At 70.9% G+C, this 57,006-nt stretch carries 54 protein-coding genes and 1 pseudogene (1 of these 55 only partly in view); 22 read left to right on the forward strand and 33 right to left on the reverse strand.

The genetic code is table 11. From position 1 onward, the window contains the following. A partial coding sequence (locus GVL05_RS09625) for a glycosyltransferase family 4 protein (protein ID WP_159573016.1) occupies positions 1 to 1,167 on the forward strand: 1,167 nt, incomplete at its 5' end. A gap of 71 nt (positions 1,168 to 1,238) precedes the next feature. Here GVL05_RS09625 and GVL05_RS09630 read toward each other — a convergent pair. The 3 genes from GVL05_RS09630 to GVL05_RS09640 form a co-directional block, all read right to left on the reverse strand. Then, positions 1,239 to 2,546 carry a UDP-glucose/GDP-mannose dehydrogenase family protein gene (locus GVL05_RS09630; protein ID WP_159573017.1) on the reverse strand — a complete coding sequence of 436 codons (1,308 nt, stop codon included), beginning with the start codon at positions 2,544 to 2,546 and terminating at the stop codon, positions 1,239 to 1,241. 66 nt (positions 2,547 to 2,612) lie between these two features. Beyond that, the gene (locus GVL05_RS09635) at positions 2,613 to 3,161 is read right to left on the reverse strand and encodes a PH domain-containing protein (protein WP_159573018.1); all 549 of its coding nucleotides are present in this window, start codon (positions 3,159 to 3,161) and stop codon (positions 2,613 to 2,615) included. A gap of 4 nt (positions 3,162 to 3,165) precedes the next feature. After that, a complete protein-coding gene (locus GVL05_RS09640) occupies positions 3,166 to 3,966 on the reverse strand; it encodes a biotin--[acetyl-CoA-carboxylase] ligase (RefSeq protein WP_159573019.1) in 801 nt (266 codons plus the stop codon). A 74-nt stretch (positions 3,967 to 4,040) separates the two neighbouring features. On the opposite strand from GVL05_RS09640, the gene GVL05_RS09645 reads away from it, so the two are divergent. Both GVL05_RS09645 and GVL05_RS09650 read left to right on the forward strand, forming a co-directional pair. Further along, positions 4,041 to 5,636, forward strand: coding sequence for an acyl-CoA carboxylase subunit beta (locus tag GVL05_RS09645; protein ID WP_123292198.1), 1,596 nt, complete (start codon positions 4,041 to 4,043; stop codon positions 5,634 to 5,636). Between the two features lie 13 nt (positions 5,637 to 5,649). Further along, the gene (locus tag GVL05_RS09650) at positions 5,650 to 5,904 is read left to right on the forward strand and encodes an acyl-CoA carboxylase subunit epsilon (protein ID WP_123292197.1); all 255 of its coding nucleotides are present in this window, start codon (positions 5,650 to 5,652) and stop codon (positions 5,902 to 5,904) included. A 601-nt stretch (positions 5,905 to 6,505) separates the two neighbouring features. Here the strand turns inward: GVL05_RS09650 and GVL05_RS09655 are convergent. From GVL05_RS09655 to GVL05_RS09670, 4 genes are all read right to left on the reverse strand, one after another. Then, positions 6,506 to 7,555 carry a hypothetical protein gene (locus GVL05_RS09655; RefSeq protein WP_159573020.1) on the reverse strand — a complete coding sequence of 350 codons (1,050 nt, stop codon included), beginning with the start codon at positions 7,553 to 7,555 and terminating at the stop codon, positions 6,506 to 6,508. Continuing rightward, entirely contained in the window at positions 7,552 to 8,925 is a 1,374-nt protein-coding gene (locus GVL05_RS09660; RefSeq protein WP_159573021.1) for a sensor histidine kinase, read from the reverse strand. Before GVL05_RS09660 ends, GVL05_RS09655 begins: the two co-directional genes overlap by 4 nt. Positions 8,926 to 8,930: 5 nt before the next feature. Further along, complete coding sequence (locus GVL05_RS09665) at positions 8,931 to 9,647, reverse strand: response regulator transcription factor (RefSeq protein WP_111086608.1); 717 nt, start codon at positions 9,645 to 9,647, stop codon at positions 8,931 to 8,933. Between the two features lie 131 nt (positions 9,648 to 9,778). Then, the gene (locus GVL05_RS09670; protein ID WP_159573022.1) at positions 9,779 to 11,038 is read right to left on the reverse strand and encodes a class I SAM-dependent RNA methyltransferase; all 1,260 of its coding nucleotides are present in this window, start codon (positions 11,036 to 11,038) and stop codon (positions 9,779 to 9,781) included. Positions 11,039 to 11,052: 14 nt separating this feature from the next. On the opposite strand from GVL05_RS09670, the gene GVL05_RS09675 reads away from it, so the two are divergent. Then, the gene (locus tag GVL05_RS09675) at positions 11,053 to 11,847 is read left to right on the forward strand and encodes a nucleoside triphosphate pyrophosphatase (RefSeq protein ID WP_159573023.1); all 795 of its coding nucleotides are present in this window, start codon (positions 11,053 to 11,055) and stop codon (positions 11,845 to 11,847) included. 79 nt (positions 11,848 to 11,926) lie between these two features. Beyond that, positions 11,927 to 13,711, forward strand: coding sequence for a biotin carboxylase N-terminal domain-containing protein (locus GVL05_RS09680; RefSeq protein ID WP_159573024.1), 1,785 nt, complete (start codon positions 11,927 to 11,929; stop codon positions 13,709 to 13,711). Between the two features lie 93 nt (positions 13,712 to 13,804). Here the strand turns inward: GVL05_RS09680 and GVL05_RS09685 are convergent, their stop codons facing one another. The 17 genes from GVL05_RS09685 to GVL05_RS09765 form a co-directional block, all read right to left on the reverse strand. After that, positions 13,805 to 14,773 (reverse strand): hypothetical protein, encoded by a 969-nt coding sequence (locus GVL05_RS09685; protein ID WP_159573025.1) that lies wholly within the window; start codon positions 14,771 to 14,773, stop codon positions 13,805 to 13,807. A 190-nt stretch (positions 14,774 to 14,963) separates the two neighbouring features. Beyond that, positions 14,964 to 16,640 (reverse strand): phospho-sugar mutase, encoded by a 1,677-nt coding sequence (locus GVL05_RS09690; protein WP_159573026.1) that lies wholly within the window; start codon positions 16,638 to 16,640, stop codon positions 14,964 to 14,966. After that, entirely contained in the window at positions 16,637 to 17,479 is an 843-nt protein-coding gene (locus GVL05_RS09695; RefSeq protein WP_159573027.1) for a purine-nucleoside phosphorylase, read from the reverse strand. Before GVL05_RS09695 ends, GVL05_RS09690 begins: the two co-directional genes overlap by 4 nt. Positions 17,480 to 17,556: 77 nt before the next feature. Next, positions 17,557 to 17,835: a PTS sugar transporter subunit IIB gene (locus tag GVL05_RS09700; RefSeq protein WP_123292189.1), complete on the reverse strand. Its 279-nt coding sequence runs from the start codon at positions 17,833 to 17,835 to the stop codon at positions 17,557 to 17,559. Beyond that, positions 17,832 to 18,278 carry a PTS sugar transporter subunit IIA gene (locus GVL05_RS09705; protein ID WP_159573028.1) on the reverse strand — a complete coding sequence of 149 codons (447 nt, stop codon included), beginning with the start codon at positions 18,276 to 18,278 and terminating at the stop codon, positions 17,832 to 17,834. Before GVL05_RS09705 ends, GVL05_RS09700 begins: the two co-directional genes overlap by 4 nt. A 3-nt stretch (positions 18,279 to 18,281) precedes the next feature. Continuing rightward, positions 18,282 to 19,394 (reverse strand): adenosine deaminase, encoded by a 1,113-nt coding sequence (locus GVL05_RS09710; protein ID WP_159573029.1) that lies wholly within the window; start codon positions 19,392 to 19,394, stop codon positions 18,282 to 18,284. Positions 19,395 to 19,572: 178 nt separating this feature from the next. Continuing rightward, entirely contained in the window at positions 19,573 to 20,871 is a 1,299-nt protein-coding gene (locus tag GVL05_RS09715; protein ID WP_159573030.1) for a thymidine phosphorylase, read from the reverse strand. 5 nt (positions 20,872 to 20,876) lie between these two features. Then, positions 20,877 to 21,275, reverse strand: coding sequence for a cytidine deaminase (locus GVL05_RS09720; protein ID WP_123339066.1), 399 nt, complete (start codon positions 21,273 to 21,275; stop codon positions 20,877 to 20,879). A gap of 166 nt (positions 21,276 to 21,441) precedes the next feature. Then, complete coding sequence (locus GVL05_RS09725) at positions 21,442 to 22,731, reverse strand: ABC transporter permease (RefSeq protein WP_123292185.1); 1,290 nt, start codon at positions 22,729 to 22,731, stop codon at positions 21,442 to 21,444. After that, positions 22,728 to 24,065 (reverse strand): ABC transporter permease, encoded by a 1,338-nt coding sequence (locus GVL05_RS09730; protein WP_200849194.1) that lies wholly within the window; start codon positions 24,063 to 24,065, stop codon positions 22,728 to 22,730. The genes GVL05_RS09725 and GVL05_RS09730 overlap by 4 nt, the downstream gene beginning before the upstream one ends. Positions 24,066 to 24,120: 55 nt before the next feature. Continuing rightward, on the reverse strand, positions 24,121 to 25,641 hold the full coding sequence (locus tag GVL05_RS09735; protein WP_123292184.1) for an ABC transporter ATP-binding protein: 1,521 nt from the start codon (positions 25,639 to 25,641) through the stop codon (positions 24,121 to 24,123). Positions 25,642 to 25,728: 87 nt separating this feature from the next. Then, entirely contained in the window at positions 25,729 to 26,793 is a 1,065-nt protein-coding gene (locus GVL05_RS09740; protein WP_111086622.1) for a BMP family protein, read from the reverse strand. A gap of 234 nt (positions 26,794 to 27,027) precedes the next feature. After that, positions 27,028 to 27,519, reverse strand: a complete 492-nt coding sequence (locus GVL05_RS09745; protein ID WP_235035927.1) for a hypothetical protein — start codon at positions 27,517 to 27,519, stop codon at positions 27,028 to 27,030. A gap of 14 nt (positions 27,520 to 27,533) precedes the next feature. Further along, positions 27,534 to 28,031: a hypothetical protein gene (locus GVL05_RS09750; RefSeq protein ID WP_159573032.1), complete on the reverse strand. Its 498-nt coding sequence runs from the start codon at positions 28,029 to 28,031 to the stop codon at positions 27,534 to 27,536. Positions 28,032 to 28,056: 25 nt separating this feature from the next. Beyond that, complete coding sequence (locus GVL05_RS09755) at positions 28,057 to 28,797, reverse strand: alpha/beta hydrolase (RefSeq protein WP_159573033.1); 741 nt, start codon at positions 28,795 to 28,797, stop codon at positions 28,057 to 28,059. Then, a complete protein-coding gene (locus GVL05_RS09760; protein WP_159573034.1) occupies positions 28,761 to 29,981 on the reverse strand; it encodes a hypothetical protein in 1,221 nt (406 codons plus the stop codon). The genes GVL05_RS09755 and GVL05_RS09760 overlap by 37 nt, the downstream gene beginning before the upstream one ends. Positions 29,982 to 30,061: 80 nt before the next feature. Further along, the gene (locus GVL05_RS09765; RefSeq protein ID WP_123672266.1) at positions 30,062 to 31,177 is read right to left on the reverse strand and encodes a mannose-1-phosphate guanylyltransferase; all 1,116 of its coding nucleotides are present in this window, start codon (positions 31,175 to 31,177) and stop codon (positions 30,062 to 30,064) included. Positions 31,178 to 31,364: 187 nt separating this feature from the next. Between GVL05_RS09765 and GVL05_RS09770 the strand changes: the two genes are divergently transcribed. The 6 genes from GVL05_RS09770 to GVL05_RS09795 all read left to right on the forward strand — a co-directional run bounded on the left by GVL05_RS09770 (position 31,365) and on the right by GVL05_RS09795 (position 36,898). Then, a complete protein-coding gene (locus GVL05_RS09770) occupies positions 31,365 to 32,600 on the forward strand; it encodes a glycosyltransferase family 1 protein (RefSeq protein ID WP_235035928.1) in 1,236 nt (411 codons plus the stop codon). Positions 32,601 to 32,678: 78 nt separating this feature from the next. Further along, the gene (gene sdhC, locus GVL05_RS09775; RefSeq protein WP_131881384.1) at positions 32,679 to 33,128 is read left to right on the forward strand and encodes a succinate dehydrogenase, cytochrome b556 subunit; all 450 of its coding nucleotides are present in this window, start codon (positions 32,679 to 32,681) and stop codon (positions 33,126 to 33,128) included. Between the two features lie 11 nt (positions 33,129 to 33,139). After that, positions 33,140 to 33,586: a succinate dehydrogenase, hydrophobic membrane anchor protein gene (sdhD, locus tag GVL05_RS09780; RefSeq protein ID WP_159573035.1), complete on the forward strand. Its 447-nt coding sequence runs from the start codon at positions 33,140 to 33,142 to the stop codon at positions 33,584 to 33,586. 49 nt (positions 33,587 to 33,635) lie between these two features. Further along, complete coding sequence (gene sdhA / locus GVL05_RS09785; RefSeq protein ID WP_123338916.1) at positions 33,636 to 35,429, forward strand: succinate dehydrogenase flavoprotein subunit; 1,794 nt, start codon at positions 33,636 to 33,638, stop codon at positions 35,427 to 35,429. Position 35,430: 1 nt separating this feature from the next. Beyond that, on the forward strand, positions 35,431 to 36,201 hold the full coding sequence (locus GVL05_RS09790) for a succinate dehydrogenase iron-sulfur subunit (RefSeq protein WP_123292177.1): 771 nt from the start codon (positions 35,431 to 35,433) through the stop codon (positions 36,199 to 36,201). Positions 36,202 to 36,253: 52 nt separating this feature from the next. Beyond that, positions 36,254 to 36,898 carry a TNT domain-containing protein gene (locus tag GVL05_RS09795; RefSeq protein ID WP_159573036.1) on the forward strand — a complete coding sequence of 215 codons (645 nt, stop codon included), beginning with the start codon at positions 36,254 to 36,256 and terminating at the stop codon, positions 36,896 to 36,898. A gap of 70 nt (positions 36,899 to 36,968) precedes the next feature. Here the strand turns inward: GVL05_RS09795 and GVL05_RS19990 are convergent, their stop codons facing one another. The 5 genes from GVL05_RS19990 to GVL05_RS09825 form a co-directional block, all read right to left on the reverse strand. After that, positions 36,969 to 37,745 (reverse strand): DUF805 domain-containing protein, encoded by a 777-nt coding sequence (locus GVL05_RS19990; RefSeq protein ID WP_200849195.1) that lies wholly within the window; start codon positions 37,743 to 37,745, stop codon positions 36,969 to 36,971. Next, positions 37,742 to 38,320: a DUF805 domain-containing protein gene (locus GVL05_RS09810; RefSeq protein WP_123292176.1), complete on the reverse strand. Its 579-nt coding sequence runs from the start codon at positions 38,318 to 38,320 to the stop codon at positions 37,742 to 37,744. The genes GVL05_RS19990 and GVL05_RS09810 overlap by 4 nt, the downstream gene beginning before the upstream one ends. A 70-nt stretch (positions 38,321 to 38,390) precedes the next feature. Further along, entirely contained in the window at positions 38,391 to 38,915 is a 525-nt protein-coding gene (locus GVL05_RS09815) for a DUF805 domain-containing protein (protein WP_159573037.1), read from the reverse strand. A 121-nt stretch (positions 38,916 to 39,036) separates the two neighbouring features. Continuing rightward, positions 39,037 to 39,969, reverse strand: coding sequence for an NADP-dependent oxidoreductase (locus GVL05_RS09820; RefSeq protein ID WP_159573038.1), 933 nt, complete (start codon positions 39,967 to 39,969; stop codon positions 39,037 to 39,039). A 10-nt stretch (positions 39,970 to 39,979) separates the two neighbouring features. Next, on the reverse strand, positions 39,980 to 41,245 hold the full coding sequence (locus GVL05_RS09825) for an ice-binding family protein (RefSeq protein ID WP_159573039.1): 1,266 nt from the start codon (positions 41,243 to 41,245) through the stop codon (positions 39,980 to 39,982). 186 nt (positions 41,246 to 41,431) lie between these two features. Here GVL05_RS09825 and GVL05_RS09830 point away from each other — a divergent pair, with 186 nt between their 5' ends. Then, entirely contained in the window at positions 41,432 to 42,391 is a 960-nt protein-coding gene (locus GVL05_RS09830; RefSeq protein WP_131881374.1) for a diacylglycerol kinase family protein, read from the forward strand. Positions 42,392 to 42,463: 72 nt separating this feature from the next. Here the strand turns inward: GVL05_RS09830 and GVL05_RS09835 are convergent, their stop codons facing one another. The 4 genes from GVL05_RS09835 to ptsP form a co-directional block, all read right to left on the reverse strand. After that, positions 42,464 to 43,630 carry a mannitol-1-phosphate 5-dehydrogenase gene (locus GVL05_RS09835; protein WP_123338911.1) on the reverse strand — a complete coding sequence of 389 codons (1,167 nt, stop codon included), beginning with the start codon at positions 43,628 to 43,630 and terminating at the stop codon, positions 42,464 to 42,466. After that, entirely contained in the window at positions 43,627 to 44,064 is a 438-nt protein-coding gene (locus GVL05_RS20165) for a PTS sugar transporter subunit IIA (RefSeq protein WP_027466426.1), read from the reverse strand. The genes GVL05_RS09835 and GVL05_RS20165 overlap by 4 nt, the downstream gene beginning before the upstream one ends. A gap of 90 nt (positions 44,065 to 44,154) precedes the next feature. Further along, positions 44,155 to 45,693 carry a PTS mannitol transporter subunit IICB gene (locus tag GVL05_RS09840; RefSeq protein ID WP_165903544.1) on the reverse strand — a complete coding sequence of 513 codons (1,539 nt, stop codon included), beginning with the start codon at positions 45,691 to 45,693 and terminating at the stop codon, positions 44,155 to 44,157. A 65-nt stretch (positions 45,694 to 45,758) separates the two neighbouring features. Next, positions 45,759 to 47,414: a phosphoenolpyruvate--protein phosphotransferase gene (gene ptsP, locus GVL05_RS09845; RefSeq protein ID WP_159573040.1), complete on the reverse strand. Its 1,656-nt coding sequence runs from the start codon at positions 47,412 to 47,414 to the stop codon at positions 45,759 to 45,761. Between the two features lie 252 nt (positions 47,415 to 47,666). On the opposite strand from ptsP, the gene GVL05_RS09850 reads away from it, so the two are divergent. The 10 genes and pseudogenes from GVL05_RS09850 to GVL05_RS09895 all read left to right on the forward strand — a co-directional run. Next, positions 47,667 to 48,437 carry a DeoR/GlpR family DNA-binding transcription regulator gene (locus GVL05_RS09850; RefSeq protein WP_111086639.1) on the forward strand — a complete coding sequence of 257 codons (771 nt, stop codon included), beginning with the start codon at positions 47,667 to 47,669 and terminating at the stop codon, positions 48,435 to 48,437. Between the two features lie 69 nt (positions 48,438 to 48,506). Beyond that, complete coding sequence (locus GVL05_RS09855; protein WP_159573041.1) at positions 48,507 to 48,779, forward strand: HPr family phosphocarrier protein; 273 nt, start codon at positions 48,507 to 48,509, stop codon at positions 48,777 to 48,779. Positions 48,780 to 48,872: 93 nt separating this feature from the next. Continuing rightward, positions 48,873 to 49,715, forward strand: a complete 843-nt coding sequence (locus GVL05_RS09860; protein ID WP_159573042.1) for an exodeoxyribonuclease III — start codon at positions 48,873 to 48,875, stop codon at positions 49,713 to 49,715. 42 nt (positions 49,716 to 49,757) lie between these two features. Then, the gene (gene trpS / locus GVL05_RS09865; protein WP_111084195.1) at positions 49,758 to 50,768 is read left to right on the forward strand and encodes a tryptophan--tRNA ligase; all 1,011 of its coding nucleotides are present in this window, start codon (positions 49,758 to 49,760) and stop codon (positions 50,766 to 50,768) included. Between the two features lie 2 nt (positions 50,769 to 50,770). Continuing rightward, positions 50,771 to 51,343 (forward strand): GNAT family N-acetyltransferase, encoded by a 573-nt coding sequence (locus tag GVL05_RS09870; protein ID WP_159573043.1) that lies wholly within the window; start codon positions 50,771 to 50,773, stop codon positions 51,341 to 51,343. 105 nt (positions 51,344 to 51,448) lie between these two features. Next, positions 51,449 to 52,549, forward strand: coding sequence for a bifunctional diaminohydroxyphosphoribosylaminopyrimidine deaminase/5-amino-6-(5-phosphoribosylamino)uracil reductase RibD (gene ribD, locus GVL05_RS09875; RefSeq protein ID WP_235035932.1), 1,101 nt, complete (start codon positions 51,449 to 51,451; stop codon positions 52,547 to 52,549). A 29-nt stretch (positions 52,550 to 52,578) separates the two neighbouring features. Beyond that, positions 52,579 to 53,232: pseudogene (gene ribA, locus GVL05_RS09880) on the forward strand (GTP cyclohydrolase II); the annotation flags it as partial. Between the two features lie 188 nt (positions 53,233 to 53,420). Beyond that, positions 53,421 to 54,800 (forward strand): MFS transporter, encoded by a 1,380-nt coding sequence (locus GVL05_RS09885; RefSeq protein WP_123292167.1) that lies wholly within the window; start codon positions 53,421 to 53,423, stop codon positions 54,798 to 54,800. Between the two features lie 144 nt (positions 54,801 to 54,944). After that, positions 54,945 to 55,160, forward strand: a complete 216-nt coding sequence (locus tag GVL05_RS09890; protein WP_123292166.1) for a hypothetical protein — start codon at positions 54,945 to 54,947, stop codon at positions 55,158 to 55,160. Between the two features lie 7 nt (positions 55,161 to 55,167). After that, positions 55,168 to 57,006, forward strand: the 5' portion of a protein-coding gene (locus GVL05_RS09895; protein WP_159573045.1) for an ABC transporter ATP-binding protein. It continues 15 nt past the right edge of the window; 1,839 of the gene's 1,854 nt are visible here — the first part of the coding sequence; it begins with the start codon at positions 55,168 to 55,170; its stop codon lies beyond the right edge, outside the window.

Below are 57,006 nucleotides of genomic sequence, written 5' to 3' on the forward strand. Positions count from 1 at the left end.
GCCCGCCCCCGCCTGCTCGTCCTCGGATCGACGTTCCCGGCCCGCCCGGACGACGGTGTGCCGGCGTTCGTGCTCGACCTCGCCCACCAAGAGGCCCTCGAGTTCGACACGATGGTGCTCACCCCGCGGGTGCCCGGCGGTGCCACCACCGAACGCATCGGCGACGTCGGCGTCCGGCGGTTCCCGTACTTCCCGAAGGCGTTCGAGGACCTGGCCGACGGCGCCATCCTCGACAACCTCAAGGAACGCCGCTCGCGCATCGTGCAGGTGCCGGCCCTGGTGCTCGCGCAGTGGTTCGCGATCCGTCGCGTGGTCCGCTCCGCGAAGCCCGACGTCATCCACGCGCACTGGGCGATCCCGCAGGCACTCGTCGCGACGTTGGCGGCCCCGGGCGTGCCCATCGTCGTCACCACTCACGGCGGGGACATCTACGCGCTCCGCGCCGCTCCCCTGGTCCGCCTGAAGCGCTGGGTCTTCGGCCGTTCGGCGCACGTCACCACCGTCAACTCCGAGATGCGCGAGCGCCTGACCGAGTGGGGCGTGTCCGAGGCGCGCTCCACCGTCATCCCGATGGGCGTCGACCTCGGTCCGGCCCGCGCCACCCGCGCCCGCGTCGCCGCGCAGGAGCACCACGTGGTGGCGGTCGGCCGGCTCGTCGAGAAGAAGGGCTTCGGCAACCTGATCGAGGCGCTCCGGGGACTCGGCGACGACGTGCCGTGGCGACTCACCGTGGTCGGGGACGGCCCCTACCGGGCGCAGCTCGAGCAACAGGCCGCCGGACTGCCGGTGACGTTCCTGGGCCAGCGCGGGCGCACCGAGGTGCTCGAGACCCTGGCTGCGGCCACCGTCGTGGCGGTGCCGTCGATCCCGGCGGCGAACGGCGACCAAGAGGGGCTGCCGGTCACCCTGCTCGAGGCCGCTGCCGTCGGCGCCGCGATCGTCGCGAGCGACCTGCCGGGCATCCGGGACGTCGTGCACGACGACGTGTCCGGCGTCCTCGTCGCCCCCGGTGACGTCGACGCCCTCCGCGACGCCCTGTGCCGCGTGCTCACCGACGACGCCGCACGGGCGAGGTACCAGGAGCAGGCCGTCGTGTCGGCGGCGGACTTCTCCACCGAGCGCATCGGCGAGCGCTACCGGGCGGTGCTGCGCGCAGCCATCGGCTGACGACGCGGCAGACGCACAGGAGGCCCGGTGCCGGTCCCACGGACCGGCACCGGGCCTGCTGTCGGTCGCGGCTAGCGCCCCATGCCGCGGTACGTGAAGCCGGCGGCGGTCCAGGCGTCGCGGTCGAGGCAGTTGCGGCCGTCGATGACGACCGGGCTCGACACCAGGGACGCCACCGTGGTCGCGTCGAGCTCGCGGAACTCGGTCCACTCGGTCAGCACCAGGACCAGGTCGGCGCCGGACAGCGCGTCCGCCGCCGTCTCGACGAAGTCGAGCTCCGGGTGCACGCGACGCGCGGTGACGACGGCCTCGGGGTCGTAGGCGGACACCGTGGCACCGAGCTCGTGCAGGCGCGCAGCGATGTCGAGGGCGGGCGAGTCACGGACGTCGTCCGAGTTCGGCTTGAAGGCCAGACCGAGGACCGCGACGCGCTTGCCGCTGACGACCCCGCCGAGCAGCTCCTGCGCCAGCTCCACGACGTGCGCACGACGACGCAGGTTCGTGGCGTCGACGTCGGCCAGGAACGCCAGGGACTCCCCGACGCCGAGCTCGTTCGCCCGGGCCTGGAACGCCCGGATGTCCTTGGGCAGGCAGCCGCCGCCGAAGCCGAGGCCGGCGTTGAGGAACTTGCGGCCGATGCGGGCGTCGTGGCCGATGGCGTCGGCGAGCGCGGTGACGTCGGCGCCGGCGACCTCGGCGATCTCGGCCATCGAGTTGATGAACGAGATCTTCGTGGCGAGGAACGCGTTCGCGCTGATCTTGACGAGCTCGGCGGTGGGCAGGTTGACGACGAGCCGGGGGGTGCCGGACGCGAGCGCCTCGGTGTAGACCTCGTCGAGCGCGTCGACGGCGGCCTGCCCGGCGTCACCGTCCGGCACACCGTAGACGAAGCGGTCCGGGCTGATGGTGTCCTGCACGGCGAAGCCCTCACGCAGGAACTCGGGGTTCCAGACGAGCGTCGCCCCGGGCACGGCCTCGGACACCTCGGCGGCGAGGCGTGCGGCGGTGCCGACCGGGACGGTCGACTTGCCGACGACGAACTCGCCGGCGGACAGGTAGGGGGTGAGTGCGGCGACCGCGGCGTTCACGTAGGTCATGTCCGCGGCACCGGTCGGGCTCTGCGGTGTGCCGACGGCGAGGAAGTGCACGCGGGCACCGGCGACCTCGGCCATGTCGGTGGTGAAGCGGATCCGGCCGGAGGCGAGCGCCTCGGTCAGGATCTCCGGGAGCCCGGGTTCGAAGAAGGGGGCTTCGCCGGCAGCGAGCCGCTCGATCTTCGCCGGGTCGACGTCGACGGCGACGACCTCGTGTCCGAGCTTGGCCATGGAGGCGGCGTGCACGGCACCGAGGTACCCGCAGCCGATGACAGAGATACGCACGACGAAGAAGGTACCGGTTTCTCGTGGGAGTTCCAGCACCCCGGTACCCAGGGTGTCGCGGCGGCGTCAGGCGCGGACGTCGCCCCACGGCGGTCGGTCCGGGCCGCCGACGATCTCGTCCCAGTCCGGCTCGCGGTGCCGCCGCCGGGCCTCGTACGCCTCGACCAGGTCGTGCAGGACGGCCACCACGAGGTCGGCGTGCGGGACATCCGCGAGCACCACGGCGGGGTCGTCTCCCGGGAACACCAGGACGTCACCGGAGCGGAACACGCCCTGGAGCCCGCGCCGGCGCACCGTCACGTCGTACCCGCGGGAGTGCAGGAGCTCCTGCCGGGTCCGGGTGCCGAGCCCGTGCACGACGACGAGCCGCCGAGTCGTGACGACGTACCGCTCGGACATCCAGCGGAACAGCGGCACGGCGCCGCCGAACACCACGAGCACCACGACGAGTCCCGCGACGACGGCGTTCAGCCACGCCAGCTGCGCCTGGAACACCCCGAACCCGAACCCGCCGGCGACCATGACCAGCACGACGAACACCGCCGGGCGCACGAGCCGACGAGCGTGCGGTCGCAGGCGAGCGACGACGCGTTCGGGCGGCGGCTCGGCGGTCATGCCGTCATGCATACCGCAGGTGGGTGACGTCCCCCACGGCGACGCCCCTGGAGTCACCCGCTCGATCCCGGATCGTGATGCGGCCCGCGTCGTCGATGCCGGTGGCGTCGGCCTCCTCCACGGTGCCGTCGGGCAGCTCGAGGCGGATGCGGCGACCGATCGTGCCGCACGCGGCGCGGACGTGGGACCGGACCGACTCGGCGGCGGGACCACCGGCGACCAGGGCGGCCACGGCCTCCAGGACGGCTGCCCGGAAGGCGGACAGGACCGCGTCGGCCAACGCGGGGGCGTCGTCGACCGCGCCCGCCACGAGCAGCGACGTCGACGTCGGGGTCGGCAGGCGGTCGGCGGGGATCGTGAGGTTCACGCCGGCGCCGACCACGATGCTGCCGTCGGAGGCGACCTGGCAGAGGATGCCGCACACCTTGTCGCCCGCGACCTGGACGTCGTTCGGCCACTTGACGGCGACGTCGGCGCCGGCGGGCAGCACCCGTGCGATCGCGTCACGCATGGCGGCGCCGGCGACGAGGGGCAGCCAGCCGCGGTCGTGGTCGGCGAGGTCGACGCGCACGAGCAGGCTCGCGGCCAGCGCCTCGCCCGCCGGTGCGCTCCACGTGCGGTCGAGGCGCCCCCGGCCCGCGGTCTGGTGGAGCGTCGCGACCACGCTACCGTGCTGCTGCTCGGGTGCCACGGCGAGCAGGTCGGCGTTGGTGGAGCCGGTCTCGTCGGGGACGGTGAGGGTCGCGCCCGCCGACCGGACCGCTTCGCTGGTGGCGGGGAACGACGACGACGGGGATGTGGACATGCACGCAAATGTACGGGCAGGAACCGTGGGGGTCCTCCAACCGGCCCCGACGTCGCCGCCGGTAGGGTGAGCGGGTGACTTCAGGAGACACCCCCGATCTCTCGACGACGGCAGGCCGGCTGGCCGACCTCCGCGAGCGGTACCACGAGGCCGTGACCGCTGCGGGCGAGTCCGCGATCGCCAAGCAGCACGCCAAGGGCAAGGGCACCGCGCGCGAACGCATCGAGCAGCTGCTCGACGAGAACTCCTTCGTGGAGTTCGACGAGTTCGTCCGCCACCGCACCACCTCGTTCGGCATGGACGCCAAGCGCCCCTACGGCGACGCGGTCGTCACCGGCGTCGGCACGATCCACGGCCGCAACGTCGCCGTGTACGCGCAGGACTTCACCGTCTTCGGCGGCTCGCTCGGCGAGGTCGCCGGCGAGAAGATCATCAAGGTGATGCAGCACGCGCTGAAGACGGGCGTGCCGATCATCGGCATCCTCGACTCCGGCGGGGCCCGGATCCAGGAGGGCGTGGTCGCGCTCGGCAAGTACGGCGAGATCTTCCGCCTCAACACCCAGGCGTCCGGCGTCATCCCGCAGCTGTCGATCATCATGGGCCCGGCGGCCGGCGGTGCGGTGTACTCCCCCGCCCTCACCGACTTCGTGATCATGGTCGACAAGACCAGCCACATGTTCGTCACCGGCCCCGACGTCATCAAGACCGTCACCGGCGAGGACGTCGGCTTCGAGGAGCTCGGCGGCGCGCAGACCCACAACGCGGTCTCCGGCGTGGCCCACTACCTGGCCGAGGACGAGACCGACGCGCTCGACTACGCCCGCTCGCTCATCGGGTTCCTGCCGGACAACAACCTGTCCGACGCCCCCGCCTACGACGTCGCCCCGGAGCTCGAGACCACCGACGCCGACCACGAGCTCGACCTCGTGATCCCGGACTCGACGAACCAGCCGTACGACGTCACGACGATCATCGAGCACGTCGTCGACGACGGCGAGTTCCTCGAGGTCCAGCCGCTCTTCGCGCCGAACATCCTGATCGGCTTCGGCCGGGTCGAGGGCCGCACCGTCGGCATCATCGCGAACCAGCCGCAGGCCATGGCCGGCACGCTGAACATCGACGCCGGTGAGAAGGCAGCCCGCTTCGTGCGGTTCTGCGACGCGTTCGGCATCCCGATCCTGACCCTGGTGGACGTGCCCGGCTACCTGCCCGGCACCGACCAGGAGTGGACCGGGGTCATCCGCCGCGGCGCGAAGCTCCTGTACGCCTACGCCGAGGCCACCGTCCCGCTCGTCACCGTGATCACGCGCAAGGCCTACGGCGGCGCGTACATCGTGATGGGGTCGAAGCAGCTCGGCGCCGACATCAACCTCGCCTGGCCGACCGCCGAGATCGCCGTCATGGGTGGTCAGGGCGCCGTCAACATCCTGTACCGCGCCGAGATCAAGCGCGCCGAGGAGTCCGGCGAGGACGTCGCAGCGGTCCGCACGAAGCTCGCGAACGAGTACACCTACAACGTCGCGTCGCCGTACCTGGCGGCCGAGCGCGGTGAGCTCGACGGCATCATCCAGCCGCACGCCACCCGCGTCTCGGTCATCAAGGCCCTGCGTGCCCTGCGTGGCAAGCGTGCGACGCTGCCCCCCAAGAAGCACGGGAACATCCCCCTCTGATGGGTGCGCACTGATGGGTCGTCACGCAGCACCGGTCCCCTCGGACGAGCCCGCCTCGGTGGCCGACGTCCGGGTGGTCTCCGGTGAGCCCACCCCCGAGGAGCTCGCAGCGGTCGTCGCCGTGCTGCAGCGCCAGGCCGACGAGGCCGCAGCAGCCGGTCGCGCCGAGGTCGTCGACGAGCCGCGCACCGGGTGGCAGGCCTCGGCCCGCGGCCTGCGTCGCCCGCTCGACCACGGTCCCGGCGCTTGGGGCCGCTCGCTCCGCTGACGGACCTTGACCTCGCTGTACCCCTGGTGTCCCCGACCCGGCGGACGTTGCAGGCTGCACTTCCCGGTCGGTATCCCCTCGCACGGGGGACACGAATCGCCGAAGAGGACCGGAAATGCCGAATTTGTCCCCCATAATGACGACTGACACAGGGGTTGTGGGTTGGCATAGTTACTGGTGTTCGGTGTCCTTCAACGAAGAACATCGCAGGTCGGTGGCCGACTAGGGTACGACGCCACCGCCCGCTGCGAGGCAGGGCGACATTCGGGTTGTCGCTCAGCCTCGGGTCGTGAACGGGCCGGTCGGATACGACCGGCCCGTTCCCCGTTTCCGGGGGCGTTCGCGCGCAACCCTTTCGCGACGCTCCACGCGTCGAACGACTCGTGTGTTGTCGGAATGGTCGCGTCAGCCGTCGGCGCCAGCCCGGCGCGACCACGGTGCGGCCGGGAGGCCCGTGGCGGCGCCGCCCCGTGCCTCCCGGCCGCCACGCCCCGCGTCCACCGCCGCGCGCACCACTTTCGCGACATTCCACGCGTCGATCACCTCGTGGTCCGTCGCAAGATGTGCACGCAGGTGCCAGCTCGAGCGGGCGCAGCGCGCCTCAGGCGGGCTCGTGCCGGGGGATCTCGAGCCAGAGGGCCACGGAGTCGTCCTCGTCGCCGTCGTCGTCCTCCATGCCCGCTCCGAGGGCCGCGGACTCACTCGCGGCCGTGTCGAGCTTGAGCCCGACGACCGTCACCGCGGAGTCGGACCCCTCGCTGACGGTGCGGACGATGACGTTGTCGGCCTCGCGGGCCTGGCGGAGCGCCTCGGCGATGCGGGCGTGGATGCGGCGGACGTCGTCGACCTCGAGCTCGTCGAGACCGCCGTCGTCGTGCAGCTGCACCGTCGCACCCCGGCGGCGCAGGCGCATGACCTCGTCGCGGACGTCCTCGGACAGCAGGGAACGGCCGCGGATCTCGTCACGGATGGCCTGCTCGAGGTGCAGGCACTCGGCCCGGTCCGCGTCGTCGAGGTCACCGCACGAGTCGATGATCCGCTGCAGCATCGGCAGGGCCATCCGCGTGGTCTGGCTCAGGCGGAACTGCCGTTCGAAGACGTGGGCGTCCTGCGCCGCCTGCCAGTCGGCGGTCTCCTGCTCGGCACGGACGAGCTCGCGGGTGTTGCGGATGGCACGGTTCATGGCGATGGCGAACACCGTCGCGATCGCCACCCAGGCCACGCTGCCGAGCACCCCGAGTGCGCCCAGCGCATCGAGACCGGCCCAGGCGACCGTGTACACGGCGAGGAACAGGACCCCTGCCCAGGCGAACGGGCCGCGTCCCCGCACGACGAGCACGACCATCAGGGTGCCGACGGCGGCGATCCACCACGTGGCGGGCCCCGGCGGCCTCGACAGGTCGACGACGGGTGCCGCGACCAGCGGCATCACGATCGCGGTGGCGAGCGAGAAGCACGCCGTCCAGACCGGCAGGACCTTGCCGGGCACGAACAGCGCGGTGCCGGTGGCCGCGGCGTAGAGGACCATGCAGGCGATCACGGGGCCGACGTCCTGCACGCGCTGCAGCGACGCGACGGCGAGGACCAGGTGGTAGAGGGAGAACAGCGACGCCAGGCCGAGCGCGATGCTCGCGGGCAGGGAGACCTTCACGCTGCGGCTCCCGTCGTCGTGGGCGTCACGGGCGACCAGGTCAGTTCGATGCGCGTGCCCTCACCCGAGGCGGTGTGCACCTCGGCTCGGCCGTCGACGGCGGCGACGCGCTCGATGATCGACCGCCGCACCCCGAGTCGTTCGGACGGGATCGTCGCGACGTCGAAGCCGCGACCGTCGTCACCGACCTCGATGTGCACACCGTCGTCGTGCTGCTCGACGCGGACCCACCGGGCGACGTCGGGCCCACCGGCGTGCTGGACGCTGTTGACGGCCGCCTGCAGTGCTGCTGACGCGAGGGCGTCGGCGACCGACGCCGGCAGTCGGACCGAGCCGGTCGGCGCCGGGACGAGCCGGACGGGTGCCGCGAGGGCACCGATCGCCTCGCCGATGCGGGCGCGGAGGTCGGCGAGCGAGACCGGGGTGTCGTCGTCCGGGCCGTCGGCTGCCGCGGCCTCGAGGTGGTCGATGGCGTTCCGCGCCATGCGGGCGGCGAGGGTCTTCGCCTCGAGCGTGTCGGCCCGCGCGGCGGAGAGCAGGGTCGTCAGCACGCTGTCGTGCACGATCGCGTCGACCTGCACGCGCTCCACCTCGACCGCGTGCTCGCGGATGGCGTGCGAGTACCGGCGGACCGCGGTCGACTGCGCCGTGTCGACCGACGAAGCGGCACGGCGGAGGACCACGGCGATGACGAGCACCGCACCGCTGAGCAGCGCCGTGTACACGCCGTCGAGCAGCGCACGGACGAGCCCGGCGTCGCCGCCGACCGGGGTGAGCCGGAGGACGACGTAGACCGCCGGAACGAGTGCGGTGTAGATCGTCGCCCGCCAGGTGGCGAAGCCCATGGCCGCCGCGGTCGAGCCGACGGTGCAGAACCACCACGGCCACGGCTGCTGCGTCGACGGGATCGGGTCCTGCACCGTGAGCGGCCACGTGGTCAACGCGACCAGGAAGAGCAGGGCGCACAGGATCTGCGCGAACTGCGCCACCCGCGGCACGAACGCCGAGACCCCGACGAGGACGAACGACGCCCCGAGCGCGATCGCGACGACCGGGCCCCAGAACGGGTCGAGGTAGGGCAACTGGGCGAGGACCGCCGGGGTGTCGACGACGCCGAGGCCGACCGCGGTCATCGCCAGCAGGATCGCGAAGGCACGCTCCACCGACGCCTGCGTGATCGACGCGCGGACGCTGCGTGACGGATCGGCACCGAAGGGCGCTCCGTCCCCGAAGCCGACCGGGTCGCCAGCAGGCGCACGGCTCGAGCCTGCTGCGACGCGGCCGAACCGCCGACCGGTCCCCCGACCGGTCCCCGGGACGCTCCCCCGACCGGTCCCCCGGCGCGACGCCGGCTCAGCCGCGCTCGCCATCGTGTTCAGCGACCGTCACCGTCGGGGTCGATGCCCGAGTCGAGCCCGGGGAGGATGCCGTCCTCGACCGCCCGTCGCAGCAGGTCGACCTTCGTCGGGGCCGGGCGACCGACCTCGACGTACTTCACGCGGATGCGGTCGAGGTACTCACGAGCCGTGGAGTACCCGATGCCGAGTTGCTGCGCCGCCAGCTTGAGCGGCAGGCCCGAGGCGTACAGGTGCAGGATCTCGCGCTCGCGCCGGCCGAGCTGGGCCTTCGCGAAGTCGCGGTCGGCGTCGATGGCGCTCGCCCACTCGAGGTTGTTCAGCACGTCACCACGCGCGACGGTGGCGACCGCTGCCATCACCGTCTTCGTGGCGGACGACTTCGGGATGACACCGGCAGCCCCTGCTGCGAGTGCCTCACGGACGTTGGCGACGCGGTCCGCGATGGAGTGCACGAGCACGGCGGAGCCGGTCCCCTGCACGCCCTTGACGTTCTCGGTCACGGTCGAGCCGTCTCCGAGGGACAGGTCGAGGACGACGACGTCGACCTCGCGCCCGTCGAGGTTCTGGACGTACTCGGGCACGCTCGCGGCGGTGAGCACCACCTCGAAGCCCTCGTTCTGGCACGCCGCCTGGATCCCGAGTCGCACGGACTCGTGGTCGTCCACGATCGCGACCCGGACCGGCCTGGTGGCCGTGCCCGACGTCTCGGCTGCGGTTGTCGTTCCTGCTCCCACTGTGGCCTCTCGTTCCGATGTGCGTCCCCGGCCCCTGAAACCGGATCGCCATCAGCGCCCAGGATACCCAGGCTGGACTCAGGTCCGGGGAAACCGGACGCGCCACGCGGACGAAACCGCCCGGTTGCCCGTCAGCGCGCGGGTGTCAGGCGCGCCACGGCCTCCATGTGGTGGGTGTGCGGGAACAGGTCGAACGCCCGCAGCGCCTCGAGCTTGTACCCCAGGTCGGCGAACGTCGCGACGTCGCGGGCGAGCGCGACCGGGTCGCAGGCGACGTAGACGACCTGCGACGGGTGCAGGGCCGCGATCTGCTCGACGACCTGACGACCGGCACCGGCACGCGGCGGGTCGAGGACGATCGTGCCGGCGCGGAACCGGTCCTGCTCGGCGCGCGAGGCGTTCGCCACCGTGTTCGCGAGCCAGCGGTCGACCCGCCCGGTCTCGGCGCGCGCACCGAGCCACTCGGCGAGGTTCTCCTGCGCGTGCTCGGTCGCGCGCGCGGCGCTCTCGACGCTCGTGAGGCGCGCCTTCGGGCCGACGAGGTCGCCGAGCGCGGCGGCGAGCAGGCCGACACCGCCGTACAGGTCCAGGTGGGTGCCCTCGGGGTCGAGCCGGTCGCGGTCGACCAGGTCCTGCACGGCCTCGGTGAGCACGGACGCCGCGGCACGGTGCACCTGCCAGAAGCCGTTGTCGTCCACCTCGAAGGTGCGCTCCCCCACGACCTCGGTCACCACGGTGGGCTTCTGCTCGTCGATGACGAGGCGCGCGCCCTCGGAGCCACTCGGTGCCAGCACGTCGATGACCGACGACCCGGGCATCACGCCACGGCCGAGCGGCGCGCTCTGCTGCACGGCGTCGTTCGCGAGCGGCAGGCTGGTGACGGGGATGACCGAGTGCGAGCGTGCGGCGAACGGGCCGGCGGTGCCGTGCTCGTCGACGTGCAGCCGGACCCGGGTGCGCCAGCCGAGGCCGTTCGCGGCGTCGTCACCGGGTGCGGCCTCGACGACGACGTCCGTGCCGAGCACCGACGCCAGGTCGGTGTGCGCGAACCGCGAGAACGAGTCGACGAGCACGTCGTGCTTCAGCGTGCGCTGGTGCGCGAGGGCGATGTGGCCGAACTCGGCACCGCCCGGGCGCGTCTCGGGGTCGCGGTCGAGCGCGGCCTCGGCCCAGACGTGGTCGACGCGGTGCTCGCTCGGGGTGACGACACTGACGGTGTCGGCGCGCCAGAACGACTTCTTCCGGTCCTCGGTCACCCGGGCGACGACGCGCTCCCCGGGGATCGCGTCGGAGACGAAGACCACCCGGCCTTCGTGTCGTGCCACCGAGATGCCGCCGTGGGCGATCCCGGTGACGTCGAGTTCGAGCAGCGTTCCGACGGATTCACCCATGGTTCGATGGTCCCATGCGTCTGTACCTCGCGAGTACATCCCCCGCCCGCCGAGCACTCCTCGCCCAGTCCGGGATCGAGCCCGTGCTCGTGTCGCCCGGGGTCGACGAGGACGCCGCGGCGTCCGCTGCCGCCGCCTCGCTCGGCCGTGACCTGACCGGCCCGGAGCTCGTGTCGCTGCTGGCCGTCGCCAAGGCGTCGGCCGTCGCGGACGCCGACGTCGCCGGGTCGCCGGTCGACGGCTTCGTGTTCGGCGGCGACTCCGCCTTCGAGGTCGACGGGCGCCTGTACGGCAAGCCGCACGACCCGTCGGTGGCCCGGGAGCGCTGGCGGCAGATGCTCGCCGCCGGCGGCGGGACGCTGTGGAGTGGACACTGCGTGATCGACCGACGACGCGACGACCGGCGCCGCGACCTGGACCCGACCACGGGACGGACGGGAGGCCCGGATGCGGCCCGCCCCGTGCCTCCCGTCCGCAGCCTGGTGACGTCTCCTGCCGGCGTGCCGGAGCTGGGGGACGTCGCGCCCGGTGGGTCGGCCCTGGCCGCCGGCGGCGACCGCGTGGTCGCCGTGGACAGCGCCGTGCTGACGTTCGCCGACGACCTGTCCGCCGAGGAGATCGACGCGTACGTGGCGACGGGCGAGCCGCTCGAGGTCGCGGGGGCGTTCACCATCGACGGGCGGGCGGCGGCGTACATCTCGCGCATCGACGGGGCGCCGTCGGCGGTGGTCGGGCTGTCCCTGCCGGTACTGCGGTCGATGCTCCTCCGCGGCTTCGGCGTCCGCTGGCACGAGTTCTGGTCACTGTAGACATCCGCACTTGTTCGGCCCGGTTCTTTGTGGGTGCCAGTCAATTCGTGCTCCCGTTGCACGAATACGCTGATGTCTCATGCCCCGTATCAGCAAGGTCCTCATCGCGAACCGCGGCGAGATCGCCGTCCGCATCATCCGCGCGGCCCGCGACGCAGGCAAGGCATCGGTCGCCGTCTACGCCGACCAGGACCGTGACGCCCTGCACGCCCGCCTCGCCGACGAGGCCTACGCGCTGAACGGCACCACGAGCGCCGACACCTACCTCGTCATCGACAAGATCATCTCGGTCGCCCGACGGTCCGGCGCGGACGCCGTGCACCCGGGCTACGGGTTCCTTGCCGAGAACGCCGACTTCGCCCGTGCCGTCATCGACGCCCGACTGACCTGGATCGGCCCGTCGCCCGACTCGATCGAGCGCCTCGGTGACAAGGTCTCCGCGCGCCACGTGGCCGAGAAGGTCGGCGCGCCGCTCGCCCCCGGCACCATCGAGCCCGTCAAGGACGCCTCCGAGGTCATCGCGTTCGCCGACGAGGTCGGCCTGCCGGTCGCCATCAAGGCGGCCTTCGGCGGCGGTGGCCGTGGCCTGAAGGTCGCACGGACGCGCGACGAGGTCGCCTCGCAGTTCGAGTCGGCGACGCGTGAAGCCATCGCGGCGTTCGGTCGGGGCGAGTGCTTCGTCGAGAAGTACCTCGACAAGCCGCGCCACGTCGAGACCCAGTGCCTGGCGGACGAGCACGGCAACGTCGTCGTCGTGTCGACGCGTGACTGCTCGCTGCAGCGCCGGCACCAGAAGCTCGTCGAGGAAGCACCCGCGCCCTACCTGACGGACGCGCAGCAGGAGCGCCTGTACGAGTCGTCGAAGGCGATCCTGCGCGAGGTCGGCTACGTCGGTGCCGGCACGTGCGAGTTCCTGATCGGCGCCGACGGCACGGTGTCGTTCCTCGAGGTCAACACCCGCCTGCAGGTCGAGCACTGCGTGTCCGAAGAGGTCACCGGCATCGACCTGGTGCGCGAGCAGTTCCGCATCGCCGAGGGCGGCGTGCTCGACTACTCCGACCCGACGCCCCGCGGGCACTCGTTCGAGTTCCGCATCAACGGCGAGGACCCGGGCCGCAACTTCTTCCCCGCGCCCGGCCCCGTGCACGCCTTCAACGCGCCGTCGGGCCCCGGCGTCCGCGTCGACTCGGGAGTCGTGAGCGGCGACGTCGTGTCCGGTTCGTTCGACTCCATGCTCGCGAAGCTCATCGTCACCGGTGCCACCCGCGCCGAGGCGTTGGAACGCTCGCGTCGTGCACTGGCCGAGTTCGAGGTCACCGGCCTGCCGACCGTGCTGCCCTTCCACCGTGCGGTCGTGTCGGACCCGGCGTTCGCGACGGACGACTCCTCGCCGTTCTCCGTGTACACGCAGTGGATCGAGACCGACTTCGTCAACGAGATCCCGGCGTGGAGCGGTTCTCCTGAAGAACTGCCGGCACCGGCTTCGCGCGACTCGGTCGTCGTCGAGGTGCAGGGCAAGCGCATCGAGGTCACCATGCCGTCGATCGTCGGTGGCGGTGCCGCCGCCGGTGTCGCCGGTCGTCGTCCGGCCGGTCCCTCCGCTCCCCCGAAGCGCCGCTCGTCGGCGGTCAAGGGCGGCATCGCGAAGTCCGGCGGGTCCGTCGCGTCGCCGATGCAGGCGACCGTCGTGAAGCTCGCGGTCGCCGAGGGTGACACCGTGGTGAAGGGCGACCTGCTCGTCGTGCTCGAGGCCATGAAGATGGAGCAGCCCGTGCAGGCCCACAAGGACGGCGTCGTCACCGGGCTGAACGCCCCGGTCGGCCAGACGGTCTCCTCCGGTCACGTGCTGCTCGAGCTGGCGTAGGCGCGAGCGGAGTCGCGGGCCGTCGCGGGCCGTCGGCTCGGGTTGCGCCCCGCTGCGGTCATCGCGCCCCGACTCTTCGGGGCGCGATGACCGTCAGAGGGCGCGGCTCGCAGCATGACGCCAGGCAGTACCCCAGTTCGGACCGAGCGGCACCCCGGCGTCGTGCAGGATCCGTGGGAGCTGCCCCGCGGGCATCGCGTCCGACCACATCACCCGTGCGAAGCCGTTGACCCCACGGCGGCGGCGGAGACGGTCCTCACGGCGCTTCTCGTCGACCAGGGCGTCTGCCGCTGTGCGTCCTCGCCGCGGGTCGTCGTACTTCACCCGGCCGTCGAACTCGACGATCACCCCGGCTTCCGCGAACCACAGGTCCACCCGGTCGTGCAGCAGGCCGTCGTGCCGGAACTCCTGCTGCAGTACCGGGTCCGGTGCGCCGAGCACGTGCGCACCCCACCGTGTGATGCTCTCCCCCGGTGACTCGGCGAGCGGATCCGCGTACTCGACCAGTTCCCGTGCGCGTCGATGCCCGCGAGCACAGCGACTGCCGAGCGCTTCGAGGATCGTCGCCCGCTCGACGCCGCGCCGCAGGACCGCGTCGAGCACGACGATGGCACGCCACGGGTGTTCGCGAAGGGCGACGTCGACCGCGGTTTCGGTCAACGTCGTGACGGGTACACCGTCGACCTCGACGGAGGACGGTCGCCTGCCGGCGCTGCCGATGCGCTGGATGCTCCGCTTGACCTGGCCCCGGTCCCGGGACGGGTCGGTCACGGTGACACGCTCGCCGAACGCCCCGATCCACGGCAGTCCGAGCATGGCGACCGCTGACCGGTGCGACACCACGACGGAGCCCGTCCCGCCGGCGAGCACACTCCGCACGAGCACACTCCGCACGAGCATGCGATGTCGTTCGCGTTCCGTCATCGACGCCCACTCGCCCGACCCGATGTACGTGCCACGGTGCACCCGGACGAGGGCGCCGGCATCCGCTGCGCGACGGATCGCCGACGCACGACCGGGGTCCTGCGCGAGGCCGACGGTCGAGATGGGTTCGTGTTCCATGCTCCGATGATCGCGACGCACGGTCCGTCGCGAGCGGGGTCTGCGCGATCTGTGGACAGGCCACGGGGCAGCGCACCCGCTTGCAGGCATCGCGCCCCGAAGAGTCGGGGCGCGATGCCCGCAGCGGGGCGCAACACGAACGAGCGCTACCGGGGCGCGACGCGAACGAGGGGGGCGGCGGGCGGCGGCGCTACGAGACCAAGGGGCGGACGGACTCCGCGAGGGCGTCGACGAGGCGCTGGGCCTCGGCGGGGGTCTCGGCGACGGTGTCGATGTAGACCTTGACCTTGGGCTCGGTGCCGCTCGGTCGGACGATCACGCGCGCGTCACCGGTCAGGTCGTAGCGCAGGATGTCGGACGGCGGGAAGCCCTCCACCCCGTCGACGTAGTCCGTCACGGTGCGGACGTCCAGGCCGCCGAGCGACGACGGCGGCGCGGACCGCAGCGACGCCATGATCTCGCCGATGCGGGACAGATCGTCCACGCGGGTCGCGACCTGCCCGGACGCGAACGCCCCGAACTCGGCGGCGAAGGCGTCGAGCTGCCCGGCGATCGACGATCCGGCAGCGGCGAGGTCCGACGCCAACGACAGCAGCGACAGTGCCGCCGAGATGCCGTCCTTGTCGCGCACGACCGACGGGTCCACCAGGTAGCCGAGGGCTTCTTCGTACCCGAAGAGCAGCCCGGGGACCCGCGAGACCCACTTGAAGCCGGTCAGGGTGTCGCGGTACTCCAGGCCGTGGCGGGCGGCGACGCGGGCCAGCGCCGGCGACGAGACGATCGACGCCGCGAGGGTGCCCGTGGCGCCGGTCTCCGACGCACGGACGGCAGCCTGCCACCCGAGCAGCCACCCGACCTCGTTGCCGGACAGGCGGCGGTAGGTCGGGTCCCCGGAGTCGGAGACCGCGGGGATCGCGAGCGCGAGCCGGTCGGCGTCGGGGTCGTTCGCGATGACGAGGTCAGCGCCGACGGCGAGCCCGCGGGCGATCGCCAGGTCCATCGCGCCGGGCTCTTCGGGGTTCGGGAACGACACGGTCGGGAACGCTCCGTCCGGCTCGATCTGCTCCGGCACGACCGCGGGCGATGCGAACCCGGCGGCGGCGAACACCGCGCGTGCGGTCTCCCACCCGACACCGTGCATCGCCGTGTAGACGACCTTCGGCTGCTCCTGCGGCGCCAGGGTCGGGGCCGGCACGATGGCGGCCGTCGCGGCCACGTAGGCGTCGAGCAGCGCCGACGACGCGACGGTGTAGTCGGTGCCCCGGGGCAGGTCCGTGATCGACCCGGCAGCGACGGCTTCGATGGCCGCAGCGATCGAGCCGTCGACCGGCGGCACGATCTGCGACCCGTCGTCGTCCTGTCCGAGGTAGACCTTGTACCCGTTGTCGCGGGGCGGGTTGTGGCTCGCGGTGACCATCACCCCGGCGCCGACGTCGAGGTGCCGCACGGCGAACGCGAGCACCGGCGTGGGCAGGGCGACCGGCAGCAGCGTGACCTCGAGCCCGAGGCCACGCATGACCTCGGCGGAGTCGCGCGCGAAGACGTCGGAGTTCACCCGGCCGTCGTAGCCGATCACGACGCTGCGCGACCGGCCCGTGTCGATCAGGAAGCGTGCGAGACCGGCAGCGGCCTGCGACACGACGACCCGGTTCATGCGGAGCGGGCCGTAGCCGAGCTCGGCGCGGAGTCCGGCAGTACCGAACTGCAGCCGGCCGCCGAACCGCGCGGCCAGGGCCTGCACAGCCGGACCGGAGCCGTCGGACGCGGCGTCGATCGCGGCGGTCAGCTCGTCGCGGGTCTGCGGATCCGGGTCCTGCGCGAGCCAGGACCGAGCGGTCCCGAGCACGTGGTCGAGGTCGATCTTCACGACGCCGGCTGCCCGAGGGCGGTCACCACGCGGGCGAGCAGGTCCGCGATCACGGGCTCGGCCTGCTTGCCGGCCTCGAGCACCTCGGTGTGCGACAGCGGCGTCTTCTGGATGCCGGCGGCGAGGTTCGTGATGAGGGAGAACCCGAGGACCTCCATGCCGGCCTGTCGGGCGGCGATGGCCTCGAGCGCGGTGGACATGCCGACGATGTGGCCGCCGATGGCCTTGGCCATCTGGACCTCTGCCGGGGTCTCGTAGTGCGGGCCGCGGAACTGCGTGTAGACGCCCTCGTCCAGGGACGGGTCGACCGACCGCGCCACGGCACGCAGCCGGGACGAGTACAGGTCGGTGAGGTCGATGAACGTCGCGCCCTCGAGCGGGCTGTCGGCGGTCAGGTTGATGTGGTCGCTGATGAGCACGGGCGTGCCGGGCGTCCAGTGCTCTTTGATGCCACCGGCACCGTTCGTCAGCACCATGACCGTGGCACCCGTGGCCGCGGCGGTGCGGACGCTGTGCACGACCCGGCGGACACCGTGGCCCTCGTAGTAGTGCGTGCGTGCGCCGATGACCAGCGCGTGGCGGCCGTCGGCGAGGCGGATCGACCGGATGGTGCCGGAGTGTCCGGGCACGGCCGAGGCGCTGAACCCGGGGACCTGGTCCGCCGGGATCTCGGACACGGTCTCACCGATGATGTCGGCGGCCTTGCCCCAGCCCGAGCCGAGGGTCAGGGCGATGTCGTGCCGCTCGATGCCGGACTTCGCGGCGATGACGGCGGCGGCGTCCCGCGCGACCTCGAACGGGTCGGCAGCGGGGTCGTTCAGCGGGTTCTCGGTGCTCATGCCCCAACTCTAAAGGGCAGACGCCCGCCCCAGCGGCCGCCGCCGCACCCGCCGCAGCGGCCGCCGCCGCACCCGCCTCAGTGCTCGCCGAGCGCCCGGTCCACCGCCGCCGTGATCTCGCCCTGGTCGAAGTGGTTCCGGATCACGATGACCTCGGCGTAGGTGTCACCGATCGCCTCGACGAACTCCTGGCTGGTGAGGATCACGTTGGCGTCGTCGGACACGTCGCGCACGGAGGCCACGTCGGCCGCGACGACCGATGCTTGCAGGCCGAGGGCGGACAACGCCTTCTCGGCGTTCACCTTGAGGATGCCGCTCGAGCCGATGCCCGCGCCGCAGATGGTCACGATCTTCACGCGGACACCCCCATGATCGTGCGGACCTCGTCCGCCGTCGTCGCGTCGGCGATCCGCCCCGTGACGGCCTGGTCGTTGAACAGGTTCGCGATCTCGCCGATGGACTCGAGGTGCGTGCCGACCCCGGCGACCGCGAGCCCCAGGACCACGCGGACCGGGTCGTTGTGCGGGTGGCCGAACGCGACCGGTGTCTCGAGGGTCACGACGGCGAGCCCGTCGCGCAGGACTGCGCCGCCTGGTCGGGCGTGGGCGAACGCCAGGCCCGGGGAGATCACGATGTACGGCCCGTGTTCCTCGACCATGCCGATCATGGCGTCCGTGTACTCGTCGGTCGTGGCTCCGGACGCGACGAGCGCGCCGCCGGCCAGGCGCATCGCGTCACGCCAGGTGGGCGCGGTGGCCCCGAGGAGCACGGCGGCGTCCGGCAGCGGCGGCAGTCCCATGCGTCAGGCCTCCGAGTACCCGGAGGTGATGGTCGCGATGATCTCCTCGCGGTCCTCGAGCGGCAGGAAGGAGCCGAGCGCCGCGTTGATCTGGAACGCCGCCAGGTCGTCGAGGTCGTAGCCGAACGTGCCGGCGAGCAGCGCGAGCTCCTTCGACAGCGACGTCCCGCTCATCAGGCGGTTGTCGGTGTTCACCGTGACCCGGAAGCCGAGCTGGTAGAGCACGTCGAAGGGGTGGTCGGCGAGGTCGTCGCCCCAGGCCGCGATCGCACCGGTCTGCAGGTTGGAGGACGGCGAGACCTCGAGCGGGATCTCGCGGTCGCGGACCCACGACGCGACCTCGCCGAGGGAGGCCAGCGTCGAGCCGTCGCCGGCGTCGGAGAGGGTGACGTCCTCGAAGATCCGGACGCCGTGCCCGAGGCGCAGCGCGCGGCCGTCGACGAGCGCAGACCGGATCGAGGCGAGTCCGTCGGCTTCGCCCGCGTGCACGGTGACGGGGAACAGTTCGGACGCCAGGTAGTCGAACGCGGCGCGGTGGTTCGAAGCGGGGAACCCGGCCTCGGCACCGGCGATGTCGAAGCCGACGACCCCGTTGTCGCGGTGCCGGACGGCGAGCTCGGCGACCTCGAGCGAGCGGTCGGCGTGGCGCATCGCGGTGACGAGCTGGCCGACCCGGATGCTGCCGCCGGCGGCGTCGACCGCTTCCTCGATGCCGGCCTGCACGGCCTCGACCGTCTCGTCGAGCGTCAGCCCGCCCTGCAGGTGCTGTTCCGGGGCCCAACGGACCTCGCCGTAGACGACGCCGTCGGCGACCAGGTCCTCGACGAACTCCTTCGCGACGCGGTGCAGCTGCGGAGCCGTCTGCATGACCGAGATGGTGACGTCGAACGTCTTCAGGTACTCGACGAGCGAGCCCGAGTTCGACTGGTCGGCGAACCACTGCCCGAGCTCGGACGGGTCGGTGGTCGGCAGCGTGACGCCCGCGGCACCGGCAAGCTCGACGATCGTCGCGGGGCGCAGGCCGCCGTCGAGGTGGTCGTGCAGCGAGACCTTCGGCAGGTCGTTGATGACCGCTCCGGCGTCGGGCAGGCGGTAGGTCGGGGCGTCGGCGCTCATGCGACCAGGCTATCGGTGGTCAGCGACCGCGCGCAGGCACCTGTGCACAACAGACCCCTGCACAGACTGGCGCATCCCACTCAACGGGATCGCGAAGCGATCCGTGGGATGCGCGGGCGAGCCTGCGAGCCCGGTCCACACGTGTGCGGAGAGCCTCCAGTCGGTCGGACGGTCGCGTTCAGCCCGCGATGCGCTCCCGCACGATCGGCCCGCGGGCCGCCACGGCAGCGTCGGACGAGCCGATCGACCACGCACCCTCGAGCGACTCGAGCGCCCGCGGGATCCGCGAGGCGTCATCGGTGTGCAGCGTCCAGAGCGGCTGCCCCTCGGTCACGGTGTCACCGGGCTTGACGTGCAGCTCGATGCCCGCCCCGGCCTGCACCGGGTCCTGCGCGCGGGCACGACCGGCACCGAGGCGCCAGGCCGAGACGCCGAACGGCAGGGCGTCCTGCTGCGCCAGCACGCCGGACGTTGGCGCCGTGACGACGTGCTGCTCGCGGGCGACCGGCAACGCGGCGGAGGGGTCCCCACCCTGCGCGGAGATCATCCGGCGCCAGGTGTCCATCGCGCGACCGTCGGCCAGCGCCGCGGCGGGATCGGCGTCCGGCAGTCCAGCCAGCGTGAGCATCTCCGAGGCCAGGGCGACGGTCAGCTCCACGACGTCCGACGGCCCCCCGCCCTCGAGGACCGAAACCGACTCCCGCACCTCGAGCGCGTTGCCGATCGTCAGCCCGAGCGGGACCTCCATGTCGGTCAGCAGCGCCGAGGTCTTCACCCCGGCGTCGTTCCCGAGGTCGACCATCGTCTGCGCGAGCTCGCGCGACGCCTCGTACGTCGGCATGAACGCACCGGAGCCGAACTTCACGTCGAGCACGAGCGCACCGGTGCCCTCGGCGATCTTCTTCGACATGATGCTCGACGCGATGAGCGGGATGCACTCGACGGTGCCGGTGATGTCGCGCAGGGCGTACAGCTTCTTGTCGGCAGGTGCGAGACCCGAGCCGGCGGCGCAGATGACCGCACCGACGTCGGACAGGATCTCCATCATCCGGTCGTTCGACAGCGCAGCCTGCCACCCGGGGATCGACTCGAGCTTGTCGAGCGTCCCGCCGGTGTGGCCGAGGCCACGGCCGGACAGCTGCGGCACCGCGACGCCGAACGACGCCACCAGCGGTGCGAGCGGCAGCGTGATCTTGTCGCCGACCCCACCGGTGGAGTGCTTGTCGACGGTCGTCTTGCCGAGCGACCCGAACGACATCCGCTCCCCGGACGCGATCATCGCGAGCGTGAGGTCCTTGACCTCGCGCCGCTCCATCCCGTTCAGGAAGATCGCCATCGCCATGGCGGCCATCTGCGGGTCCTCGACGTAGCCGCGCGTGTACGCGTCGACGAGCCAGTCGACCTCGGCGGTGCTCAGGGCGCCGCCGGATCGCTTCGTGCGGATGAGGTCGACGGTGTCGAACGGCTCGACGGCCATGGGGATCAGTGCTCCTGCTGGTAGGTGGCGAGGGTGCGCGGCCCGAACGCGTCGGGCAGGACCTCGTCGATGGTGCGGATGCCCGAGACCGTCTCGAGGAGCATGCCCTCGGTCGAGTGCTCGAACAGCAGCTGGCGGCAGCGGCCGCACGGCATCAGGGTCGCCCCGTCGCCGTCGACGCACGTGAACGCGACGAGCTTGCCGCCACCGGTCATGTGCAGCTGCGACACGAGCGAGCACTCCGCGCAGAGCGTCACCCCGTAGCTCGCGTTCTCGACGTTGCAGCCGGAGACGATCCGGCCGTCGTCGGTGAGCGCCGCGGCGCCCACCGGGAACGACGAGTACGGCGCGTAGGCGCGCCGCATCGCGGCCGTGGCGGCGTCCCGGAGAGCGCCCCAGTCCACGTCGTCGACCGGGAGGCCCGTGGCTGCGTCCGCCCCGTCGGCGGCGGTGTCGCCGCCTCCCGCGCGCAGGGCCGTGGCCGGGTCCGTCCAGGCGATCGCGTCGGTGGACGCGGCCGTGCCGTCGTCCGCAGCGTGCGTGTCGGTCATGTGCCGTGCCTCCTGGCCGTCAGCTCTTGATGTACGGCTTGCCGGACGCGGCGGGACCGCGCGACTGCCCGACCAGGCCGGCCACCGCGAAGATCGTCACCACGTACGGCAGCATCAGCAGGAACTCGCTCGGCACGGGCGAGTCGATCGCCCCGAGCGTGTTCTGCAGGTTCGACGCGAAGCCGAACAGCAGCGCCGCCAGCGTGGCCTTGATCGGGTCCCAGCGGCCGAAGATGACGGCGGCCAGGGCGATGTAGCCGGCGCCCGCGGTCATGTCCTTCGTGAACGGCCCGACCGCATCGAGCGTGAAGTACGCGCCACCGAGGCCGGCGATCGCGCCGGCGAGCGACACGTTCCAGAACCGGGTGCTCGTGACGTTGATGCCCACCGTGTCGGCCGCCTGCGGGTGCTCGCCGACCGCGCGGAGGCGCAGGCCCCAGCGGGTCTTGAACAGGCCGAAGGTGACGACCGCGACGGCCACGTACGCCAGGTAGACGATGACGCTCTGCTCGAAGAACACCGGACCGATGACCGGGATCTGGTGGAGCAGCGGGATCTCGAACTTCGGGAACCGGACGCCGACGTTGAGCGTGGTCTCGTTCGGGGACAGCACCTGCGAGTACAGGAAGCCGGTCAGCCCCGAGATGAGGGCGTTGATGACGACGCCGACGATGACCTGGTCGACGAGGTACTTGATGCTGAACGCGGCCAGGATGAACGAGACGAGCACACCGGCGACGAGCGCGCCGACGAGCCCGACCCACGCGGAGCCCGTGAGCGACGCGATGAGCGCCGAGGTGAACGCACCCGCGAGGAACTGGCCCTCGATGGCGATGTTGACCACGCCGACCCGCTCGGAGATGACGCCGCCGAGGGCACCGAAGACGAGCGGGACGCTCAGCCCGAGTGCTCCGACCAGCAGGCCGGGCAGCGGGATCGTGGCGCCGGCCGCTGCCCACGTCAGGAAGCCGACGACGAAGACGATCGCGAAGACCGACGTGACCCAGAGCGGGACGTGCCGGTACGCGCGGACCTCGACGAAGGCGTAGACCGTGGCGATCGCGAGGAGCACGACGACGACGTAGCCGGTCGGTGCCGCCGACAGCGGGACGTTCGGCAGCGCGACGAAGTCGCCGGCGTTCGCGAGCCGGAAGGTGGTCGTGCCGACGCGGCTGAGCAGGACGAAGAACACGACCGCGAGCAGCGTGAACACGGCGTACCCGATCGGGAGCTTCCAGCTGCGGGTCGTCTCGACCGGACGGTCGGACAGGGGCGACGCGGGCGCCGCGGTGGGGCTGAGGGTGCTCACGCGGCGACCGCCTTCTTGCTGTTCTTGCTCGTCTTCGTGCGCTGGCGGGCTCCCGGCTGCGGGATCCGGAAGATCGCGCGGACGAGCGGCGGCGCCGCGATGAACAGGACGATGAGGGCCTGGATGACACCGACGATGTCGATCGGGATGCCGTTGGCGGCCTGCATGGCGTAGCCACCGTTCTTCAGCACGCCGAACAGGATCGCGGCCCAGAACACGCCCCACGGCTTCGAGCGACCGAGCAGCGCGACGGTGATCGCGTCGAAGCCGATGCCGGCGTCGATGCCCGAGGTGAAGCCCGTCGTGACCGCACCCTGCACCTGGTAGGCACCGGCGATGCCGACGAGGGCACCGGAGATGACCATGACCCAGATCGTCAGTGCCGGCACGCTCATGCCGGCGACGCGGGCGGCGCGGGGGTTCTCACCGATGGTGCGGAACCGGAAGCCGAGCGACGACTTGTTGACGAGCCACCAGACCACGACGACCGCGATGATCGCGACGATGAAGCCGAGGTCCACGCCGTACCGCACGCCGAACAGCTGCGGCAGGAGGGCGCTGTCCTTCGTTGCCGGGGAGATCGGGTTGCTGCTGCCCGGAGCCTGGAGCAGACCGGGGGTCCGGAGCAGGTAGCTGACCAGGTAGAGCGCGACGTAGTTGAGCATGATCGTGACGACCACCTCGTTCGCACCCGTCCGGGCCTTGAGCACCCCGACGATGCCGCCCCAGACCGCACCGCCGACGATGCCGGCGACGATCGTGAGCGGGATGTGGATCGCGGCAGGGCCGTCGAACGAGAACCCGACCCAGCCGGCGGCCGCGGCCCCCATCAGGATCTGGCCCTGGCCGCCGATGTTGAACAGCCCGGCGCGGAAGGACAACGCGATCCCGAGGCCGGCGACGACGAGCGGCACCGCGTAGTCGATCGACCGGGTGAGCGGGGCGATCGCCTGCTGGAAGCTGGTGGCGCCGAAGTTGACCACCGAGCCCTGGAACAGCGAGGCGTAGGCGCCGCCGACCGCGGTGCCGATGGCCTGGAGCATGTCGGCGGGACGGGCGAAGAAGTAGCCGGCCGTGGCGCGGACGTTCTCGTCGGTCAGGGCGATGAGGATGCCGCAGGCGACGAGGGCGAGGACGACCGCGAGGACCGTGACGAGCACGGAGCCGTTCAGGATGCTCTGCATCGCGGCGTGCCAGCGGTCGGTGCCGGGGGCGCCGTTGCGGCGCTCGGTGTCGTCCGCCGAGTCCGTCATCAGGTGCGGGGTCTCCGGGGCCTCCTGCAGACGGTCGTCGGTGAGCGGCTGCTGCGTGTTGTCTGGGTCCTGCGCGGTCATGCGGCCAACTCCGTTCCGGTCGTGGATGTGGCTTGAATCTCGCCGGCCGAACCGGTCATGCGGCCAGCTCCGTTCCTTCTGGGATCTCGCCGGCCATCATGAGGCCGAGGACGTCTCGCGGGGTGGTCGCCGGCACGATCCCGACGATGCCGCCGCGGTACATGACGGCGATGCGGTCGGCCAGTGCCACGACCTCGTCGAGCTCGGTGGAGACGACGATGACGGGCACACCGGTGTCGCGGGTGGCGACGATGCGCTTGTGCACGAACTCGATCGACCCGACGTCGATGCCGCGCGTGGGCTGCGCGGCGACGAACAGCCGGAGCTCGCGGCTGAGCTCCCGGGCGAGGACGATCTTCTGCTGGTTGCCGCCGGACAGCCGACCGGCAGCGGTCGCGCGGCCCGGCGTGCGGATGTCGAACTCGGCGATCTTCTCGTCGGCGAAGGCGTCGCGCTCGGCGGCGCGGATGGTGCCGGCGCGGACGAACGCGTCGTGGTCGGACCGGTCGAGCATGAGGTTCTCCGCGATCGTGAACTCGCCGACCAGGCCGTCCTCCTTGCGGTCCTCGGGCACGAAGCCGACGCCGGCGTCGAGCACCTGCTTGACGCTGCGGCCGGTGAGCTCCTTGCCGTCCAGCGTGATGCGGCCGGCGTGGACGGGCTCGAGACCGAGGATCGCCTCGGTGAGCTCGGTCTGCCCGTTGCCCTGCACCCCGGCGATCGCCAGGACCTCGCCACGACGGACCGAGAACGACACGTCGTCGACGAGCACGATGCCGGACGGGTCGGTCACGGTGAGGCCCTCGACGACCAGGGCGTCCTCGCCGCCGGTCGACGGCGTCTTGTCGACGACGAGGGAGACGGCACGGCCGACCATCATCGCGGCCAGCTCGTTGTTGGTCGCCGCGGGCGAGGCCTCGCCGACGACCTTGCCGAGCCGGATCACCGTGATGCGGTCGGCGACCTCGCGGACCTCGCGGAGCTTGTGGGTGATGAAGACGATCGCGGTGCCGGCCTCGCGGAGCTGCCGCATGATGCCCATCAGCTCGTCGGTCTCCTGCGGGGTGAGGACGGCCGTCGGCTCGTCGAACACCAGCACGGAGGCGTCGCGGGAGAGCGCCTTGATGATCTCGACGCGCTGCTGGACGCCGACGGGCAGGTCCTCGATCTTGGCGTCGGGGTCGACGTCGAACCCGAAGCGGTCGGAGATCTCCTTGACCCGCTTGCGGGCGCCGGCCAGGTCGAGCCGTCCACCGAAGGTGGTCTGCTCCTGACCGAGCATGACGTTCTCGGCGACGGTGAAGACGGGCACGAGCATGAAGTGCTGGTGCACCATGCCGATGCCGGCGCGCATGGCGTCACCGGGGCCGTCGAAGTCCTGGACCACGTCGTCGAGCAGGATCTCGCCCTCGTCGGCGTCGTACAGGCCGTAGAGGACGTTCATCAGGGTGGACTTGCCGGCGCCGTTCTCACCCAGGAGGCAGTGGACCTCACCCGGCTCGACGGTGAGCGAGATGTGGTCGTTGGCGACCAGGGCGCCGAACCGCTTGGTGATGCCGCGGAGTTCGAGCTTCATGTTCGGGAGTCTATTTCTGTCTCGCGCGCGCCACGCGGGCGCACGAGAACGCGGGCGAGGGAAGATCCCCCGCCCGCGTCCATCGGGTTAGGACTGGGTCTTGACCTTGATCGAGCCGTCGATGATGCCGGCCTTGATGTCGTCCAGTTCGCCCTGCAGGCCCTTGTCGACCTTGGACTCGTAGTCGTGGAACGGCGCGATGCCGACACCCTCGTTCTCGAGCGTGCCCACGTACGGGGTCTTCGAGAACTTCTTGTCGGCCGCCTGCTCGACGACGTCCTTCACGGCCGGGCGCATGCCCTTCTCGACCGAGGTGAAGGCGATGTCCTTGTAGCGCGGGTCGGCTTCGTAGAGGTCGCTGTCCGCACCGATCAGGACGGAGCCGTTGTCGGCGTCCTTGATGGCCTCGGCAGCCGACTGGTAGATCGGACCGCCGACGGGCAGGATCACGTCGGCGTCCTGGTCGAGGAGCGTCTGCGCGACCGACTTGGCCTGCGTGCCGGCCTCGAAGCCACCGGTGAAGGAGCCCTTGCCGGTGTCGACGTTCCAGCCCTTGACCTGGACGTCCTTGTCCTTCTGCTCGTTGTAGTACTTCACGCCGTCCGCGAAGCCGTCCATGAAGATGGTGACGGTCGGGATCTGCATACCACCGAAGGTGCCGACGACGCCGGTCTTCGAGTAGGACGCTGCTGCGTAGCCGGCGAGGAACGCGGCCTGCGAGGTGTCGAACGTGATCGGCTTGACGTTCTCCGCGTCGATCGAGCTGTCGTCGATGATCGCGAAGTCGGTGTCGGGGTTCGCCGCGGCCTGCTTCTTCGTGGCGTCGGCGAGGTTGAAGCCGACGGTCACGACGAGGTTGCAGTTCTGGCCGATGAGCTGCTGGATGTTCGAGTCGTAGACGGTGGCGTCCTTCGACTCGGCTTCCTTGTAGGTGGCACCGAGGTCCTTGGCGGCGTCCTTCATGCCCTCGTAGCCGAGCTGGTTGAACGACTTGTCGTCGAAGCCACCGGCGTCGGAGACCATGCAGGGGCGGAAGTCGGTCTTCTTGGCGGTCGTCGTGTCGGACGGCGCCGAGGCGCAGCCTGCGAGGACGGCGGCGGTGCCGAGGAGCGCGAAGCCGCTGAGGACGACGCGTCGGGTACGAGATGTCACGGGTGGGTTCCTCCGGGGAGCGTGCCCGGACCACGTGCGTTCCGGGCGATCGTGGCGACAGTACACGACCGCCCGGCCGGTACAGGACCCGTTCTGAGCACCGGACGGATCAGTTACGGGATCGCGACCGCGCCGAAACGCGCCCGTAACGCGGGGTCACGCTCGGACCCCCAGTTCGAGGGGTTTGTCGGTGGAGCGCTACAGGACGTCGCCGGACCGGCGGATCTCTGGAGATCAGAGTTCGTCGGCGTCACCCGGGAAGCACAGCGAGACGGCTTGGACGGTGTAGTTCCCCGAGTAGGCGTAGACGCTGATCGAGGACACCTTGCCGGCGCCGTCGCCGAAGTTCGCGGGCCCGTCACTGGAATCACGCCGGGTGACCTTCATCCCCTGCGCTTCCCAGTGCTCGGTCATCCGAGCGGCGTCGGCCTGGGGTCGCCCGGCCAGCGTGCTCCCCGTGAGGTAGCGCCACTGCGCGCCCGCCTCGCCGTCCGCGAGGACACAATCCTCCGCGTAGTCCGGCCCGGTGCGCGCTTTCCAATCGCCGCCGAGGCGCTCGGTCGCATCGTCGACCGCTTCCACCATCTGTCGCTTCGCGGCGTCCGCACTCACCTGTGGCTCCCGCAACTCAGATGCACCGGTGCCGGTCCTCTGCGCGTCGCAACCGGTCGCCCCCACCAGCAGCATGCCGACGAGGAGCACAGAACCGACGAAGCTGCGTCCCACAGCCCGTCCACGTGTCACAAGCTGTCGGCGTCACCAGGGAAGCACAGCGAGATGGCTTCGACGGTGTAGTTGCCCGGGAACGCGTAGAGGTTGATGGAGTCGATCGAACCACCTCCGCGGCCGACGATCGCAGGCCCATCGGGGTCAGCCCAGCGCTCGATCTTCATTCCCTGGGACTTCCAGCGGGCGAGCGTCGCCTTCGCGTCAGATTCCGGGTCCTCCGAGTCGCCGCTTGAAGTCCGGCCGGTGAGGTACACCCAGTGGGCGCCCTGCGTCCCGTCAGGCAGCTCGCAGTGCTCAGGAGCGTCAGGGCCGGTGCGAGGCTTCCACACGCCGCCCAGATGCTTCGTGACGTCGTCGATCGCATCGATCATCTGCTGTTTCGCGGTGTCAGGGTCCACGGAGGACTTCCTTTCCTCTGGCTGCCGGGCACAAGCGGCGAGCACTGCGATCACCATCACGAGCGCAAGTGCGCTCCCTGCCACGCGTCGGACGGGCGTTGCGACGATCATCGTTCTCCTCAGTCGTTCCATGCGTTCACCTGGCTCGAGCCGGGGTCAGTTCGTCATCCCGCCCGTTGATCGCGAGTCCGACATTGTGCAGCGTCTCGGTGCCACGGTCGAGATACCCCCGCCGGTCGCCGTTCAGTGGATCGTGGTGCAGGACCGAGTTCAGCTTCTCGCCGCCCTGCACCGTCGTGCCGTCGGCGCCGAACACCGTCGCACCGAAGGCCTCCGACGTAGGATCCACGCGGTGCCCGATGCTGTGGTCTCGCCCGAAGGAAGCCCACTCGTCGCCCTTGCCGACTTTGCCCACGGGCGCGTCCTTTGCCTGCGCGGCGTAGACGCGTCCGGCGTGCAAGTCGTCGGCTGAACGGACGTCATCCGGCAGCCCTGCCGAACCGAGCGCCACGAACCGGTCGACGTGGACGCCCGGCTTCGAGAGCGCGACCGCCGCAGTGGTCGTTCCGTAGGAGTGCCCGACGATGTTCGTCTCCGGCATCCGCCCTGCACGCACGGCGTTCAACCCGCGGATCGACGCGGCGAGGTTCTCGCCGCCACGATCGGCCTTCCCCATGAGCAGGACGTCCGCTGGGGTCGGAGCGTCGTACCCGATCCAGGCAACCACGGCACGACCAGCGGCATCCCCACGACGCGTCTGCTGCTCGTAGACGTTCTGCGCCGCAGTCGTCCACGAAGTCATGTCCGCGGTCGTCGTGTTCATGCCTGGCACGGCCCAGGTCACGGAGTCGGCCGTGTCGAGGTCACCGATCGACACTGCGGCGAGCGGGGGTGGTCATCCGTCAACGAGACCAGATAGCGGGGGCCGTCGAACCGGTCCTCGCGAACGGCGGCGTTGATGTTGCGCAGCGACTTCAACTCGCTCTTCAGCGCCGCGATCCGCTGTGCCGCCGCGCGTGCGGCGCCCTCGTCGCCCGTGGACGCCACGGACGCCAGAAGACTCTCGATCTCGAGCTCGACGTCGCCCAATCGCTGGTTCAACACCACGACGTTTGCCGTGCTCCGAGCCCAGTACGGGATGCCCTCCAGGTTGCCGAGCTCGGACAGCACCGACGTCGGCAGCGCACGGAGCGCATCGGCGTCGGCCGTGGTCAGACCGAGCGCCGCCCACTTCGCTGCGACCTGCGTCGGCGTCAGTCCGGGCGCCAGCAGACCCTGCACCGCGGGCGCTGCCCGGCCCATGGCAGCGATGTCGAGCACGGCGTCGGCGAGCGCGCCGCCGCCTGCATCCTCGAACGCCTTGGCGGTCTTGGCGATCCAGGACCGGTCCTCGTCGTTCTCCGCGACGTACCGGTCGAACCCAGCCGGCATGCTGCCGCGGTCGACCTGCACCCATGCGCACGAGGACCGGAACGACGACCAGGCCGAACGCACTCGCGCCGCCTCAGCCGAGGCCGCGGTGTCGAGCCCTGCCACCGTCGAGACGAACGCGCGCAGTGCCGTCGGGTCGGCGGAGCTCTTCCCCCGGCTCGCACCCGCTCCGTACCGAGCACGTTCACGGCCGCGGAACTCGGCGTCCACGGTTGGTCGAGTGAGCGGCTCGTTCGAGGGCTCCCGGTCGGTCAACGTCCCCCAGAGATCGACCGCCGCGCCGGAGAACGGTCCGGCGAGCGCATCAACGGCCGTCCGCTGACGCTCGGACTCTCGGACCTTCCAGGCGGCGTGCGCGCGGGCACGCTCGCGCTCCTGCTCGGCGCGCTCGACGGCTCGGTCGACGCCGGACGCGAGGTCGGTCAGGACCCCGACGAGCTTGCCGCGATCCTCGGCCTCGATGACGACGGCGTCACGGAACCGGTCGGCGTACGAGCCTGCGAAGTCCGCCAGTGCCGACCCCGCCGCTCCCGAACGGCTCCCGCCCTGCCCGCGCAGGGTCGCTGCTGCTGCCCGTACCGCCGTTGCCAGTGCTGACGCGTCCCCCGCGTCGAACTCGATGTCCACCATCGCCCCCGTGTCTCCCCCGTGTCGCTCCCCAGCGACCCTACACCTGACACATCACCGGACGGGAGCCCGGGACGACGTCGTCAGAGGACGTCGCCGCGGCCGCTGATCTTGAGCGCATCCACGACGCCCTTGACCCGCTGCGCGTTCGCGCTGGTCGTCACGAGCAACGCGTCGGGGGTGTCCACGACGACGATGTCCTCGACCCCGATGAGCGAGATGAGCCGCTGGCTGTGCGAGATCACGATGCCACTCGACGAGTCGGCGAGGATCCGGGCGCCGTCACCGAGCACGGCGAGGTTGTTCGGACGACCACCGGACTGCAGCTTGGCGAGCGAGGCGAAGTCGCCGACGTCGTCCCAGTCGAAGTCACCGGGCACGACCGCCATGCGTCCGGCCGCGGCAGCAGGCTCGGCGACCGTGTAGTCGATCGCGATCTTCTCGAGCGTGGGCCACACCGCGTCGACGACCGCGCCGCGGGCCGAGGTGTCCCAGGCGTCCGCCAGCTCGTTGATGCCGGCCAGCAGCGTCGGGTTGTTCCGGCCGATCTCCTCGAGCAGCACGTCGGCGCGGGCGATGAACATGCCCGCGTTCCACAGGTACGTGCCCTGTTCGACGTAGGAGCGTGCGGTGTCCAGGTCGGGCTTCTCGACGAACGACCGGACGGCGTGCGCGGTCGGTGCGCCCTCGATGTCCAGGGTGTCGCCGTGCGCGTGGATGTACCCGAAGCCGATCGCGGGCTCGGTCGGCGTGATGCCGATGGTGGTGATGTACCCGGCGCGGGCGACGGCGACGGCCTCGCGCACCGAACGGCGGAAGCCGCGGGCGTCACCGATGACGTGGTCGGCGGCGAAGGAGCCGATGACGACGTCGGGTTCGCGGCGCACGAGGATCGCCGCGGCGAGGCCGATGGCCGCCGTGGAGTCCTTCGGCTCGCTCTCGAGCACCACGTTGTGGTCCTCGACCCCCGGCAGTTGCGACTCGACGGCGACGCGGTGCGCCCGTCCGGTCACGACCATGATCCGCTGCTCGCCCGCGAGCGGGGCGAGCCGGTCCCAGGTCTGCCGGAGCAGCGAGGTGCCGGACCCGGTCAGGTCGTGCAGGAACTTGGGTGCGTCCGCGCGCGACAGCGGCCACAGGCGCGATCCGATGCCCCCTGCGGGGATGATCGCGTAGAAGTCTTCGAGAGCGTCAGCCACGCGCTCACCGTACCGGTCCTGCCGCGCGGATCCTGGGTGGTCTCCGCACGATTCCCGCATGCGGGCTCCCGCAGGGCATCGTCGGCGTGCGCGCGGCGACGGCGTCGCGTTGTTCACCCGTCGCCTCCGCCCCGTTCACGTCGTCGGCCCCGCGGGGTCACGTGACGCCCGGAGCATGGGCAGCACCATGAGCGCACGCAGCGTGGAGCGCGGCACGTCCCCCCGGACCGTCGCCGTCGTGACCGAGAGCTTCCTGCCCACCCTCAACGGCGTGACCACCAGCGTCCTGGCGGTCCTCGACCACCTGGAACGCCGAGGCCACCGCGCGGTCGTGATCGCACCGGACACCCCGGGGCTCGCGCAGTTCCGGTCCCGCAGCAGTGTCGAGCGCTACCGCTCCTTCGACGTGCACCGGATCCCCGCCGTCGCGTACCGGCAGTTCCCCGTCGCACTCCCCCATCCCGTCCTCGACACGATCCTCGCCGCCTCCGGCGCCGACGTGCTCCACGCCGCGAGTCCGTTCCTGTTGGGCGGGCGCGCGATCACGGCAGCCGGGAGGCTCGGCATCCCCTCCGTCGCCGTCTTCCAGACCGACGTGGCCGGTTTCGCCCGCCGCAACGGCTTGACGGCGACCGTCCCGTTGGTCCGCAGGATCCTCGGCCGCATCCACGCCGGCGCCTCGCTGACGCTCGCGCCGTCGAGCGCGACCGCCGCGATGCTCGCCGAGGACGGGGTCCCCCGCGTCGCCCGCTGGGGGCGCGGGGTCGACACCGAGCTCTTCCACCCGGCCCGACGGGAGTCCGCCCACGTCCGAGCGCTCCGACGCCGGATCGCGCCGCACGGCGAGACGATCGTCGGCTACGTCGGACGGCTGGCCCCGGAGAAGGAGGTCGAACGGCTCGCCGAGCTCGGCGGGATCCCCGGCATCCGCGTCGTCGTGGCCGGCGGTGGACCGTCCCGCGCGCTGCTCGAACGGCGACTGCGGCACCTCGACGTCACCTTCACCGGACCGTTGCGCGGCGACGCCCTCGCCGACGCGTACGCCTCGCTCGACCTCTTCGTGCACACCGGTCCGGCCGAGACCTTCGGGCAGACCCTCCAGGAAGCGCACGCCTCGGGGCTGCCGGTGATCGCGCCGGCGTCGGGTGGTCCGCTCGACCTCGTCGCCCCCGGACTCGACGGCGAGCTCTACGACACCGACGCACCACAGGCCCTGCGACAGGCGGTCCTGCGGCTCCACCACGACCGCGCACTCGCGGAACGGATGGGATCGGCGGGCCGTCTCCGGGTCGAGGGCACCACGTGGGAGGCCGTCGGCGACCAGCTCCTGGGGCACCACGACACGGCCAGGAACATCGGCGCGCCGCCCGTGGGTCGGGGCCTGCGGGCCGGTCGGGACGAGAAGGTCAGCACCCGCGCATAGGATGGGACGTGTTCCACACGAACACGAACGGCAAGGGCTCGCCGATCGGGCGAGCCCGTCCTATGGAAGGACGAGCTCATGGCTGAGCCCACCGGCGGCGGTACGGCGACCGCCGTCCCCGACGTCACGATCGAGGCGCCCCGCGCCTCTCGGAAGCTCGAGGGCACGCTGTACCGCGGATCGACCGGCATGTGGTCGTGGGTCCTGCACCGGATCACCGGTGTCGCGATCTACTTCTTCCTGCTCGTGCACATCCTCGACACGGCACTCGTGCGCCTCTCACCCGAGGCGTACAACGCGGTCATCGGCACGTACAAGACCCCGATCATGAACATCGGCGAGATCGCCCTGGTGATGGCCATCGTGTTCCACGCGTTCAACGGGCTCCGGATCATCCTCGTCGACTTCTGGTCCAAGGGGCCGAAGTACCAGCGGGCCATGTTCTGGGTCGTCATCGTCCTGTGGGCGATCGCGATCGCGGGCTTCCTGCCCCGCCAGCTCATGAACCTCTTCGCGGACTTCAACTAGAGGGGCACCTGATGACCACGCAGATCGTCGAACCTCCCCGTTCCGCCTCGGCCGCCCGCCGCTCCACCAACTGGGAGAAGTGGGGCTGGATCTACATGCGCGGCTCGGGCGTCCTGCTCGTCGTGCTGATCTTCGGCCACCTCTTCGTCAACATGGTTGCGGGCGAGGGCGTCAAGCAGATCGACTTCGCCTTCGTCGCCGGCAAGTGGGCCAACCCGTTCTGGCAGGTGTGGGACTCCCTCATGCTCGTCCTGGCGCTCATCCACGGCTCGAACGGCATGCGCACGATCGTCAACGACTACGTGTCGAAGCCGGGCATCCGGAAGATGCTCCTCGCCGCGATCCTCATCGCGTGCGTCGTGCTGATCGTCCTCGGCCTGCTCGTCTGCTGGACGTTCGACCCGTGCCCCGCCGGCGCAGCCGCCGCGGACCTGCCCTCCTTCTGCCCGGCGCAGTAGCACCATCCCCGCTGCCGACCGCCTTCCCACCGTCTACGGAAAGACCCCTGTGACCGAGACCACCGTGCACCACCACCAGTTCGACATCGTCATCATCGGCGCAGGAGGCGCGGGCATGCGTGCCGCAATCGAGGCCGGCCCGAAGGCGAAGACGGCCGTCATCTCGAAGCTCTACCCGACCCGCTCGCACACCGGTGCGGCGCAGGGCGGGATGGCCGCGGCCCTCGCGAACGTCGAAGAGGACTCGTGGGAGTGGCACACCTTCGACACGATCAAGGGCGGCGACTACCTGGTCGACCAGGACGCCGCCGAGATCCTGGCGAAGGAAGCCATCGACGCCGTCATCGACCTCGAGAACATGGGCTTGCCGTTCAACCGCACGCCCGAGGGCAAGATCGACCAGCGTCGCTTCGGCGGCCACACCCGCGACCACGGCAAGGCACCGGTCCGTCGCGCTTGCTACGCGGCTGACCGCACGGGCCACATGATCCTGCAGACGCTGTTCCAGAACTGCGTCAAGCTCGGCGTCGAGTTCTACAACGAGTTCTACGCGCTCGACCTCATCATGGTCGACGTCGTGGGCGAGGACGGCGTCACGCGCAAGCAGCCGGCCGGCGTCGTCGCGTTCGAGCTCGCCACGGGTGAGCTGCACGTGTTCCACGCCAAGGCGATGATCTTCGCGACCGGTGGCTTCGGCAAGATGTACAAGACCACCTCGAACGCGCACACCCTGACCGGCGACGGCGTCGGCATCGTGTGGCGCACGGGTCTGCCGCTCGAGGACATGGAGTTCTTCCAGTTCCACCCGACCGGCCTCGCAGGCCTCGGCATCCTGTTGACCGAGGGTGCTCGTGGCGAGGGTGCGATCCTGCGCAACGCCTCTGGTGAACGCTTCATGGAGCGCTACGCCCCCACCATCAAGGACCTCGCCCCACGCGACATCGTCGCCCGGTGCATGGTGCAAGAGGTTGCAGAGGGCCGCGGTGCCGGCCCGAACAAGGACTACGTCCTGCTCGACTGCACGCACCTCGGTGCCGAGGTCCTCGAGACCAAGCTCCCGGACATCACGGAGTTCGCCCGCACCTACCTCGGCGTCGACCCCGTCGTCGAGCCGGTGCCGGTGATGCCGACCGCGCACTACGCGATGGGTGGCATCCCGACGAACACCGACGCGCAGGTGCTCTACGACAACACCACCGTCGTCCCCGGCCTCTACGCCGCCGGCGAGTGCGCCTGCGTCTCGGTGCACGGCTCGAACCGTCTCGGCACGAACTCGCTCCTCGACATCAACGTCTTCGGCAAGCGCTCGGGCAACAACGCCGCCGAGTGGGTCAAGACCGCCGAGTTCCTCCCGCTGCCCGAAGACCCCGCTGCCGGCGTCCGGGCGATGCTCGACCAGCTGCGCGCCTCGACCGGCACCGAGCGCATCGCCGTCCTGCGCAAGGAGCTGCAGGACGAGATGGACAAGAACGCCCAGGTGTTCCGCACCGACGAGTCCCTCGCCCGCGTCACCGAGACCATCCACACGCTCCGGAACCGCTTCATGCAGGTCTCCGTGCAGGACAAGGGCAAGCGGTTCAACACCGACCTGCTCGAGGCCGTCGAGCTCGGGTTCCTGCTCGACCTGGCCGAGGTGGTCGTCTACTCGGCCCGCAACCGCAAGGAGAGCCGCGGCGGCCACATGCGCGACGACTACCCGAAGCGCGACGACGAGAACTACATGCAGCACACGATGGCGTACCTGACGGGCGACCCGCACTCGTCACTCGCCGACGACCACATCACGCTGGACTGGAAGCCGGTCGTCGTGACCCGGTACCAGCCGATGGAGAGGAAGTACTGAGATGACCGACACCCTGGTCTCCGACGCACCCCGGACCGACACCACCGACGCGCCTCCCGGGTCCTTCTCCGTCACGCTCATCATCCGGCGCTTCGACCCGGACGTCGACGACGAGCCGCGCTGGCAGGACTTCGACGTCATGATGCTGCCGACCGACCGCATCCTCGACGCCCTGCACAAGATCAAGTGGGACCAGGACGGCTCCCTGACGTTCCGACGCTCCTGCGCCCACGGGGTCTGCGGCTCGGACGCGATGCGCATCAACGGCCGGAACCGGCTGGCGTGCAAGACCCTGATCAAGGACCTCGACGTCTCGAAGCCGATCTACGTCGAGGCGATCAAGGGCCTGCCGCTCGAGAAGGACCTCGTCGTCGACATGGAGCCGTTCTTCAAGTCCTTCCGCGAGGTCCAGCCGTTCCTGCAGCCGAAGACGGCGCCCACCCCGGGCAAGGAGCGCATCCAGTCAGTGGCCGACCGCGCACGCTTCGACGACACCACGAAGTGCATCCTCTGCGCCGCGTGCACCTCGTCGTGCCCGGTGTTCTGGACCGACGGGCAGTACTTCGGCCCGGCCGCGATCGTGAACGCGCACCGCTTCATCTTCGACTCGCGTGACGATGCCGCCGAGGTCCGCCTCGACATCCTCAACGACAAGGAAGGGGTCTGGCGCTGCCGGACCACCTTCAACTGCACCGACGCCTGCCCCCGTGGCATCCAGGTGACCAAGGCGATCTCCGAGGTCAAGCAGGCCGTCATGCGGGGCCGCGCCTGACACTCGGGGTCGTCCAAGACTCGACATCGACTCCACCGATAGGCTCCGCTCCATGACGTTCGCGGCCACCCGCCCCATCCTCGACCAGCTCGGCTACACGATCCGCTACGTGCAGCTCCCCGGAGAGACCCTGCACGAGCCGCCGGTCGAGGGCGCGCTCCGCGTGGTCCCGGCCGAGGCGTCCGACGAGTTCGCGCTCGAGGTCGTCGACTACGGCACGGCCCGTCGTCTCGCCACCGCGCGCGGCGAGGAGGACGCGGTCGAGATGCTCCGTCGGTTCCTGAACCGGCCGTTCCCGGCTCCGCGCGACATCGCCCGGCACGAGCTCGACGGGCTCCGTGACCGTGCGGCGTCGACGTACCCGCAGCTGGCGCAGCAGGTGTCGCAGGCCGGAGAACAGGGGTTGACCATCCAGATCCCCGCGGGCGTCCCCGTCGACCGCATCGGTGGTCCGGACGGCTACCTGCTGCACCCGCTCGACACCCCGCTGCCGAGCCGGTCGCTGCCGCCGCACGTCGCCGGCGTCCCGGAGACCCATCGCTACCTGGTCGAGCGCCCGTTCATGGTGAACGTCCGCTTCGTGCAGCCGTGGTTCGAGCAGCCGGGCGGCGCGCTCCGCTTCCAGATCGCCGATTCCACGGTCACCGTGCGCGACCTCGTCGTCGACGGTGCACTGGCTCGACTCCGCGTGGTCTGACACCCCGCACGACGAAAGTCGGCCCGCACCGCGCTTTCGCGCAGTGCGGGCCGACTGCCGTTCAGTGTTGCTACGCCTGGTCGGGGCGGTCGTACTGCGCACCAGCCGGGTTCGGCGGCAGGCAACCGAACACGATCGCGGCGATGCCGACGAACATCCCGATGAGCCAGAGCGGACCGGCGAGGTTCGCGTCGTGCACGCGGCGCCACCCCAGTGCGATGTTCGGGATGAGGGTCCCGAGCCACCAGATGCCGTACAGGACGAGCAGGATGAAGATCCACGCCGGGGGTGCACCCTCGGTCTGGGTGTAGCCGTACTCGTCGGTGGTCGAGGCCGAGACGCTCCACGAGATGATGCCGGCGATGAACCCGCCGTACAGAACGAGGGTCACGATCGCGTTCGCCAGGACCCAGTACCAGTACTCACTGCGGCTGGCGCGTCCGTCGAACCGGGCGTACTTCTTGAAGAAGCGCGTGAAGGCGTCGAGGAACCCGGCACCGTAGAAGGGTGCCCACAGCGGCGGAGCTCCGTCGGGCCCGACCGGGATCGGCGGACCGGCCTGCGGGTACGGGTCGGCGTACTGCTGGCCGTAGCCGGGCTGCTGGCCGTACTGGCCAGGCTGCTGGCCGTACCCGGGCTGCTGCCCGTAGGCACCAGGCTGCTGGCCATACGGACCGGGCTGCTGCCCGTAGGCACCAGGCTGCTGGCCGTACGGACCGGGCTGCTGCCCGTACCCCGGCTGCTGCGGCTGCTGCGGCTGCTGCGGCTGCGGCTGCTGCCCAGGGTCAGGCTGCCCGGACGGCTGGTCGCCGCCGGGCTGGCCCCACTGCGGTGTGTCGTTGCTCATCGAGCGCCGGTCGGTCGGTCGTAGCGCTCGCCCTGCGGGTTCGAGGGCAGCAGGCCGAACACGATGCCGACGATGCCGACGAAGATCGCGATGATCCACAGGGCACCGGGCAGGTTCGCGTCGTGCAGGCGTCGCCAGCCGAGGGCGAGCGTCGGGATGATGATCGCGAGACCCCAGAGTCCGAGCAGGATGCCGGCGATCACGAAGAGCGCGGACGGGCTGGTCACCGTCGACTGCACGCTCGCCGAGGTCGCGGTCGACATCGACACCGTCGAGCGCTCCGACGTGGCGAAACCGATGCCGTACAGGATGCCGAGGACGATGCCGACGATCGCGTTCGCCAGGTACCACCACCAGAACTCACTGCGGCTCGCGCGGCCACTGAAGGTCGCGTACTTCTTGAAGAAGCGTCCGACGGCCTTGCCGAAGGAGATCCCGTACCAGGGGGCCCAGATCGGCGGCTCGCCGTTCGGGCCGGTCGCCGGCTGCTGGCCGTACTGCGGCGTTCCGTTGTACGGGTTCGGCTGGCCGCCCGGCTGCTGGCCGGACGGGTTCTGCGGGTACTGGTCACTCACGGTGTCCCCCTCGATCGTTGGCTGGTAGTCGGGTCCGAGTCAACCAGAACCGTCGCGCGGCCGTCGCTCGCTACCCGCGGCGCGGTTCGTCGTACCGCTGCCCCTGCGGGTTCGAGCCCATCAGACCGACGATCAGCGAGAACAGGACACCGAGCGGCGGGATGATGAAGAGGAAGGCGAAGTACCCGCTCAGGTTCACGTCGTGCAGTCGTCGCACCGTCAGGGCGATGAAGCCGAGAGCGCAGGCCAGGGCCCAGAGCCCGCTCAACCCGTTCGACGCGTCGTCGAAGAACGGCAGCACGTTGAAGAACCCGCCGACGATGCCGGTGGCCGCCGAGCCGATGACGTACCAGAGGGCCCAGAACCAGAACTCCGACTGGCTCGCGCGCCCGTCGAACCGGACGTACTTCTTCCAGAACCGCGGGAACGCCTGCACGAACGGGATCCCGTACCAGGGCGCCCACAGCGGGGGCTGGCGCGGGCCGGTCGGCTGCTGGCCGTACGGTCCGGGCTGCTGGCCGTACGGTCCGGGCTGCTGGCCGTACGGTCCGGGCTGCTGGCCGTACGGGTCCTGCGGCGGGTACTGGTCACTCACTGGTTCGTTCCTTCCGGGGGCCGACTGCGATCACCGACGAGTCTGGCAGCGACACCGACCGGACGCGTCCCCCCAGCGGAGGACAGCACAGCGACAGCACAGCCACAGCGCTCCGACCGGCTCAGGGCACCAGCGCGAGCTTGCCGCCGGGGTGCCCGGACTCCAGCAACTCCGCGGCCGCCGTCGCCTCGGCGAGCGGGAAGGTCCGCGCGACCGGGACCTCGAGCTGGCCGGCCCCGGCCAGGTCGATCAGTCGCTGCCGCACCGAGTCGCGGAACGCCTTGCTCGCTGGCTGCGCCCCACCGACGGCCGCGAACCCGGCCTCGGCGGCGCGCGCCGGTGCCGCGATCGTGACGATCCGGTCGCGGTCCGCGACCACCGCGAGCGAGACGTCGACGGCCTCGTCGGTGCCCACGCAGTCCAGTGCCACGTCGATGCCGGAGGGTGCGAGCGACCGGACCCGTGCCTCCAGGCCGTCGCCGTACGCGACCCACTCGCCGCCGAAGCGTCGCACGACGTCCGCACCCCGCTCGGAGGCGGTGCCGATGACGCGCGCGCCGAGCAGGCGAAGCTGCTGCAGCAGGCTGACGCCGACTGCTCCGGAGGCACCGTGCACCAGCACGGTGTCGCGCCCCGCGGCACGGGTGACGCGCAGCATGTCGGCTGCGGTGGTGCCCGCGAGCAACAGGTTCGCCGCCTCGGGGAAGCCGAGCCCGACGGGCTTCGCGAAGACGTCCGCGGCCGGGACGGTGAGGGACGACGACCAACCGCCGGCGATCCGGAACGCCAGGACCTCGTCGCCGACCGCTCCCCCGCCGGAGGCGATGGTGGTGTCCGGTCCGAGGGCGGTGAGCACGCCGGCGACCTCGTAGCCGACGGGCACGGGCAGGTCGGCCGGGTCGCCCTGGCGCGTGTGCTTCGTGTCGGCGGGGTTCATGCCGGCGGCGCGGACCGCGATGGTGACCTCACCGGGTCCGGGTGCGGCGACCTCGGTGTCCACGAACTCGAGGACCTCGCTGCCGCCGAACCGCGGTGCCACCCAGTGCTTCGTCATGCGGCCGACGCTACGCCCCGATCCGCCGGCGGCGTGCGCGGAGGGTCCGTGACCGGAGCACCATCACGGCGATGCCACCGAGCAGCATCGCTCCTGCCGCGGCGAGCGGGATCGTCGGGTCGCTGCCGGTGAAGGCCAGTTCCGTCGTGCCGCCGCCGGTGTCGCCTCCACCGATGACCGGGACCGCGGGTGCTGTCGACGTGGGAGCGGTGGGCACGGGAGCCGAAGCGGTCGGCGTCGCCGTGGGCGTCGGTGCCGGCGCACGGACGGTCACGACGTAGGTCTCGGTGTCCGGCGGTGCCGTGCCGTTGTCGACCGTGATCGTCACCGTCGTGGTGCCGGGCGTGGTCGGCGTGCCGGAGATGACGCCCGTGTCCGGGTTGATCGTGAGTCCGGGCGGGAGGGTGCCGCCATCGGAGTACGTCGGTGCCGGGTTGCCCGTCGCGGTGACGGGGAACGAGTACGGCGTGCCGGCGGTCGCGTCGGTCGGGGTGCCCGAGGTGATCGTCGGTGCGACGCTCTCGGACGGCGTCCCCGCAGCCGGGCAGTTCGTCGGCCGGGTGATGGTGTTGTCGTCGAGCGTCACCGCTGCGTTCCGGGCGAGCAGTCGGCCCACGACCGTCGCACCCGTCGTGGCGGTCACGGACTGGTCGGCGAGGACGGTGCCCTGGAACTGGGCGGCGCTGCCGATGGTCGCTGAGCTGCCGACTTGCCAGAACACGTTGCACGAACTCGCGCCACCGGTGATGACGATCCTCGTGCCGGACCCGATGGTCAGGGTCGACGCGGCCTGGAACACCCAGACGGAGTCCGCGCTGCCGGCCAGGGTGAGCTGGCCGGTGTTCGCGAGCTGCAGCGTGTCGCCGTTGTAGACGCCCGGGCTGAGGCTGAGCCCGTTGAGGTCCTGGAGGCCGGTCTGCGTCGGCGTCAGCGAAGCGGCCACGTTGTAGGCGGTCGTGGTGTCCGACTGGGCCTGCGCGGCCGCCGCGTCGGTCTGGTGCACGGTGCCGTTCACGGTCCCGTTGCCGGTGCCGCCGAAGCCGGTGATCGAGGTACCGGGCGAGACGCCGAGGTCACCGTTGACCACGGTCGGCCCGGTGTTCGTCACGGTCTGCGCGCCGAGGACGCCGTAGCTCGCTGCGGTCCCGAGACCGACGGGGCCGTCGATGATGGTGGCGGCGGACGCGGCCGAGGAGGCGCCGAGGGCGAGCGCTGCGGCCAACCCGATCCCGGTGCTGACGACGATGAGCGGACGGAGGATGGGCGTTCTGGCCACGGAGGCCCCTGCCTGAGATGGCGAAGAGCCGATCGGGCATCGGAGACACCCGGCGTTCACCGTGTCCCGAGTGTGTCCGGATCGCATGTGTTCCGAGGTCTTGACTCCCAGGTTCGCCCGGATCAGCCGATACCGGACAGGACCCGTCCGTTCCGGTCGACGACGGCTGTTCGGTATCGTCCTCACATGCCGCGCGCCGCGATCGTCGTCAACCCGTCCAAGGTCGACCTGCGGGTGCTCCGCAACACCGTCGCGGCTGAGGAGGATCGGACCGGTTGGGCTCCCACGACCTGGTTCGAGACCGCGGCGTCCGACGACGGCCGTGCCGCTGCGGTCGACGCACTCGCCACCGCGCCGGACGTCGTCCTGGTCGTCGGCGGCGACGGCACGCTGCGCGTCGCAGCCGAGGTGCTGCACGGCTCCGGCGTGCCCCTCGCCGTGCTCCCCGTCGGCACCGGGAACCTGTACGCCCGGAACCTGCGCATCCCGCTGAACGACGTCGCCGGTTCGGTCCGTGCCGCCTTCACCGGGACGGATCGACGGGTCGACCTCGCGTTCGCCGAGCTCACCGACCCGCAGGGCACGACGACGCGCCACGCCTTCCTGGTGATGGCGGGCATCGGCCTCGACGCGAACATGGCGGCCAACACCAACGCACGCCTGAAGAAGCGGTTCGGGTGGCTCGCGTACTCCGACCCGATCATGCGGTCCGTGATCGGCAACCGGCAGATCGACCTGCGGTACCGCCTCGACGACGGTGACACCCGGACGATGCGGGCGCACACGGTCATCGTCGGCAACTGCGGCACCCTGACCGCCGGCGTCCTGCTGCTGCCCGCCGCGAAGCCGGACGACGGGGTGCTCGACGCGGTCGCGTTCCGCCCCGGTCGGACGGTCGGCTGGGCCGGCGTCGGCTACGGCCTGTCGCTGAACCGATTCTTCCACCGGACCGGCTTCGGTCGCTTCCTGTCGTGGCTCATCCCGGCCACCCGGACGCTGCGGTACACGAGCGCACGGGTCCTCGACCTCGAGCTGGACCAGCCCGAACAGGTCCAGCTCGACGGCGACCCCTTCGGCACCGTGGTGGCGGTGCGGCTGACGGTGGACCACGGCGGGCTCACCATCCGGGTGGGGCCGTCGCGGTGACCACGTGAAGACGGGAGGCCCGGTGCCAGCTGGCACCGGGCCTCCCGTCGTCATCGGGCCACGTCGAGAGCGTCAGCCGCGCGCGACACGCACCCGGTCCGCGAACGCTGCGTGCAGCGGGTGCTCCGCGGCCAGGCCGGTGATCTGCGTCACCACGTCGGCATCGGACGCGTCCGAGGCCAGGAGCGCCTGCAGCTCGACGCTCTGCTCGTCGTCGGCGACGTCGAAGCGGAGTGCCGCGCCCATCGCGTCGAGCAGTGCGGTCGGCTCGGTGCCGTCCTCGGCCAGCGCCGCGGCGGGCGAGACGAAGCGCTCGTCACGCGACAGCTTGCGGAGCGGCTGCCGGCCGACGCGTGTCACCGTGTCGGGCAGGTGCGGGTTCTCGAACCGGGCGATGATCGCCTGGACGTAGGCGCGGTGCACCTCGGGGTCGAGTTCGTGGCGGCGGACGAGCAGGTCGCTCGTCTCGGCCAGGACGGACTCCAGCTCGGAGCGCACGGCGGGGATCGCGATGGCGTCGGAGATCTTGTCGGCCCCGGCGACGAAGCCGTGGTACGCGACGGTGGCGTGCCCGGTGTTCACCGTGAAGAGCTTGCGCTCGATCGAGGCGGCGAGGCCGTCGACGTAGTGCGCGCCGGGGATCTCCGGCTCGTTGCCGCCGAAGGGCGTGCGGTCGATGGCCCACTCGAAGTAGGTCTCGACGGTGACGTCGAGGCCGGCGCCCTCGGGCTGGGCCGGCACGATGCGGTCGACGGCGGTGTTCGCGAAGACGGCCTTCGCGAGCGCCGCGTCACGGCCCTCGGCCGGGAGCGCGTCGACGATGAACTCGCGCAGACGGTCCGTGGCGTTCAGCGCGTTCTCGCACGCCATCACCGCGATGGGTGCGGCGTCCGCGTCGCGCTGCTGGAGCGCCCGCGCGATGACGGGGGCGATGAACTTCAGGACGTTCGGACCCACGGCGCACGTCACGATCGCGGCAGCGGCGATCTCGGCGACGACGCCGTCCTCGTCCTGCGCGCTGTTCAGGGCGCGGAAGTTCGTGACCTCGTGGTCCTCGGCGCCGGTACCGACCTCGTGCACGGTGTACGAGTCGGCGGCGGCGAGGGCGTCGATGAGCGGCGCGGCGACGTCGGCGAAGACGACCTCGTAGCCCGCTTCGTGCAGGAGCAGGCCGACGAAGCCGCGGCCGATGTTGCCGGCACCGAAGTGGACGGCGGTGCCCCGGTCGGTGGTGCTCACTCGTTGACCTCGCCGAGGATCGACAGGATCGCGCTGGTGTCGGCCGCGTCGGTGAGCTTCTGGACCTCGTCCTCGTCGGAGAACACGATCGCGATCTTGGACAGGATGTCGAGGTGCTCGTTGTTCACGCCGGCGATGCCGACGACGAAGCGCACGGGGTTGCCGTCCCAGTCGATCGGGCTGGCGTAGCGGATGAACGACAGCGCGGACGACTTGATGGCGTCCTTCGCGTCGTTCGTACCGTGCGGGATGGCGAGGAAGTTCCCCATGTACGTGGACACGCTCTTCTCACGCTCGAGCATCGCCGGGTAGTAGTCAGCGGTGACCGCGCCCGCAGCTTCGAGGATCTCGGCCGCCTCCTTCATCGCCTCCGACTTGGTCGGCGCGGTGTCCTCGGTGTGGATCCGGATCTGGCTCTCCTGCAGGACGGGCATCGTGGTTCTCCTTGGTGTTCGAGGACGTGACGGAGGGGACGGGGATGTCCCCGTCCCCTCCGATACTGCACTTCGTTACTGGTGGTGGCGTTACTGGTTCTTGAGCTGGTCGACGACCTGGTCGTACTGCGGCGCGTTCATGAAGTTGCCGACCGACACGTGCTGCGCGTTCGGGTTCTTCTGCTTCGCGCGGTCCGTCAGTTCTTCCTGCGTGATGATCAGGTCCTCGTCACCGGACAGGTTCGCGATCGCCTTGTTGGTGACCGTGACCCCTTCGATGCCCGCCTTCTTGATCTTGTTGCGCAGGACGCTGGCGCCCATGGCGCTCGACCCCATGCCGGCGTCGCAGGCGAACACGAGGTTCTGGACCTTCGTCGCGGTGGCGGTGGTGCCGGCGGCGGCTGCCTCTTCCGAGTTGGCCGGGGCGGTACCGCCGAAGAGCCCTGCGGTCGCGGCGTTCGCGTCGCGGCCCTTGGTGGCCTGCATCTTGTCGAACGCTGCGGTCATGTCGCCGCCGCCGTTGGCGAGGTCGCGCTTGCGGCTGGCCAGCAGGAAGAACGATGCGACTGCGAAGGTGACCGCTGCGGACAGGATGACCGACAGGATGACGCCGACGTAGCTGTCCTTCGCCGTCGCCGTCAGCACGGCGAAGATCGATCCGGGCGAAGCCGGGGCGACCAGGCCGGAGCCGAACAGGACGTTCGTGCCGACGCCCGTCGCACCACCGAGGATGACGGCGATGAACAGGACCGGCTTCTGCAGCACGTACGGGAAGTAGATCTCGTGGATGCCACCGAAGAACTGGATGAGGATCGCACCGGGAGCGGTCGAGCGGGCGATGCCGACACCGAAGAAGGTGAAGGCGAGCAGGATGCCCAGACCGGGGCCGGGGTTCGCCTCGAGCAGGAACAGGATCGACTTGCCGGAGTCCTGCACCTGCTGGGCGCCGAGCTGGTCGAGCACACCGTGGTTGATGGCGTTGTTCAGGAAGAACACCTTGGCCGGCTCGATGATGACGCTGGCGAGCGGCAGCAGCGAGTGCTGGACGAGGAAGTTCACCGCGTCGCCGAGGCCCTCGGCGATGAGCTTGAACAGCGGGGCGAGCCAGAAGAACCCGACCATCGCCAGCCCGAAGCCGAGGATGCCGGCCGCGTAGTTGTTGACGAGCATCTCGAAGCCCGGCTTGATCTTGCCGTCCCAGATCTTGTCGATCTGCTTGATGAGGTACGCGCCGAGCGGCCCGCAGATCATCGCGCCGAGGATCATGATCGTGCCGTTGGCGCCGAGGATGACACCCATCGCCATGATCGAGCCGACGACGGCGCCACGGGTCTCGTAGATCATCCGGCCGCCCTGGAAGGCGATCGCGAGCGGGATCAGGTACGTCAGGATCGGGCCGACGAGACCGATGTTGGCCACACCGTCCGTCTCACCGAACCCGCCGAGGATCCCGACGGGGGTCCATCCGGTCTCGATGAAGAAGGCGGTGATCAGGCCCCACGCGATGAAGATCGCGATGTTGGGCATGACCATGCCGGAGAGGAACGTGCCGAACTTCTGAACGGCGACGCGTGCGCCGCCCCGCGACTTCGCGGGTGCGTCGGGCGCTGCAACGGACGACGTTGTCATGTGCGGTGACTTTCTGTGTGGTGGAGCTGCTGCTGGTGCGGACGGGGTGTTGGGGATGGTGCGGCTCAGACGGCGTGCGCGGCCGCCGCGGCGGACTTCGCGGCCGCCGCCGTGGACGCGGCGAGTGCCGCCTGGGCCATCTCGCGGGCCTGCTCGAGCGTGTGCTGACCGAGTTCGGCGCGCACGTCGGCCAGGGCCGCGGGGGTCATGGAGAGGGTGGTGGCGCCGAGGCCGACGAGCACGACGGCGAGCAGCGTGTCGGCTGCGGCCTCACCGCAGATGCCGACGGGCTTGCCCGCGTCGGCACCGGCCGCACCGAGCTGCGCGACGAGGCGCAGGACGGCGGGGTGCCACGGGTCCTGGTAGGACGCGACGGTGCCGAGCATGCGGTCGGCGGCCATCGTGTACTGGGTCAGGTCGTTCGTGCCGATCGACACGAAGTCCGCGTTCTGGAACACCTGTTCGGCCATCAGGGCGAGCGACGGCACCTCGGCCATCACGCCGGCGGTGCGGATGCCGAGCTCGCGGGCGAGGGTGACGAAGTACTCGGTCTCCTCGGCGTCGGCGACCATCGGGGCCATGACCCAGAGGTCGGCCTCGGTCGCGGCGTCGGCTTGGGCGAGGGCGACGAGCTGGTCGCGCAGCACCTCGGGGTGGTTGCGCAGCGCACGGAGCCCGCGACGGCCGAGCGCCGGGTTCTCCTCGTCCTTGTCGGTCAGGAACGGCAGCGGCTTGTCGGCACCGGCGTCGAGCGCACGGACGACGACCTTCTTGCCCGGGAACGCGGCGAGGAGCTGACGGTAGGACTCGGTCTGCTCGTCGACGGTCGGCGCCTTCGGCGAGTCGAGGAAGAGGAACTCGGTGCGGAAGAGCCCCACGCCCTCCGCACCGAGAGCAACGGCGCCCGCGGCGTCGGCGGGGCTGCCGAGGTTCGCGAGCAGGGGCACGACGTGGCCGTCGGCCAGGGCACCGGCGGTGAGCGGTGCGGCGGCCGCGGCGAGCCGGTCGGCGATGCGCTGCTCGACGTCGGCCACCAGGGCATCGGACGGCTCGGTGACGACGGTGCCGGCGACGGCGTCGACGACGATCGACTGCCCGTCGACCAGGTCGTCGGCACCGGTGACGCCGACGATCGCGGTGATGCCCTTGGCGCGGGCGAGGATCGCGGTGTGCGAGGTCGGGCCGCCGTCACGGGTGACCAGCGCGAGGACCTTGTCGAGGTCCAGCAGTGCGGTGTCCGCCGGAGCGAGGTCACGGGCGACGAGGACGAAGGGGGTGTCCGACTCGGGCACACCGGGGGCGTGCACGCCGCGGAGCTTCGCGATGATGCGCTGGGCGACGTCGTCGAGGTCGGCTGCGCGCTCCCCCATGTAGCCGCCCATGCCGACGAGCAGGTCACGGAACTGCGCGAACGCCTCGTACACGGCACGCTCGGCGTTGGTGCCGCCGTCGATGCGCGTGTGCACGTCGTCGAGGAGGGTCGGGTCCTGCGCCATGAGCGCCTGCGCCTCGAGCACGGCCTGGGCGTCGCCGCCGGCGAGCTGTCCGCGCTTGTTGAGGTCCTCGGCCACTGCGGCCAGTGCGTCGTGCACGGCCTGCTTCGCGTCGTCTGCCGAACCGGTCAGGGCGTCCTTCGACGGTTCGCCGAGCGGGTCCGCCATGCGGAGCACGGGGCCGTGGGCGACGCCGCGGCCGACGCCGGTGCCGAGCAGTTCGGACATTCGAGACTCCTTCATCTCACACGCGCTTGCGGTGGGGTGTTCGTTCGGTGCGCGCACGGCTGAGACGGGACCTCGCCGGTGCGGCTGAGCAGCACACTACCCCGATCCGCGTTGACAAACAAACACATCCGGGGATAAAAATGCAGAAACAGATGCCCGTTTGCGTCTGGCGGCCAGCCACTCCGGCTCGGTTCCGTCAGGTTCGTGCCCGGTCATGTCCGTTCCGTTCCGACCAGGAGACGACGAGGTCCGATGTACGCACCAGAACGCCACCAGCGCATCGTCGAGCAGGCGCGCGCGCAGGGGCGGGTCGACGTCAAGGACCTCGCCGAACTGCTCGAGGTCACGCCCGAGACCATCCGCCGCGACCTCACCTCGCTGGAGCGACGGGGACTGGTCCGACGTGCCCACGGCGGTGCCATCCCGGTCGAACGCATCACGATCCACCCCGGTGTCGGCGACCGGGGCGGCATCAACCAGGCCGAGAAGATGGTCATCGCCGAGGCCGCGCTCGAGGAGCTGCCGGAGAACGGCTCGATCATGATCGACGCCGGCACCTCCACCATCTGCCTCGCCGAGATGCTCCCGACCGACCGCGGACTCACCGTGGTCACCCACTCGCTCCCCGTCGCGATGGCCGTCGCGAACCGCCCGGGCATCGACCTGCACCTGCTCGGCGGCAACATCCGCAGCGACTCCCTGGCCGGCGTCGGCACGTGGACGCACCAGCTCATCGGCATGGTGAGCGTCGACGTCGCCTTCGTGAGCATCAACGGGATCACCCCGGAGCGCGGCCTGACGACCCACAACATGGCCGAGGCCGCGGTGAAGTCGGCGATGATCAAGTCCGCCCGCCGCAGCATCCTGCTCGCCGACCACACCAAGTTCGGCCGCGAGGAGTTCGGCCGCGTCGCACCCCTCGCCGCCATCGACACGATCATCACCGACCCCGCCGTCAACCTCGACCTGGTCCGCGAGGTCGAGGCCGCCGGCACCGAGGTGTTCTGGCCCGGTCGACCCTGACCGCTCGCCCGACCCGCCCATCCGGCGCTCGCTAGCATGAGCGCACCACCCATCGACAGGAGTACATCGATGTCCGAAGCCACCCGCACCGTGACCGTCGCCAGCGCGTCCGGCCTGCACGCGCGCCCCGCGTCCCTCTTCGTCCAGTCCGTGACGGCCTCCGGCCACCAGGTCACGATCGCCAAGGGCGACAAGTCCGGCAACGCCGGCAGCATCCTCGCCCTGCTCGGCCTGGGCATCGAGAACGGCGACGAGGTCAGCCTCACCGTGACCGGCGACGACGCCGAGACCACCGCCGACAGCCTGGTCGAGTTCCTGCAGACGGACCACGACGCGGCCTGATCGCGCGGATCCGACGGACGGCATGCGGCGAGTCGTGGAACCTCGGATCGGTGCGGTCCGGGGCTGTCGGCGCCCGCCGATAAGGTGGTCGGCATGACACGCCTGCGCCTCGCATCCGTCAACGTGAACGGCGTCCGCGCCGCCTTCCGCAAGGGCATGGGCGACTGGCTCGCCACCCGCGACGTCGACGTGCTCGCCCTGCAGGAAGTCCGTGCGTCGAGCGAGGACCTGGCCGGTCTGCTCGGCGACGAGTGGGACATCGTGCACGACCCCGCGACCGCCAAGGGCCGGGCGGGGGTCGCGATCGCGTCCAGGCACTCGGCCCAGATCCACCGCGTCGCCCTCGGACCGGACGAGTTCGACTCCGCCGGCCGCTGGCTCGAGGCCGACTACGAGATCGGCGGCACCACGGTCACGGTCGTGTCCACCTACGTCCACTCGGGCGAGGTCGACACCCCCAAGCAGGACGAGAAGTGGAAGTTCCTCGACGCCATGACCGAGCGGCTGCCCGCCCTCCGCGCGCACAACCCGCTCGCCGTCGTCGTCGGTGACCTCAACGTCGGGCACGACCAGCGCGACATCAAGAACTGGAAGGGCAACGTCAAGCGAGCGGGCTTCCTGCCGCGCGAGCGTGCCTACTTCTCGCGCTTCTTCGGTGCCGACGGCGAACCGGTCGAAGGCGCCGACGGCTCGACGGGCCCGGGGCTCGGCTGGGTGGACGTCGGGCGTGCGCAGGCCGGCGACGTCGAGGGGCCGTACACGTGGTGGTCCTGGCGCGGCCAGGCGTTCGACAACGACACCGGCTGGCGCATCGACTACCAGATGGCCACGCCCGACCTCGCGGCGAAGGTCACGGAGTACACGGTCGACCGCGCCGCGGCGTACGACCAGCGATGGTCCGACCACGCCCCCGTGGTCGTCGACTACGACCTCTGATCCCCACTCCTTGCGCTCCACCTGACCCACAGGAACACCACCATGACCAAGACCCGCATCTTCTCGGGCATCCAGCCGTCCGCCGGCTCGCTGCACCTCGGCAACTACGTCGGAGCGCTCATGCAGTGGCGCGACCTGCAGGACGACTTCGACGCCATCTACTGCGTCGTCGACATGCACGCGATCACCTCGCCGCAGGACCCGGCCGAGCTCCGCGCGAGCACCCGGGCGACGGCCGCGCAGTACATCGCGTCGGGCATCGACCCGACGAAGTCGACGCTGTTCGTGCAGTCACACGTGCCGGCCCACGCCGAGCTCGCCTGGGTGCTCAACACCCTCACCGGGTTCGGTGAGGCGAGCCGGATGACCCAGTTCAAGGACAAGTCGGCGCGGCAAGGGTCCGAGGCCGCGTCGGTCGGGCTCTTCACGTACCCGGTCCTGATGGCCGCCGACATCCTGCTGTACGACACCAAGGTGGTGCCGGTCGGCGACGACCAGCGCCAGCACGTCGAGCTCACCCGCGACCTCGCCGGACGCTTCAACTCGCGGTTCGGCGACACGTTCGTCGTGCCCGAGGCCCGGATCGGCACCGAGACGGCGCGCATCTACGACCTGCAGGACCCGACGAGCAAGATGAGCAAGTCCGCGGCGTCCGACAGCGGCCTGATCCGGCTGCTCGACGACCCGAAGCGCACCGCGAAGAAGATCAAGTCGGCCGTCACCGACGACGAGCGCGAGATCCGCTCTGACCGACAGGCGAAGCCGGGCGTGACGAACCTGCTCGCGATCCTGTCCGCCTTCAGCCGGACCCCCGTCGCCGAGCTCGAGGCATCGTTCGCGGGCAAGGGCTACGGGGATCTCAAGGGCGCGGTCGCCGACGCCGTCGTCGCCGAGCTGGAGCCGGTGCGCACCCGCACGCTCGAGCTGCTCGACGACCCGGCGGAGCTCGATCGACTGCTCGCCGTCGGAGCGGACCGTGCCGAGTCCATCGCGCAGGAGACCCTGGCGCGTGTGTACGACCGGATCGGGTTCGTCCCGCGCTCGCGCGGCTGACCGTGCTGCCGGTCACGCTGGAGTCCGCCCGGGTCCGACTCGACGTCCCGACCCGGTCGGACACCGCGGCGATCACCGACGCCTGTCAGGACCCGGACATCGTCCGCTGGACGACGATCCCCACGCCGTACCGCGAACAGGACGCACGGACCTTCGTCGACGCCCTGGTCGGACCCGGCTGGGCGTCGGACCGCGAGTACACCTGGGCGATCCGTCGCCGCGGGTCGACCTGGCTCGAGGGGATCATCGGCTACCGCACCGCCGGCCGCGACCTCGGCTTCTGGCTGGCGCCCTCGGCCCGCGGTGCCGGCCTGATGCACGATGCGGTCGAGCTCGTCGTGGATTGGGCGTTCGAGGACGGTGCTCGGGACGTCTACTGGGAGTGCTACGAGGGCAACACGGCGTCGGCCGCGGTCGCACGCAGCGCCGGGTTCTCGTTCACCGGCGCCGGGCCCGCACGGATCCCCGGACGCGACGGCGGACCGACGACCGCCTGGACCGCCCTGCGCCGGGCCGACGGTGCGCCCGCATCGGACCTCCCGTGGCCCGACGCTCCGTCACGCAGCGCCCCGTGACCTGGTCCCGCATGACGCCGCGTTCCCGACGATGACGCGTCACCGATCCACCGCCGGTAGGCTCGATCCGTGAGCGACACGGCACGACCCACGGAGGTCCGGGCGATGCGCCGCGGGCTCGAACTCGCGGCCCTCGGGCCCGTCGTGGGCGACCACGCTCGGGTCGGCGCGGTGATCCTCTCCCCCGTCGGCGACGTCCTCGCCGAGGGGTGGCACAAGGGTGCCGGAACCCCGCACGCCGAGGTCGACGCGATGGCGAAGGTCGATCCGGCACAGCTCCGCGGCGCGACGGCCGTCGTCACCCTCGAACCCTGCAACCACACCGGCCGCACCGGCCCCTGCGCCGTCGCCCTGATCGAGGCCGGGGTCGCCCGTGTCGTGTACGCGATCGACGATCCGGGTACGGACGTGCACGGCGGCGCCGACCGTCTCCGCGCCGCCGGGGTCGACGTCGTGTCCGGGGTGCTCGCCGACGAGGCCGAGGCGTTCCTCGAACGGTGGCTCCTGTCAGTCCGACTCGGACGCCCGTGGGTGACCGTGAAGTGGGCCTCGAGCCTGGACGGCCGCGCCGCGGCTGCCGACGGGACGAGCAAGTGGATCACCGGCGCCGCAGCCCGACAGCACGTCCACGAGCAGCGTGCCGCGCACGACGCGATCCTGGTCGGCACCGGCACCGTGCTCGCCGACGACCCGAGCCTGACCGCTCGGGGTGACGCGGGCGAACTCCTCGCCGACCAGCCGCTCGCGGTCGTGCTCGGTGACCGCGCCGTCCCCGATGACGCCGCGGTCCGTCGACACCCCCGTGGGCTGGTGACGCTGCCGGGGCACGACCTCGCCGCGTCGCTCGCCGCCCTGCGTGGGCACGGCGTGCACTCGGTGTTCGTCGAGGGCGGCCCCACCGTCGCGTCCGCGCTCATCGCCGCCGGGCTCGTCGACGAGTACCTCGTGTACGTCGCCCCGATCCTGCTCGGCGGACCCCGGGTCGCCCTCGACGACCTCGGGGTGGGAAGCATGTCCGGGCGTCGGCGGTTGGACGTACTATCGACCACCAGCCTGGGCCCTGACCTGCTGGTCCGAGCCCGACCGCAACGCAGCGCGACAGCGCAGCCGCAGCCAGCGCCACCACAGCAGCAGACACCGCAGCAGCACGACGCAGCACCCGGGTTCGGAGACGACGGGCCCACGAACGACCGGAGCACCCCATGACCGACGCGCTGACCTCCTCCACCCCGGGCAGCCCCGTCCAGTTCGAGGTGTCGACGAACGTCCCCACCACCCACGGCACGTTCCAGATGCGCGCCTACCGCGACCTCGTGACCGGCGCGGAGCACGTCGCGATCATCGGCGCGCTGCCCGACGGGTCCGCCCCGTCCGACGGCGCCCTGGTCCGCGTGCACTCCGAGTGCCTGACCGGCGAGGCGTTCGGCTCGCTGAAGTGCGAGTGCGGACCCCAGCTCGACGCCGCACTCGACACCATCGCTGCCGAGGGCGGAGTGGTGGTCTACCTGCGCGGGCAGGAAGGACGCGGCATCGGGCTCATCAACAAGCTCAAGGCCTACCGCCTGCAGGAAGACGGCCTCGACACGCTCGACGCCAACCTGGCGCTCGGGCTGCCGGCAGACTCCCGTGCGTACGGTGGCGCCGCGGGCATCCTCGCCGAACTCGGGATCACCCGCGTGCGGCTGCTCTCGAACAACCCCGAGAAGCGTCGCCAGCTCGAGGAGCACGGCATCACCGTCGAGTCACTCGTGCCGCTGGTCGTCGGCGTCTCGGCGCAGAACGCCGGCTACCTCGACACCAAGCGCGACCGGATGGGGCACCAGCTGCCCGCCCACCTCGAGGCCGGTGCCAGCGCCGGGGCGGGCGCCGGCGCAGGAGCCGCCAGCTGACTCTGGGCTGATTCGCAGGTGGGCGACATCTGTCGTACGATGTTGTCTTCCGTCACAAGCGGTCCCCCACCAACCGAACGCACCCGATCGGTGCCCGCGCCACCCTGCGCGAACCGATCGGTGTCCGCCGTTTCGGGTATCCGTGCTCCCTGCCAGGAGTGCGCACCACGGAAGACCACACGACACCCATGACCGCCGCACCGGCACCAGCAACCCCGACCTCAGCTCCGGCACCAGCAGGCAACCCGCGCTCGCGCGTCGTCATCGCCAGCCTCGTCGGCACCTCGATCGAGTTCTACGACTTCTACGTCTACGCGACGGCCGCGGTCCTCGTCTTCCCGACGCTGTTCTTCCCGAACGAGGACCCCACGGCATCGCAGCTGTCGTCGTTCGTGACGTTCGCCCTCGCCTTCTTCGCGCGGCCGATCGGGTCGATCATCTTCGGGCACTTCGGTGACCGGGTGGGCCGCAAGACCACCCTCGTCGCGTCGCTGCTCGTCATGGGCACCGCGACGTTCCTGATCGGCTGCCTGCCGACCTTCAGCACCATCGGCGTGTGGGCGCCGGTCCTGCTCGCCGTGATGCGCTTCGCCCAGGGCGTCGGCCTCGGCGGCGAGTGGTCCGGTGCGGCACTGCTCGCCACCGAGAACGCCCCCAAGGGCAAGCGCGGCGTCTTCGGTTCGATGCCGCAGCTCGGCGCACCGATCGGCTTCCTGCTCGCGAACGGCCTGTTCATCGCGATCAACGCCGCGATGCCCGCCGGTGCCGACGGCACCCCGAACGCCGACTTCCAGGCGTGGGGCTGGCGCATCCCGTTCCTGCTCTCCTCGGTCCTGGTCATCGTGGGGCTCTACGTGCGCTTCAAGCTCGTCGAGTCGCCGGTGTTCCGCGGCGTGCAGGAGTCCGGCACGGTCGCGAAGATCCCGCTGGGCCGGGTGTTCCGCACCTCGTGGAAGGCGCTCATCGTCGGCACGTTCGGCATGGTCGCGACGTACGTCCTCTTCTACTTCATGACCACGTTCACGCTGTCGTACGGCACCACCGGTGCCGAGGCCGGTCCGCTCGTCCCGAAGGTCGGCCTCGGCTACAGCCGCGGTGAGTTCCTGACGCTGCTCATGATCGGCGTCGTGTTCTTCGGCATCTTCACCCCGATCGCCGGCATCCTGGCCGACAAGTTCGGGCGCCGGAAGACCCTCATCCCGACCACGATCGGCATCGCGCTGTTCGGTCTGACGTTCCAGTTCTGGTTCGCCGCGTCGCAGGGTCCGATCACGGTGGTGACGTTCCTGATCGTCGGGCTGTCCCTGATGGGGCTGACCTTCGGGCCGATGGGTGCGCTGCTGCCGGAGCTGTTCCCGACGAACGTCCGGTACACCGGCTCGGCGATCGCGTACAACGTCGCGTCGATCCTCGGTGCCTCGCTCGCACCGACGATCGCCCTGGCGCTGTGGCAGGCCGACGGCAACATCTTCCTGGTCGGGCTGTACCTGACGATCGCCGCCGTCGTGACGCTCGTCGCGCTGCTCTTCGTCCGCGAGACGAAGAGCAAGGAGTTCGCCGACGCCTGAGACGCGACCACCTGTGGGACGGGAGGCCCGGTGCCAGCTGGCACCGGGCCTCCCGTCCGTCCGTCGTCGCGTCCACCGGACGGCGCGACCCTGTCCGTCAACTCAGGTTGACAGATGTCGGCGCGTCAATGTAGGTTGACACTCATGGATCGACCGACCATCACGAGCCTCGCGGCCGGAGCCTCCGGGGACGACCCGTTCTCCGCCCTCGCGAACGTGCGCGAGCTCCGCCGTGAACTCGACCGGACCGAAGAACTCGCTGCCCGTGCCGCCCGCAACGCCGGGGCGTCGTGGCAGGAGATCGCGACCCTGCTCGGTGTCAGCCGACAGGCAGTGCACAAGAAGTACGGCAGAAACTAGGAACACGATGAGTCTCCCCTTCGCGCGCCCCAAGAAGACCGACGGCCCCCGCGCCACCTTCGGCCGCCTGTTGTCCTACCTGTTCGAGAACAAGCCGGCGATGGTCGTCATCATCGTGCTGAGCATCCTCGGCGCTGGGGCGTCGCTCGCGCAGCCGCTGCTCGTCAACCAGGTCGTCACGGCGGTGCAGCAGGGCAACACGCTCAGCACGCTCGTCTGGCTGCTCGTCGGGCTCGTCCTGGTCGCCGGCATCCTGAACGGTGTGCAGCACTTCCTGCTCCAGCGTGCGGGCGAGGGCGTCGTGCTCTCGACGCGCCGCAAGCTCATCGCCCGCATCCTCAACCTGCCGATCTCGGAGTTCGACACCCGCCGCACCGGCGACCTGGTGTCCCGCGTCGGCAGCGACACCACGCTCCTGCGCGCCGTCCTGACCCAGGGCCTGATCGAGTCGATCGGCGGCGCCCTCACGTTCATCGGCGCGATCATCGCGATGGCGATCATCGACCCGCTGCTGCTCGTGATCGTGGTCGTCATCGTCCTGGTCGCGATCGTGGTCGTCGGCGGACTGAGTCGGCGCATCCGGATCGCGTCGAAGCGTGCGCAGGAGAAGGTCGGCGACCTGACCGCGGCGGTCGAGCGCGGCATCGGCGCCGTCCGCACCATCCGCGCGGCGGGTGCCACCGAGCGCGAGGTGCACGAGGTCGACGGACACGCGACCGAGGCCTACCAGCGCGGCCTCGACATCGCGAAGATGTCCGCGTTCGTCGTCCCCGTCGCGAGCATCGTCATGCAGGTGGCGTTCATCGCCGTGCTCGGCGTCGGCGGGGCCCAGGTCGCTGCGGGCACCATCACCATCGCCACGCTCATCACGTTCATCCTGCTGCTCTTCATGATGATCATGCCGCTCGGCCAGGCGATGGGCGCTGCCGTCGCGGTCGCCCAGGCGCTCGGTGCGCTCGGCCGGATCGAGGAGATCCTGCACCTGCCGACCGAGGCGCAGGACGACGCCGCTGCGCGCCCCGCCGCCGCGGTGGCCTCCGACGACGCCATCACGTTCGAGCACGTCACGTTCCGGTACGCGGCTGCAGCGGATGCGTCCGGTCCGGACGGCGCCGTCGCGTCCGGCGCGGTGGATCGACCGGGAGGCCCGGATCGGCTCGCCGACGAGCGTCCGGCCGACGACGTGGTGCTCCACGACGTGTCGTTCCGTGTTCCCCGCGGCTCGCGGGTCGCACTCGTGGGCCCGTCCGGTGCTGGCAAGTCGACGACCCTTGCCCTGATCGAGCGGTTCTACGACCCCACCGACGGCGTCATCCGGCTCGGTGGCATCGACGTCCGGGGCATGGACCGCCAGGAGCTCCGCGCCCAGATCGGCTACGTCGAGCAGGACGCCCCGGTGCTCGCCGGCACCATCCGAGCGAACCTGCTGCTCGGTTCGCCGGACGCGACCGAGGACGACTGCGTCCGCGTGCTCGAGGCGGTCAACCTCGGCGAGGTGCTGCACCGCGACCCGCGTGGGCTCGACGCCCAGGTCGGCGAGGACGGCGTGATGCTCTCCGGCGGCGAGCGTCAGCGGCTGGCGATCGCCCGCGCCCTGCTCGCCGCTCCCCCGATCCTGCTGCTCGACGAGTCGACGTCGTCGCTCGACGGCGTGAACGAGCAGAAGATGCGACTGGCGATCGACGCCGTCGCCGAGGACCGCACCCTGCTCGTCATCGCGCACCGGCTCTCCACCGTGGTGGACTCCGACGTCATCGTCGTGCTCGAGCACGGCCGGGTCGTCGGCGCCGGCACGCACTCCGAGCTCGTCGAGTCGACGCCGCTTTACCGCGACCTGGCGAAGCAC

Source organism: Curtobacterium sp. 18060 (genome assembly GCF_902706105.1).
Classification (GTDB): domain Bacteria; phylum Actinomycetota; class Actinomycetes; order Actinomycetales; family Microbacteriaceae; genus Curtobacterium.

Excerpts from the sequence above, each read along its gene's own strand:
- GVL05_RS09695 (WP_159573027.1), bottom strand. The coding sequence starts at position 17,479 with ATGAGCACCGAGAACCCGCTGAACGACCCCGCTGCCGACCCGTTCGAG.
- GVL05_RS09635 (WP_159573018.1), bottom strand. The coding sequence starts at position 3,161 with ATGACCGCCGAGCCGCCGCCCGAACGCGTCGTCGCTCGCCTGCGACCG.
- GVL05_RS09660 (WP_159573021.1), bottom strand. The coding sequence starts at position 8,925 with ATGGCGAGCGCGGCTGAGCCGGCGTCGCGCCGGGGGACCGGTCGGGGG.
- GVL05_RS09770 (WP_235035928.1), top strand. The coding sequence starts at position 31,365 with ATGAGCGCACGCAGCGTGGAGCGCGGCACGTCCCCCCGGACCGTCGCC.
- GVL05_RS09860 (WP_159573042.1), top strand. The coding sequence starts at position 48,873 with ATGACACGCCTGCGCCTCGCATCCGTCAACGTGAACGGCGTCCGCGCC.
- GVL05_RS09750 (WP_159573032.1), bottom strand. The coding sequence starts at position 28,031 with ATGATCGTCGCAACGCCCGTCCGACGCGTGGCAGGGAGCGCACTTGCG.
- GVL05_RS09855 (WP_159573041.1), top strand. The coding sequence starts at position 48,507 with ATGTCCGAAGCCACCCGCACCGTGACCGTCGCCAGCGCGTCCGGCCTG.
- GVL05_RS09795 (WP_159573036.1), top strand. The coding sequence starts at position 36,254 with ATGACGTTCGCGGCCACCCGCCCCATCCTCGACCAGCTCGGCTACACG.
- GVL05_RS09710 (WP_159573029.1), bottom strand. The coding sequence starts at position 19,394 with ATGAGCGCCGACGCCCCGACCTACCGCCTGCCCGACGCCGGAGCGGTC.
- GVL05_RS09680 (WP_159573024.1), top strand. The coding sequence starts at position 11,927 with ATGCCCCGTATCAGCAAGGTCCTCATCGCGAACCGCGGCGAGATCGCC.
- GVL05_RS09685 (WP_159573025.1), bottom strand. The coding sequence starts at position 14,773 with ATGGAACACGAACCCATCTCGACCGTCGGCCTCGCGCAGGACCCCGGT.
- GVL05_RS09820 (WP_159573038.1), bottom strand. The coding sequence starts at position 39,969 with ATGACGAAGCACTGGGTGGCACCGCGGTTCGGCGGCAGCGAGGTCCTC.
- ribD (WP_235035932.1), top strand. The coding sequence starts at position 51,449 with ATGCGCCGCGGGCTCGAACTCGCGGCCCTCGGGCCCGTCGTGGGCGAC.
- GVL05_RS09850 (WP_111086639.1), top strand. The coding sequence starts at position 47,667 with ATGTACGCACCAGAACGCCACCAGCGCATCGTCGAGCAGGCGCGCGCG.
- GVL05_RS09670 (WP_159573022.1), bottom strand. The coding sequence starts at position 11,038 with ATGGGTGAATCCGTCGGAACGCTGCTCGAACTCGACGTCACCGGGATC.
- sdhC (WP_131881384.1), top strand. The coding sequence starts at position 32,679 with ATGGCTGAGCCCACCGGCGGCGGTACGGCGACCGCCGTCCCCGACGTC.
- GVL05_RS09705 (WP_159573028.1), bottom strand. The coding sequence starts at position 18,278 with ATGGGACTGCCGCCGCTGCCGGACGCCGCCGTGCTCCTCGGGGCCACC.
- GVL05_RS19990 (WP_200849195.1), bottom strand. The coding sequence starts at position 37,745 with ATGAGCAACGACACACCGCAGTGGGGCCAGCCCGGCGGCGACCAGCCG.
- GVL05_RS09650 (WP_123292197.1), top strand. The coding sequence starts at position 5,650 with ATGGGTCGTCACGCAGCACCGGTCCCCTCGGACGAGCCCGCCTCGGTG.
- GVL05_RS09890 (WP_123292166.1), top strand. The coding sequence starts at position 54,945 with ATGGATCGACCGACCATCACGAGCCTCGCGGCCGGAGCCTCCGGGGAC.
- trpS (WP_111084195.1), top strand. The coding sequence starts at position 49,758 with ATGACCAAGACCCGCATCTTCTCGGGCATCCAGCCGTCCGCCGGCTCG.
- GVL05_RS09885 (WP_123292167.1), top strand. The coding sequence starts at position 53,421 with ATGACCGCCGCACCGGCACCAGCAACCCCGACCTCAGCTCCGGCACCA.
- GVL05_RS09790 (WP_123292177.1), top strand. The coding sequence starts at position 35,431 with ATGACCGACACCCTGGTCTCCGACGCACCCCGGACCGACACCACCGAC.
- GVL05_RS09840 (WP_165903544.1), bottom strand. The coding sequence starts at position 45,693 with ATGACAACGTCGTCCGTTGCAGCGCCCGACGCACCCGCGAAGTCGCGG.
- GVL05_RS09640 (WP_159573019.1), bottom strand. The coding sequence starts at position 3,966 with ATGTCCACATCCCCGTCGTCGTCGTTCCCCGCCACCAGCGAAGCGGTC.
- sdhD (WP_159573035.1), top strand. The coding sequence starts at position 33,140 with ATGACCACGCAGATCGTCGAACCTCCCCGTTCCGCCTCGGCCGCCCGC.
- ptsP (WP_159573040.1), bottom strand. The coding sequence starts at position 47,414 with ATGTCCGAACTGCTCGGCACCGGCGTCGGCCGCGGCGTCGCCCACGGC.
- GVL05_RS09760 (WP_159573034.1), bottom strand. The coding sequence starts at position 29,981 with ATGGTGGACATCGAGTTCGACGCGGGGGACGCGTCAGCACTGGCAACG.
- GVL05_RS09830 (WP_131881374.1), top strand. The coding sequence starts at position 41,432 with ATGCCGCGCGCCGCGATCGTCGTCAACCCGTCCAAGGTCGACCTGCGG.
- GVL05_RS09730 (WP_200849194.1), bottom strand. The coding sequence starts at position 24,065 with ATGACCGCGCAGGACCCAGACAACACGCAGCAGCCGCTCACCGACGAC.
- GVL05_RS09715 (WP_159573030.1), bottom strand. The coding sequence starts at position 20,871 with ATGGCCGTCGAGCCGTTCGACACCGTCGACCTCATCCGCACGAAGCGA.
- GVL05_RS09735 (WP_123292184.1), bottom strand. The coding sequence starts at position 25,641 with ATGAAGCTCGAACTCCGCGGCATCACCAAGCGGTTCGGCGCCCTGGTC.
- GVL05_RS09675 (WP_159573023.1), top strand. The coding sequence starts at position 11,053 with ATGCGTCTGTACCTCGCGAGTACATCCCCCGCCCGCCGAGCACTCCTC.
- GVL05_RS20165 (WP_027466426.1), bottom strand. The coding sequence starts at position 44,064 with ATGCCCGTCCTGCAGGAGAGCCAGATCCGGATCCACACCGAGGACACC.